This is a genomic window from Rheinheimera oceanensis, assembly GCF_018831085.1.
GTDB classification, from domain to species: Bacteria; Pseudomonadota; Gammaproteobacteria; order Enterobacterales; family Alteromonadaceae; genus Alishewanella; species Alishewanella oceanensis.
The window spans coordinates 57,672-115,342 of sequence record NZ_JAGPNM010000011.1; the positions used below are offsets into that span (position 1 = coordinate 57,672).

The window sequence follows — 57,671 nt, forward strand, 5'->3', positions numbered from 1 at the left end:
TATCATAGTAGCGGCCCCAACTGGCGGCCTGCTTACCTAAAGCTTCAGCCTTTGCTTCACTCAGTTCGGTAAGCTCAATACCATGACGGCTTAAAATACTGCGTACCTGTGTTGTGGCTGCGCATAACAGGTAGCGGTAATTTAACTGGTCCAGCGCATAAGCCATCAGTACAAATAGCTGTAATAAACTTTGCCGGTTTGACGCGTACAAATGGCCAATTTCGATCAGATGGGGACGTTCAGCATACACCCCATGGGAGGCGAGTACTTGCTCCACTGCAGCAGGCAAGTATTGCTCAATAAACAGCTGCGTTCTGGCCGCGCAGCGTAATCCCAATACTGCCTGCCACTGGCCGTTCCGGCTTACACCTAATAAATTAGGCATAAAATGTTCTACCTTAGCCTGATAGTGCGCGGTAAATCCTTGCTGAATAAATTGCTGCAAAGAGCTACGTTGTGGCTGATCAGGTAACACTAACTGTAAACAACTTTCACCGGACGCCGTTGCAACGTTGTTGACGCTTGAGCTAACGCTGAGTTTGGTGCTTTGCATAAGACTGGTCATAACGGGCTCCTGTTTTACCGTTGTAACCAGTCTGGAGGAGAATACTTAAAGTAGTCTTAAGACAATCTTTGGCAGGACATTTCTTTTATATCTTAGATCAAGCAGTACCATACAGCGACTTTTCAACTGCTGCAATACAGCCCTCCAACCGTTGATAATAGTCCGGCGCGTCTATCACGCAAAAACGGCTGACATCAAAACCATAGCTCTGATACAGCGCCATCAGTTGCTCAAAACTTAGTTCGCGGGTAGCCTGATCACCAAGCTCACGCATACCATCAGCCACCCAGGGCACGGTAGGCTTAAGCGCAATAACCAGATCGTACTTGGCAGGGTCAATAAAACTTTCTACCCTGCTCGCTACCCGGCCTAAAAATACCTGACTGAAAAACGCTGTAACCACAGCATCAGTATCAAAAAAACAGACTTTATTGGCGCTACGTAAGGCGGTTAAATCCTGCTCGTACTGTAAATGTGCTATACGGTTAAAATCTTCCAGGTCAAATAAATCGCCATTACCACCAACAACATCATGCTGATAATCACGGCCCAGCTCTTCTGACCACGACGTACAATACACTTTAGCCAGTTTGCGCGTTAGTGTGGTTTTACCGCAAGACTCCGGCCCGGTGATCAGCACCTTGCGGGCAAAAAACGGCCTGGCAGAGCCGGCGATATAGTCCCAGTGTAAATACGGGTGATTACGGATTTCTGTGCCACTAATCGGCCACTGGGTGCGCTGCGGATCCAACACCTTATATTCGATGCCCGGAAAGTAGCGGTTGTGGCCATCGCGGTAACGCTCTTCGCCGCCGTAAATCACGCCAAAAGGCTCAGGTACGGTGTATTTTAGCTGCTTGGCGTAAGCTCCCCAACCTTGTGGAAAAGGTGCCATCGTATCTTCATTTTGTAACAGCACCTCAATACCCAGGCCCTGTAGTTCCTGCGATAACCAGCGCTGGCGCAACACACCACTGATATAAGCAATACCGGCACTATCGCACAATTGCCCGTCTTCCTGTGTACGCTCACTTATTACGACATACAGCTTGTCACACAACGCATGAGCGCGCAGTATCGCCGTAATATGACCACGATGGGGTGGTAAAAATTTGCCCGGAAAAACACCAATTTTCATCCACTAACTCCCGTTATTACAGCGTAATACAGGCACCCTACACCGAAACGCACAAAAAGGCTATTTGGCGTATTTGCCGAAGGGGCTAACCTTCCCAGCCTGGTTCAAACGGAAAACGTCTGGCCCAGAAATCTTGTAACGGTGCCAAGGCATCCACCCGTTTGACGACATCAGCCATAGCAGGAGCAACGCGATAAAAATGTTTACGCCGCGGGGTCCAGCGACTGGCTACTGTGACATAAAGATCCAGCACTGTTATATGTTCGCCCAGCAGAAACTGCGTTGGTGTCAGCTGCGAATCCATCACCTGCCAACACTGCGTAATACGCTCGGCAGTGCGCTCCAACAGCTGCGGATAAAACCCGGTGTTATTGCCAGCCAGCCGGGCTGGCTCATCGCGTATCCAGTACATTGAGTATATCGACGCCGGAATAAAGCTCATCCAGCGCAAAAACTGCGCCCGCGTGGCCGTGCCCGGTAACGGTGCCAGTCCGGCTTCAGGATGCTGTTCAGTTAGCCACAATAAAATGGCGGCGCTTTCGGTTATCACCTGCTGTTGCGGTGTGATCAATACCGGTAACTGCCGCATTGGGTTTACCGCCGCCACTTTGTTGCGCTGATGCTCTCCCTCCCAGGTTGGCGCTTCGACCAGCACCTGATAAGGTGCACCAATCAGCTCCAATGCTGCCTCAATGGCTACCGAGCCTGAACCAGCGGCGCCGTATATGTTGTACATAGCCCCTCCTTAATCTCAATCAGCAGAGATAAAAAAAACCGCTGAATAAGCGCAATTACAGCCCGGCCTGAAGCATCTAAATCATAGATACGAAAACGTGCTGCCTGACGCTTCAGCGCCCCTGTTACATCCTAATAAAACACCGGAGCAAAAGGTTTCACCATCAATACCATGAGATCTGGCCCACTTAGCCCAGACATTTTCTGCAGCAGCAATAGAATTGATGATGGTGCCGTCCATATCAAATAACATGGCTGAAAAACTTTTGTCAGTTAGTAAATCAGGAGTCATAAAGCTACAGTCCTTCGGTTAGGCGTACAAAAGTCACAGCAATACGGCTGCTCACTGTGACTTAAATTCACTGTTTTAAGCCAAAGATAAAGCTATGGCGTCCGCACCTGCAGGAAAACGCTGTTGGCCCGATTGATCATTAGCCGCACGGAACACCGCTTCAGCCACATCAAGTTCTTTGGTAAAGTGCTGCGCCTGCGTAAAAGCTGCAAATACACTGTGGGCATAGTCAGCATAATCTGCGGTGATCAGCCCTTGCATACGTTCGGCACCATTACTGGTAAAACTGGTAGTTGGGCCGTAACCTGGCTGCACTAATTTCACCTCAATACCAAAGGGCTTTAACTCCAGCGCCAAAGACGAGCTAAAACCTTCAATAGCGGTTTTACTGGCGGTGTAAACAGCCACCAATGGCATGGGCAGCAATACTGTGCTTGACGTTAGATTAATAATAACACCAGATTTTTGCGCCCGGAATTGTGGGATCACGGCCTGAGCCATAGCAATCATGCCAAAGGTATTGGTTTCAAAGACCTCGCGTACTGTGGTCATTGGCGTGGCTTCACAAGCACCAAAGAGTCCAATACCGGCATTATTCACCAATACATCTATAGGGCCAGCCTCTTTCAGTGCGGTCTTGATACTGTCGGCCTGAGTCACATCCAAAACTAAAACTTTTAAGTGTTCCGACTGAGGAAAACCAGCTGTGGTTGGCGTACGCATTGTTGCCACGACCTTCCAGCCTTTTGCCAAAAAATACAAGGCGGTTTCCCGGCCATAACCAGATGAGCAACCCGTGATCAGTACAGTTTTCATAGCATCTCCGTAAGTTAGTTTCGCTGTAGTAAAAGTAGCGAATACCCTTCGTACTATCTATAATAGATAGTGCACTTTTCATTACTTAGAGTTCATATTTCATGGATCCGCTGACGGAAGTGATCAGCTTGCTGCAACCCCGCACGGTGTTTTCAAAAGGCATCAGTGGTGCCGGTGCATGGGCTGTACGTTATTCTGATTTTGGTTTTCCAAGCTTTTGCGCTGTGCTGGAAGGCAGTTGTTTGCTTGCAGTGGACGGCCTGGATCCCGTTACTTTGCAAGCGGGTGACTTTATTCTGCTGCCCACCACGCCGGGCTTTACGATGTCGGGTTTTGATAACGTTACGCCACAACTGATTAACTCCAAAGCCGCTGCTTTAGCTACAGGAGAAATCCGTCATGGTCGCACAGAAGGTCCAGCTGATGTGCGCTTATTAGGTGGTTACTTTGAGTTCAACTCGCCCGACTCAGCTTTATTAATTTCTCTGATGCCTGGCATAGTGCATCTGCGCCAAAGTAAAAGCCTGCCTGTGCTGGTGAGTTTGATAAATGACGAATGCCAAAAAGCTTTAGCTGGTCAGGACCTGGTGTTAAGCAGGCTGGTGGAAGTCCTGTTGATTGAGGCATTGCGCTCCACAGCTACAAAGCAGGCACAACCTGGTTTATTGCGGGGTCTGGCAGATGAACGCGTTGCTTTGGCAATTCGGGAAATTCACCGCGATCCCGCTCGTTCCTGGACTGTTGCAGCCATGGCGCAGTTATCGGCTTTATCGCGCACTGCATTTTTTCAGCGTTTTTACCGCACCGTGGGTGTATTGCCGATGGAATACCTGCTGCGCTGGAGAATGGCACTGGCCAAAGATTTATTAAGACGGCAGGATTTGGGCTTAACCGAAGTGGCAGACCGCACCGGATATCAATCCGCCAGCGCATTCAGCACCGCCTTCAGCCGCTATACAGGACAATCTCCCAGCAGTTACGCAAAGGAACACAGGCTGGTAAAAACACATTAATTGCCGATGACAGCGCAGAATTTTTTCCATGCTTTTGCCTTTTGCCAGCTCATCAATCAGCTTGTCTAAATAACGTATTTTTTGCATCAAAGGATCTGCAACCTCTTCCACCCGAGCACCGCAGACCACACCTTTAATCAAAACAATATTGGTGTTTGTCGTAGGCGCCTGTGTGAAAAAGGATTTAAAATCAGTGCCCAGATCCAGTTGTTGGCCTTGCTCAGTCAGCTGAAAGCATTTCAATACGCTTGAAAATTTGTTTACAAGCGTCGTTGAGTAACGCCATGGATGGCTGCGAATAAAAAAACCCGTCACAAGGACGGGTTTTTTAGCAGAAATTAGCTAACGGATGGATTACCAGCCAGTCAGTTCTTTCAGTGCTTTACCGATATCAGCTAAGCTCTTAACGGTCTTAACGCCAGCGTCTTCCAGTGCAGCGAATTTCTCGTCAGCTGTACCTTTACCACCAGAGATGATAGCGCCTGCGTGGCCCATGCGCTTACCGGCTGGTGCAGTAACACCGGCAATGTAAGACACAACTGGCTTAGTCACGTTAGCTTTGATATAAGCTGCGGCTTCTTCTTCAGCTGAACCACCGATTTCACCGATCATTACGATAGCTTCAGTTTGTGGATCGTCCTGGAATAATTTCAGGATATCAATGAAGTTAGAACCCGGGATTGGGTCACCACCAATACCTACACAGGTAGACTGGCCAAAACCGTAATCGGTAGTTTGTTTTACTGCTTCATAGGTCAGAGTGCCTGAACGTGAAACAATACCTACTTTACCTGGCTTGTGAATGTGGCCTGGCATAATACCAATTTTACATTCGCCTGGCGTGATAACGCCCGGGCAGTTAGGGCCAATTAAGCGTACGCCTAATTCATCACATTTAACTTTAGCATCCAGCATATCCAGTGTAGGAATACCTTCAGTGATACAAACGATCAGCTTGATGCCGCCGTTTGCCGCTTCCAGGATAGAATCCTTACAAAAAGCAGCTGGTACATAGATCACGGATGCTTCTGCACCAGTCGCTTCTACCGCTTCTTTTACAGTATTGAATACTGGTAAACCCAAGTGAGTTTGACCGCCTTTACCCGGTGTTACACCACCAACCATTTTAGTGCCGTAAGCAATGGCTTGTTCAGAGTGGAAAGTACCCTGAGCACCTGTGAAACCCTGACAAATTACTTTGGTATCTTTATTAATTAAAACGCTCATTGATAACCCCTTATGCCTTAGCCGCTGCAGCAACTACTTGCTTGGCAGCACTAGTCAGGTCTGTGTCAGCGATAATATTCAGGCCGCTTTCAGACAGCACTTTAGCACCCAGTTCTGCATTGTTACCTTGCAGACGAACAACTACTGGTACTTTAACGCCAACTTCTTTCACTGCGCCGATTACACCCTCAGCGATCATGTCACAACGCACGATACCACCGAAGATATTGATGAATACGGCTTTAACAGCGTCATCAGACAGGATAATTTTGAATGCTTCAACTACACGTTCTTTAGTCGCGCCGCCGCCAACGTCCAGGAAGTTAGCTGGTTGGCCACCATGTAATTTAACGATGTCCATTGTACCCATAGCTAAACCGGCACCGTTTACCATACAGCCGATGTCACCACCTAAAGCTACGTAGTTCAGCTCCCATGAGGCAGCATGTGCTTCACGTGGATCTTCCTGTGACGGGTCCTGCATCGCTTTTAAATCAGGGTGACGGTACAGTGCATTGCCATCAATAACCAGTTTGGCATCTAAGCAGTGCAGATCGCCTGCAGGCGTAATAACCAGTGGGTTTACTTCTAACAGAGCAAGATCTTTTTCCTGGAACAGTTTAGCCAGGCCCATAAAGATTTTTACGAACTGGTTAACTTGCTTGCCTTCAAGGCCTAATTTGAATGCTAACTCGCGGCCCTGAAATGGCTGTGCGCCTACCAAAGGATCAATTGCAGCTTTCAGAATTTTTTCTGGTGTTTCGTGAGCTACAGTTTCAATTTCTACGCCACCTTCAGTAGATGCCATAAACACGATACGACGTGAAGAGCGATCTACTACTGCGCCTAAATACAGTTCTTTAGCGATATCTGTACAAGGTTCAACCAGGATACGGCTAACCGGCTGACCTTTTTCATCAGTTTGGTAAGTAACCAGGTTCTTGCCAAGCCATTTTTCTGCGAAAGCTTTGATATCTTCTTTGCTTTTAACCAGTTTTACGCCGCCCGCTTTACCGCGGCCACCAGCGTGAACCTGAGCTTTAACAACAAACATATCGCCGCCGATTTTATCTGCAGCTGCTACCGCTTCTTCAACTGTAGCTGCGGCAATGCCTTTAGATACAGGCAAACCATATTGGGCAAACAGTTGCTTACCCTGATACTCGTGCAAATTCATGGCTATTTTCCGTTCATTTGAATATGGAGGCTGCCCTTGTGGTGCAGCCTGACTTTTGATCGGCGCATATTATAGTGCCAACCGGTTCGATAAAAAATGCTGTTGTCGTAAAACAACAGCATTTTTAGCTACTTTTTGCGGATATTTAGATATCCAGCAGGATACGGGTCGGATCTTCCAGTAACTCTTTAATGGTTACCAGGAAGCCTACTGACTCTTTACCATCGATAATACGGTGATCGTAAGACAGCGCCAGATACATCATTGGCAGAATTTCCATCTTGCCATCGACTACCATTACGCGGTCCTGGATTTTATGCATACCCAGAATAGCGGATTGTGGCGGGTTGATAATTGGCGTAGACATTAATGAACCAAATACGCCACCGTTAGTGATAGTGAAGTTACCACCGGTTAAGTCGTCCATCGACAACTTACCGTCACGGCCTTTAATGGCTAAATCTTTAATGGCTTTTTCAATTTCAGCCAGGTTCATTTTGTCGCAGTCACGCAGTACCGGCGTTACCAGACCACGAGGCGTAGACACCGCAATGCTAACGTCAAAATAGTTGTGGTAAACAATATCGTCGCCGTCAATAGCAGCGTTAACTTCAGGGAACCGCTTCAGCGCTTCAGTTACCGCTTTAACATAGAACGACATAAAACCTAAACGTATACCGTGCTTTTTCTCAAACACGTCCTGATACTGCTTACGCAGATCCATAATCGGTTTCATGTTAACTTCGTTAAACGTCGTTAGCATGGCTGTAGAGTTTTTCGCTTCGAGCAAACGGTTCGCGATGGTTTTGCGTAAACGTGTCATCGGCACACGTTTCTGGCTACGATCACCAGCTACCGCTGTTGGTGCAGAGGCCGCAGGCGCTGCAGCTTTCGCAGGCGCAGCGGCAACAAACTTCTCTACATCTTCTTTAGTCACACGGCCATTCTTGCCAGTGCCTTTAATTTTACTGGCGTCTAAGCCTTTTTCAGCAATCATGCGGCGCACTGACGGGCTTAGTGCATCATCGCTGCTGTCGTCTGAACCTGCATCAGCTTTGGTATCTTCTTTCTTCGCTGGCGCATCGTCTTTTTTCGCCGCGGGTGCGCCACCGGCTTCCATTTTACCAATAACTTCTTCAGCAGTTACGGTAGCACCGGTGTCATGAATGATTTCACCCATTACGCCGTCGGCCTGAGCAACAACTTCAAGTACCACTTTGTCGGTTTCAATATCAACTAATACCTGATCACGTGTAACGGCTTCGCCTGCTTTAACGTGCCAGGTGGCGATGGTTGCATCTGCAACGGATTCTGGCAGTACGGGTACTTTAATTTCCACTTTTTCACCTTTTACCGGTTGGTCTTATTTCGTTTAACCGGCCCGTTATACGGGCCGGACAATCAATTATTTAATAGTCAGAGCGTCGTTAACCAGTGCCTGTTGCTGTTTGTTATGCACAGACAGATAACCTACTGCCGGCGATGACGAAGCATCGCGGCCGGTATAAACAAGCTGGCCGTTTTTAGGAATAGCAGCACGGAAATGATGCTGGCTGCAATACCAGGCGCCCTGGTTTTGCGGCTCTTCCTGACACCAGACAAAGTCAGTCACATGCTGGTACTGGCTTAACACTTCAGCCATTTCGTCATGCGGGAACGGATACAACTGCTCTACACGGACAATAGCCACATCTTTTTGCTCGCGCTTGCGCCGCTCTTCCAGCAGTTCGTAGTACACCTTACCGCTACAGAACACCACACGCTTAACATCAGCAGGCTTAATATCGTCTATTTCGCCAATAACATTGTGGAACTTGCCTGCCGCCAGCTCTTCCAGCGTAGAGGTAGCCAGTGGGTGGCGCAGCAATGATTTAGGCGACATAACAATTAACGGACGACGCATCGGCCGTACCATCTGGCGGCGCAACATATTAAATACCTGCGCCGGTGTGGTAGGGATACAAACCTGCATATTGTGATCTGCACATAACTGCAGGAAGCGCTCCAGACGTGCTGAAGAATGCTCCGGGCCCTGGCCTTCGTAACCGTGCGGCAACAGCAGTGTTAAACCGCACAAACGGCCCCACTTTTGCTCGCCTGAGCTTAAGAACTGATCAATCACTACCTGAGCACCGTTGGCAAAATCACCAAACTGGCCTTCCCAAATCACCATGGCACGTGGCTCTGCAGTAGCATAGCCGTATTCAAACGCCAACACTGCCTCTTCTGACAAAGCAGAGTCATATACCTGGAACGGCCCCTGCTGCTCACTGACATGTTCCAGTGGCGTATAAGTGCTGCCATCTGTCTGGCTGTGCAATACAGCATGGCGATGGAAGAAAGTGCCACGGCCGGAGTCCTGACCAACAATGCGGATACGGCTGCCTTCAGCAACAGTTGATGCATAAGCCAGAATTTCAGCAAAACCCCAGTCAATTTTCTTCTCACCGGCCAGCATTAAGGCACGGTCTTCATATACGCGGCCAACCTGACGTTGCAACGTATGCGATTGTGGAATAGCAGTAGCCTTTTTACCCAGCTCTACCAGTTTTTCTACCGATACGCTGGCATCATAAGTGGCATCCCAGTCGTGGCCTAAAAACGGTGTCCAGTCAACTGACGTTTCAGTCATTGGCCGCCACTCTTCTACCACGCAATCACCTTTATCCAGCGCATTTCGGTATTGCTCAGTCATTTCACTAATTTGCTCAGTGCTGAACAAGCCCTCTGCTACCAGTTTTTGTGCATAAATTTCACGTGGCGTTGGGTGCTTTTTGATTTTCTGGTACATCAGCGGCTGGGTAGCATTTGGCTCGTCCGCTTCGTTGTGACCATTACGGCGGTAACATACCAGATCAATCACCACATCACGCTTAAAGGTATTACGGTAATCTACTGCCAGTTGTGCAACAAACACTACCGCTTCAGGATCATCACCATTTACATGGAAAATAGGTGCCTGTACCATTTTAGCGATATCAGTACAGTATTCTGTTGAACGGGTATCTTCCTGCTTCGAGGTAGTAAAACCAACCTGGTTATTAATAACCAGACGGATGGTGCCACCCACTTTAAAAGCACGGGTTTGCGAAATATTAAAGGTTTCAGCTACCACACCCTGGCCGGCAAAAGCTGAGTCACCATGAATGGTAATTGGCAATGCCAGCGAGCCATCAGTACAACCACGACGATCTAACCGTGCGCGTACAGAGCCCATTACCACCGGGTTTACAATTTCCAGGTGTGACGGGTTAAATGCCAGCGCCAAATGCACATTGCCGCCTTTGGTTTCAAAATCGGATGAGAAACCCATATGGTATTTCACATCACCGGCACCCACTACTTCATACTTACCGGCAAACTCATCAAACAACTTCGACGGGTTTTTGCCCAGCACGTTAATTAACGTATTTAAACGGCCACGGTGTGCCATACCGATAACGCAGTCTTTAGCCCCTTGTTCACCCGCACGGTGAATCATGGCTTTGAGCATCGGTATCATGGCATCGCCACCTTCCAGGCCAAAACGCTTGGCTCCCGGGAATTTTGATGCCAGGTACTTCTCTAAACCATCAGCAGCAACCAGGCCATTCAGAATGTGGGTCTTGGCAGCTTTATCATAAGAAGGCGCTGACTGAATCGATTCTAAACGCTGTTGGATCCAGCGTTTCTCATCAGTAGAGACAATGTGCATATACTCAGCACCGATAGAACCACAGTAGGTTTTTTCCAGTGCTTTGTGTAATTCACCCAGCTTCATCGTTTCCTTGCCAATGGCAAAAGAACCAACATTAAACTCGGTATCGTAATCACTTTCTGATAAGTCGTGGTAAGACAGCTCTAAATCACGCACACGTGATTGCTTCCACAAGCCCAGCGGGTCAAGGTTAGCTTGCTGATGGCCGCGAAAGCGGTAAGAGTTAATCAGCTGCAGTACCTTAACCTGGCGACTGTCAGCGGCTGTACCGGAATTGACCACCACCACTTCGCGGTGTTTATTACGGGCCAAATCTGCAAATTGCTGCCTGACATCAGAGTGACGGGTTTCAAGATCAACACCGTCAAGTTTTGGCAGTTTGGCGAAAAACTCACGCCATTCATCACCAACGCTGGTAGGTTCAGCTAAGTAGGATTCATAGAGCTCATCGACGTAGGCCATATTGCCGCCGCCAAGATGAGAAGACTCTAACCACGCCTTCATTACACCTTCGTGCATTTAGTTTCCCTTAATTTCCGCGCACCTGGAAAAAGTAGCAAAAAAACAGCCTGCTTGCATGCAAGCCTGGCTGTCTTTCACGCACATACCAAAAAAGGGCGCATTACAGCGCCCGGTTTAACAACATAGATTTAATTTCACCAATTGCTTTGGTTGGGTTTAAACCTTTCGGACAAACATTAACGCAGTTCATAATGCCATGGCAGCGGAATACGCTGAAAGCATCATCCAAGTCGTTTAAGCGTTGCTCTGTTGCCGTATCACGGCTGTCTGCCAGGAAACGGTAAGCATGCAGTAAACCGGCCGGGCCGATAAACTTGTCCGGGTTCCACCAAAACGATGGGCAAGAGGTTGAACAACATGCACACAGAATACACTCATACAGGCCATCAAGTTTAGCACGTTCTTCCGGTGACTGCAGATACTCACCTGCAGGCGGTAACTTGCTGTCGTTGATTAAGTACGGCTTCACTTTTTCATACTGGGTGTAAAACTGGCTCATATCGACAACCAGATCGCGCACTACCGGTAAGCCTGGTAGCGGACGAATAACAATTTTACCGCCTTTTAAGCCTGCGGCTGATAAAGGCGTAATGCAAGCCAGACCATTTTTACCGTTGATGTTAAGACCATCAGAGCCGCACACACCTTCACGGCAGCTGCGGCGAAACGATAAACTTGGGTCTTGCTCCTTTAATTTGATCAGCGCATCCAGCACCATCATGTCCCGGCCTTCCGGGTTGTCCAGCGTATATTCCTGCATGCGCGGTGCTTTGTCGACATCAGGGTTGTAACGATAGACTGAGAAAACTAACTTCTTCATCGCTGTGCCCTCTTAGTACGTACGTGCTTTAGGCGCAAATGCTTCGCGGAACTTAGGTTCCAGATTCACTTTACGCTTAAACATAGATTCAGTTTCCGGCGTGTAAACGCTATGGCATAGCCAGTTTTCGTCATCACGATCCGGGAAGTCAAAACGGGCATGAGCACCGCGGCTCTCGGTACGGAAGTTAGCCGCTACCGCAGTTGAAAATGCGGTTTCCATCAGGTTATCCAGCTCTAAACATTCAATACGCTGGGTATTAAAATCTGAGCTCTTATCATCCAGACGGGCAAATTTTAACCGTTCGCGGATTTCTTTTAACTCCGCTAAACCTTCTGCCATAGCTGCACCTTCACGGAATACCGAAAAGTTCAGTTGCATACATTTTTGCAGATCTTTCTTAATTTGCACCGGGTCTTCGCCCTGGCCAGGTTTGGTATCTTCCCAGCGCTGTGTGCGGGCCAAAGCGGCATCCAGATCAGATTGCGATGCAACACGGGCTTCAGAGGTCGCCGCCAACGCTTCGCCTAAGTGCAGGCCGGTTGCACGGCCAAATACCACTAAATCCAGTAATGAGTTGCCGCCTAAACGGTTAGCACCGTGTACCGACACACAAGCGATTTCGCCGCAGGCAAATAAACCCGCTACAATAGTTTCGCCGCCATCGGCAGTAGGTTTAATAACCTGGCCATGTACGTTAGTTGGAATACCACCCATCATGTAGTGGCAGGTTGGAATTACCGGAATAGGCTCTTTTACCGGGTCAACGTGCGCAAAGGTTTTTGACAGCTCACACACACCTGGTAAACGGCTTTCTAATACTTCAGCACCTAAGTGATCCAGCTTAAGTTTAATGTGTACGCCCCATGGGCCGTCACAACCACGGCCTTCACGGATTTCCGTCATCATTGAACGGGCAACCACATCGCGGCCGGCAAGGTCTTTAGCATTTGGCGCATAACGCTCCATAAAACGCTCGCCATCTTTGTTCAGCAGATAACCGCCTTCACCACGACAACCTTCAGTAACCAAAGTACCTGCACCGGCAATACCCGTTGGGTGGAATTGCCACATTTCCATATCCTGCAGCGGTACACCGGCACGTAGTGCCATGCCTACACCGTCACCGGTGTTGATATGAGCATTGGTGGTAGAGGCGTAAATACGCCCTGCACCACCGGTTGCCAGCACGGTAGCACGGGCTTTGAAATAAACTATTTCGCCGGTTTCAATATCAATAGCGGTACAACCTACTACAGCGCCATCCTGGTTTTTCACCAAATCAAGCGCATACCACTCAGAAAATACCTGAGTTTTATTTTTTACGTTTTGCTGATACAGCAAGTGCAGCAAGGCATGGCCGGTACGGTCTGCAGCTGCTGCTGTACGGGCAGCCTGTTCGCCACCAAAATTCTTAGACTGGCCACCAAACGGGCGCTGATACACCCGGCCGTTCTCAAAGCGTGAGAAAGGCAAGCCCATGTTTTCCAGCTCGGTAATCGCTTCCGGGCCGGTTTTACACATATACTCAATAGCGTCCTGATCACCAATATAATCAGAGCCCTTAACGGTATCAAACATGTGCCACTCCCAGTTATCCGGGTGGCTGTTACCCAACGCTACGGTAATACCGCCCTGGGCAGATACCGTATGCGAACGGGTTGGAAACACTTTAGACAATAGTGCGCAGCTCAAACCAGACTGCGTAATTTGCAATGCAGCACGCATACCTGCACCACCGGCGCCAATTACAATGGCGTCAAACTCTCTTACTGGAATATTCACTTAAGCACCCCACAAAACAAACAGGCCAACCGCAACATAAGCGAAAGCCAGCGCATAAAGGAAGAATTGCAATACTGCGCGCAGAGCAGCTGATTTGATGTAATCAGTCAGCACCTGCCACAAACCAATGCGGGTGTGCACGGCAATAGACACTAAAGCTAATAAGGTAAACACTTTTACCAGAGTGTTGGCAAACAAGGCCTGCCAAACATCGAAGGTCACTTCCGGTGTAATAAGGAAGAAACCGAGAATAAATACACTGTACAGCGCCAGCACGATAGCTGTTGCCCGCAGCGATACATAATCCTGTACGCCATCGCGTTTCAGACTTGCCTGGTTTAAAACCATAACCATACTCCTGCTAATACTGCTAATACTACCCACAGCACTATCGTCACTTTTGCGCTTAAGTTGCCGGATTTCAGCTCTTCCCAATGCCCCATGTCCATAATCAGATGGCGAATACCGCCAACCAGATGATAGATAAGAACAGTGATAGTGCCCCAGGCAATGAATTTAGCCAGATGAGACGTCATCAGCGCTTTAACATAATCAAAGCTCTGCTGATCCTGAAGCGAGTAAGCCCAGGCCCAGATAACGAATACCAACGCAAAAAACAATGCCACGCCGGTAACACGGTGCAGAATTGACGCTATGGCAGGTGCCGGAAACGATATGGTAGAGAGGTCGAGATTTACTGGTCTTTGTTTTTTCACAGTGCTTGCCCATCGATGCCCATTATCGAGCTCTTGTTGTCATTGTCGTTGTCATTGCTGTATAAACAGTCAACACCCAAAACCAATACACCTTTTTGCTCAAGCTGGATCAGTCCTGCCAGATCAGCAAAAAGTGCTTGCTGAGTGAACTGTTTAAAAACCGCAATAGTATATATTTCGCGACTCGGTATTACAATTTTTGTTTGGTTTTACTCGAAAAAATCCGTATTTGGAACATTACACATTTTACAGACTAGAGCAATAATACTAGAGTCGAATACTTATTAAGCAGAAACGCATTAAAATTGACTTTAAGGGGTCGTTTGCAGGTAGAATAGCGACCAATTTGCAAAATTCCTTTAACCCGATACTACAACAACAGGAGAAATCCAATGGCAGATAAAAAGGCCGTCGTGCAGGTCGATGGGAAATCGTTCGAGTTGCCAATATACTCTGGCACCGCCGGCACTGACGTAATTGATGTTCGCGCCTTGGGTCAGCATGGCTACTTCACTTTTGACCCGGGTTTTATGTCTACCGGCTCATGTGAATCCAAAATCACCTACATTGATGGCGACGAAGGCGTGCTGTTGCACCGCGGTTATCCTATTGAGCAGTTGGCTGAACACTCAGATTACCTTGAACTGTGCTACCTGTTATTAGAAGGTGAATTACCTCAGGCTGAGCAATATAATCAGTTTAAAAACACTATTACGCGCCACACTATGGTGCATGAAAAAATCGCTTCGTTCTTCCAGGGTTTCCGTGTTGATGCCCACCCAATGGCGATGCTGTGTGGTGTAGTGGGCGCGCTGTCGTCTTTTTACCACTCCGACCTGGACATTAATGACCCTGAGCAGCGTAAACGTAGCGCACACCGCTTAATTGCCAAACTGCCAACCATTTCAGCTATGGCGTATAAGTACACTGTTGGTCAGCCGTTTGTGTACCCACGTAACGATTTGAGCTACTCAGAAAACTTCCTGCACATGATGTTCTCTGTACCAGCCGAAGATTACAAAGTCAGCCCTATCCTGGCTAAAGCCATGGATCGCATTTTTATGTTGCATGCTGACCACGAGCAAAATGCCTCAACCTCTACTGTACGTTTAGCCGGTTCGTCAGGCGCTAACCCTTATGCCTGTATCGCGGCCGGTGTTGCTTCACTGTGGGGCCCGGCGCATGGCGGTGCTAACGAAGCCTGTCTGAAAATGTTACAGCAAATCGGCTCAGTTGATCGCATCCCTGAGTTCGTAGCACGGGCAAAAGATAAAAACGACAGCTTCCGTCTGATGGGCTTTGGCCATCGCGTTTACAAAAACTTTGACCCTCGTGCCAAGGTTATGCGCGATACCTGCCATGAAGTATTAAAAGAGCTGAACGTTAAAGATCCACTGTTAGACGTAGCAATGGAATTAGAGCGTATTGCGCTGTCAGACCCGTACTTTATTGAGAAAAAACTGTACCCGAACGTGGATTTCTACAGTGGCATTATCTTAAAAGCCATTGGCATTCCAACCAGTATGTTCACAGTGATTTTTGCTATGTCACGTACTGTGGGCTGGATTTCGCACTGGGACGAAATGCTGGGCGAAAAAGGCCACAAAATCGGCCGTCCGCGCCAGTTATACACCGGTTACAACACCCGTGATTTTAAGCCGCTGAATAAGCGTTAATCTCACTGGTTTGGCAAAGGCGGCTCCGGCCGCTTTTTTGTTGCCTGAACTTTCGGTGCATTTGCGCCAGGCTAAGAAAACAGGCAAAATCGCACTATCTTAGCCAGTGGACCTCCCTGCCCTTATGCCCGCTTTTGATGTTCAGCAGTTTCGCCAGCAGTTTGCTTTTTTTCAGCAACAACCAGAATGGGTGTATCTGGATAATGCCGCCACTATGCATAAACCTCTGGTGGTCATTGATGCCGTTACGCAGTTTTATCAGCAATATAACAGCAATGTACATCGTGGCGCACATCAGCTAAGCCAGCAGGCTACGATACTTTTTGAGCAGGCGCGCAGCACCGTAGCCAGTTACATTAATGCCCGGCATTTACATGAAGTCATTTTTTGCAGTGGCGCTACGGCTGCACTGAATCAAATTGCTTTTGGCTTAATGCATACGGTACTGCAACCCGGCGACCGCATTTTACTTACGCAGTTGGAGCACCACGCTAATATTGTGCCCTGGCAACTGCATTGTCAGCGCCACGGCGTAATAATAGATGTAGTGCCGTTAACCGCGGATCACCGCATAGACCTCGTGGCCTACGAACAACTGTTAGCACTTGGTCCTAAAGTGGTTAGCTTCAGCCATATTTCCAACGTCCTGGGCCATATTCAGCCAGTAGCGGAAATGGTTAGGCTGGCAAAAGCTGCGGGGGCTTTAACGGTAATAGATGGTGCTCAGGGCATAGTGTATCAGCAGCCTGATATGCAACAGCTGGACTGCGATTTTTATGTTTTTTCCGGCCATAAGCTCTATGGCCCAACCGGCATCGGCGTACTGTATGGGAAAACGGAACAGCTTAAACATTTAACGCCCATTTTTGCCGGCGGTGAAATGATTGACAGTGTCAGCTTTATTAACACTAGCTTTAACAAATTACCTTTCCGGCTGGAAGCTGGTACGCCAAATATTGCGGGCGCTCTCGGCTTGTCTGCCGCCATTGAATGGCTACAAAAATATAACAACGAGCAACTCGTACTTCATAAATCTCTGTTATTAAAAGAATTCTATAACGGCTTAACATTCATAAAAGGCATAGATATTTTATCTTCGTCTGTGCATAATGCCGGTATAGTGGCATTAAATGTTGACAGTGAGCACCCTGCTGACGTAGCTGAGTTACTTAACCAGCAGCAGATAGCAGTCCGGTCGGGGCAGCACTGTGCTATGCCATTATTTAGCTACTTAGCGCGGCCAGGCGCCATAAGGTGTTCCTTTGCCGCTTATAATACGCTGGATGATGTAAACCGGTGTTTGCTCGCATTGGAGCAAACCGTGGAGATTTTAACTGCATGACACTAGAACAACTATTAGCAGACACCAAACCTGTATTGCTGGATATTCAGCAACGCGATTTAGCGGAAATAGAACAAGCCAAAGACTGGCAGGCAAAATACCGGGTGCTGATGCAACTGGGTAAAAAACTGCCCGCTATTCCGGAAAAAATGAAACAACCGGAACTACTGGTAAAAGGTTGTGAGAGCCGGGCCTGGCTGATGCATTATCACGACAAAGCCACAGATAAGCACTACTTTGTACTCGACAGCGAAGCGCGTATTGTAAAAGGCTTAATGGCCATTATGCTGTGCCTGGTTAATGGCATGACAACCGCTGAACTCTGTCAGTTTGATTTATGCCATAAGTTTGACCAGCTAAACTTAAAACCTTATTTAAGTCAGTCACGTGGCAATGGTTTAACGGCAATGGCCAGCCGGATAAAGCAATGCTGCAAATAAGCGTGTTCAGCTAATATTCAGTTTCATTCTATAGACTACTGCGCCTGAATATATCAACTACAGGAAACCTGAACTGGTAAAGTCAGGTTACAGCGGTATGGATAGTTACGCATTGCAACAGCATGTTGAAGAGCTTCTGTCCCGGCAAAAAGCCCGTTCGTTTTCCACCGTGTGGCAAAATCAAAAGCTTTGGATTAAGCAACATGAAGCCAAAAGTGCTATATTTTTGCCCCTATTTACCAGGCTGCTGAAAAAACTGAGCAGTAACCCTCTTTATTACCCATCTGCAGAACCAAAGCAGTGCCTCAAACGTGAAGCCACCCGGCTGACTTTATTGAAGTCAAGGGGCATACGCGTACCTCAGGTGGTATTAAGCCATGACAATTATCTGGTAATGACTGATTTGGGGCCATCCATTAAGTTTTTCCTGACGGACGCCAATATCAGTGTGCTGGAAAAGCAGCATATTCTTATGGCTGCAGCCGCTGCTCTGGCACAGTTACATCAGCAAAACCGCTGGCATGGCCGCCCGGCGCTGCGCGATATCTGTTGGGACGGAGAGCACATTGGCTTTATTGATTTTGAAGAAGATCCGCACCAACATCTGAGCATTGACCAGTGTATGGCACGTGACGTGCTGATTTTTGTGCATGGCCTGTACCGCTATTTACCCGCTAATGATCCGGCTATTCTGTTAACCATAAGCGAATATCAACGGCTGGCACCGGGCCGCGTCTGGCGGGAAGCCTTACAGATTGCAGAGAAAATGTGGCTGGCCTACCCCTGTCTGTTAACATTACGGACAGTGTTGGGTAAAGATGGCCGGCAGGCTTTTCTGGCACTGAGACAATTACGCCGCTTCAACAACCCGCGCCGCTCACCTTTATCAATAATCCTACTGTCTGTCGTTATGGCGTTTGTGCTTGCCGATCAGTTTGACTAATACCTTTGATACCGCAGCCAGTCCAAAGCTGGCTGTTACCACGGTAACGGCGCCAAAACCACCGCTGCAATCCAACCGCATACTACTTACCTCACCGTCTGCGCTCACCTGAGGCGTTTTTTGCTGACAAACACTGCCGTCCGGTTGCGGATATACCAGTTGCTCGGTGGAATAGACACACTCAATACCAAAACGGCGTTTGGGGTTACGGCTGTAGTTGTAATCACGCCGCAAACTATTGCGTACTTTGGCCAACAGCGGGTCGTTAATGGTCTGACTTAGATCAGCAATCCGGATTTGTGTCGGATCTGTTTGCCCGCCTGCTCCACCTGTGCTTATTATATTGATTTTATTACGTTTACAATGTGCCAGCAACGCAACTTTGGCTTTAATTGAATCAATCGCATCAACCACATAATCCATATCATTACGGATAAGTTCACGCAGGTTTTCGGTCGTCACAAAATCTTCTATCTGATGCACAATACATTGCGGGTTAATAGCCTTAATACGCTGCGCCATCACCGCCACTTTGTCCTGGCCCACCGTATCGCTCAGGGCATGTAGTTGGCGGTTAATATTGCTGATACAGACATCGTCCAGATCAATCAGGGTAATTTCACCTATGCCGGAACGTGCCAGCGCTTCAGCAGCCCAACTGCCCACACCGCCAATACCCACAACACAAACATGCGAGTTGCGAAAAGTCTCCAGCGCGGCCACACCATATAACCGGGCAATACCGGCAAAACGTAATTGATAATCGGACATCGTTATTCGTTAACCTGCTGAGGTAAAATGTAATTTGGCCAGTTCAGTTGCCAGGGCTGTGCCCAGTTTGACAATGCCCCGCTTTGGCCAAGTTGCTGATATAAAGCGCCTTCTGTTGGCGCCTGTACGTACTGATATTCGGTATTATGCAAACAAAAGCGCAGCGCATAGGCATGCAGGTACACCCGGTCTGCCACAGCGCCCTGGTACAATGCATCGCCGGCAATAGCCGCACCAACACTTTTCAGCGCAACCCTGATTTGATGCGTTTTACCGCTGTAGGGCTTCACCAGAAATGCCCGAAACGGCAGGTTTTCAAAACCCTGACTAATAAAATAGGTTACTGCGGGGTTTTGCTGGCTGTTAAGCAATTTCCAGGCGCCACGCCGTGCTGATGTCATATCACCTTTTACCCAGCCCTGCTTTTTTACCGGTTTGGCCAGGCTTAGCGCCAGATAGTATTTCTCTACCTGGTGTGTGCTAAACAGCTGTGTTAACTGTGCCGCTATGTCACTGCTGCGGGCCAGTACAATTAAGCCGGAGGTCACTTTATCCAGCCGGTGTACCGGGTACAATTTATAACCCAGTTGCTGCTGCGCTAAAACCACTAGCCCCGGGCCATCGTCTGAATGAAAACTAATACCGGCCGCTTTATTCAGCAGCACGAAATCTGATGTTTCAGCTATCAGTGTAAATGCCGGGGTCATTAGTTAAAGCTGGCAGCATAAGCACGGGCATGCTCCAGATCAGCAGGCGTATCCACACCCACTGCCGGTGTTTGCAGCGCGGTATCAACATGAATTGATTCGCCATGCCATAGCACCCGCAGTTGCTCCAGGCTTTCAATCTGTTCCAGCGCAGAAGCAGGCCAGTCGATGTAGCGCTGAATAAACGCCGCCCGATAAGCATAAATACCAATATGACGGCGATAATGGCTGGCTAATTCAGCCTGAAAAGTACCATCGCGGTCAAACGGAATAACACTGCGGCTAAAATACAGGGCATAGCCGTGTTTATCACTGACCACCTTGACGATATTCGGGTTGGCAATTTCAGCCGCATCCATCAGTGGTACCGCTAATGTTGCCATCTGTGCTTTTTGCTGCGCGGCCAGATTTTGCGCAACCTGGCGAATAATAAACGGCGGAATAAACGGCTCATCGCCCTGCACATTTACCACTACGGTGTCCGCAGCAAGCTGTAACTTACTAACCACTTCAGCCAGACGTTCAGTGCCAGACTGATGATCTGCACGAGTCATACAAACTTCGCCACCAAAGCGTTCTACCTCAGCAGCTACCCGGTTGTCATCGGTTGCAACAACAACACGCTGGGCACCACTTTGCAGCGCCTGCTGGTAAACCCGCTCTATCATCGTTTTACCGGCGATATCAGCCAGCGGCTTGCCCGGCAAACGACTGCTGGCATAACGCGCCGGAATAACCACTATGAACGCCATTTTTCAGCCTCTTCCAGTGTCAGCTCTCGGGCTTCATCGGCCAGCAATACCGGAATATTATCACGCACCGGATAAGCCAAACGGTCAAAGGTACATATCAGTTGCTGTGATGCCTGATCATATTTTAGTTTGCCTTTACATAACGGACAGGCCAGAATCTCGGTTAATGCGACTTTAAGTGCCATAACTGCTCCGCAAATTAGTCAAAATGGTATCTAGTTTTTGTTGTAGTGAGCTATCCAGCACCGCATCTACTCCAAGGCTGAACCAGTCAGCACGGGCAAAAGCGCGGCATTTCACTGCATCTTTCTCTGTCATCAGCACCGGGCCGTTAATTTCAGCAAAATCAGCAGCGCTGAACTTATGATGATCAGCAAAATAGTGCCGTGCGATTACGGTAAAACCGGCTGCCAGCGCCGTACGTTCAAAGCGCTGCGGGTTACCAATCCCGGCTACCAGGGTCACCGGGCAGGGAGTTAACGTTGCTTCGCTACACAGCGCCTTTGCCGTTGCCGCCTTTAGCTGCATTACGCCGTCTGCCTGATCGTAGGGCTGGCTGTTTGCCACAACCAAATCAACCTGCTTTAAACGCCAGGGGCCCTCACGCAACGGACCAGCCGGCAACAACTGGCCATTACCCAAGCCACGGCTGCCGTCAATCAGCACAATTTCCACATCACGGGCCAGACGATAATGCTGTAGACCATCATCGCTGACAATAATATTGCAGCTGGTTTGCTGCAGCAAAAAGCGCACAGCCGCTACGCGATCCGGGCATACCACTACCGGGCAGCCACTACGCTGTGCCAGCAGTAACGGCTCATCGCCGACCCCGGCTGACGTTGCCACTTCAGGCCTCACCAGTATAGGGGCTTTAATATCAGCGCCATAGCCCCGGCTGACAATGCCCGGCTTCCAGCCGTGTTTACGCAGCGTATCGCATAGCAATAGTGTAAAAGGCGTTTTCCCGGTTCCGCCAACACTAATATTGCCTACCACAATAACCGGTGCCTTTACTTTTAGCTGTGGCTTTATGCCTGAGCGAAACAGCATACGGCGTAGTGCAGTGATAACGCCATACAACCAGGCTAGTGGCAATAACAACCAGTAAGCTTTATGGCCCTGATACCAAAGCCGCGTAGTAAAACTCACTGCTGCTCGCCAAACTGCAGCTTATACAGCTGCGCATAAGCGCCGTTTTGTGCCAGCAAAGTATGATGATCGCCCTGCTCTACAATACGCCCCTGGTCCATAACAATAATGACATCAGCGTTTTCAATGGTGGATAACCGGTGTGCAATAACAATGCTGGTACGGCCTTTTAACAGCTCATTAAGTGCCGACTGAATTTTACGCTCAGATTCTGTATCCAGCGCTGAGGTAGCTTCATCCAGAATTAAAATCGGCGCCTGGCGCAACAATGCCCTGGCGATGGCAATACGCTGACGTTGTCCGCCGGATAAACTGACGCCGTTTTCGCCGACGATGGTATTAAGGCCGTCGGGTAACTTAGCAGCAAACTCCAACACATGGGCTTTTTCGGCAACATCTAGTAAGTGAGCCTCACTAACCGGTTGCGTCATGCCGTAACAAATATTATTGGCAATGCTTTCATTAAACAGTGTCACGTGCTGGGATACTACCGCAATCTGGGCCCGTAACGACGCCAGTTTATACTGCCGGATATCCTGGCCATCAAGCAGGATTTGCCCATGCTCAGCCTGATAAAAACGTGGCAATAAACTGGAAATAGTCGTTTTACCACTGCCGGAACGCCCCACCAATGCAACCGTTTGCCCCGGATGAACCACAAAGCTGATATTGTCTAATACTTGTTGCTGATGGCCTGGATACTGAAAACTTACCTGCTCAAAGCGGATTTCACCCTTAACCTGTGTCAGTTCCAGCGTGCCGCTATCCTGCTCAGGAAGCTGGTCCAGTATACCGAATACACTGGCGGCAGCTGCAATACCGCGCTGAAAGTCGCTGTTCACTGTGGTCAGTTGTTTTAGTGGTTTAAGTAATACCACCATAGAGGTGACAATTGCAGAAAAACTGCCGGCACTCAATTGGCTGAGCATCTCGGGAGAGCTCGACATATAAATGACAAAAGCCAGCGCAAAAGAAGCAATCAACTGGATAATACCCGAACTTATAGCCTGGGCCGAGTCCATCTTAATACCCTGAGTCCGGGTATTATTATTAATGTCCGCAAAACGTTTGTCTTCCAGCGCCTGCCCGCCAAAAGACAAAATAACCTTATGACCATTAAGCATTTGCTCTGATGATGTGGTTACGCCGCCCATTGCATGCTGAATATGTTTACTTAACTGACGAAAACGTTTTGAGACAAAACGGACGATGACAGCGATCAGAGGGGCAACCAGAAAGAAAATCAATGATAACTGCCAGCTGTGGTAAAACATGACGGCGATAAGACCAATGATAAAAGCGCCTTCACGCACCAGTACGATCAAGGCTTTAGTCAGAGACTGTTTAACCTGTTCTGCATCGTAAGTGATTTTCGAAATCAGCTCACCGGTAGAATGCTGATCATGAAAACTAACCGGTAACCGCATGATATGGCTGAATAAATGTTGGCGGATATCTTTCACGATATGCCCACCTACCCAACTGATACAGTAAGTGGCAATAAAATGACAGATACCACGCAGAATAAACATCAGGATCACCACTAAAGGCGCGTATTTAAGAAACTCAGTGTCTTTATCCTGAATACCATGATCAATAAACGGCTGGATCAACGAAATAAAAGTAGCATCAACCAGAGCATAACCAATCATGCCCAGTATCGCTGCGATAAATCCGGCCCGGTAAGGTTTGGCGTAGCGCAATAAACGCTTATAAATAACGACGGGATCTGTAATATTTTCTACCAAAATAAAGCCCTGCTTCATAAATCAGCCGCTATTCTAGCGTGTTGTTAATAAGGTTTCAGCATTTCCCACCGGCTTTTGCAGCCAAAAGGGTATTCTTTGCGTCCGGTATTCGTGAACATGCAGCGCCTGCTCACTGATATCCAGCCTTATAGCTCCGCTATGCGCGGTGTTATGCAGCGCAATGCCCAGCATCTGCAGCCGTTGTTGCACAGCAACAGCCGGATGCTGATGGCGGTTATACAAACTGGCACTGTTCAATGCCAGTTGCGGCGCTAACCGGTGTAAAAAAGTAAAATGGCTGGAGCTGTTACTGCCATGATGAGACAACAGCAGCACGTTAGTGCTTAACTGCGGATAACGCGCAATAAGCTGCTGCTCAACCCTGGCGCCAATATCGCCAGGCAACAAAATCTGCCAGCCATGCAGCTGAATTAGCAGCACACAAGAGCTGTCATTCTTATTGCCAAAATCGCTGCCGGTATCCAGCATTTGCAGCCGCGCAGCTAAATATTGCTGCGGTATAGTACTGCAGGGCTGCGCCTTGTCTATGTGACTAATATCAGTGTATATCTGCACCTGCGGATAAAACGTTGTCAGCAACTGCCAGTCACCGGTATGGTCACTGTCGTCATGGCTTAAAATTAAATAGTCCAGTTGACGTACACCACGCTGGCGCAAATAAGGTAATACCTGCGATGCGGTAGCACTATGCTGGCCATAACGCGGCCCGGCATCGTACAACAGGCCGCGCTGGCCATGCTGCAGTAACACCGACAGCCCCTGCCCGACATCAATCAGATGCAACTGCCACTGCACCGGCCGGGTAAATGCCAGCACTAACGGCAGCATCAGCACAACGCCAAGGTAAAGAAATATGCGCTGGTATGACACCAAAAACAGCAAACAGACAAGCAACAGGCTGCCAATCAGTAACCAGTGCTGATCAGGCAAGGCCCACCAGCTGTTGCTTTGCACAGCAGCCCAGTTTAGCCACCACAACAACGGTTGAAACACCATATCAGTTAACTGCCACAGCACACTGCTACCGGGTAGCTGAACCAATTCAGCCACCAGGCTGCTAAACAGCAACGGAATGGCCAGCAAGCTGCACCAGGGCACCCATAGCACATTTGACACCCACGCCAGCACCGAACTGCCATCAAATAGCAGCAAGCTGAGTAATGACATCAGTAACGTCAGACAAAAGTGAAAACGCAAAAACAAGTAGAACTTACTGCGCCAGTGCCTGCTGTCGCGCGGTTGCAGCCACAACACAGTAAAAATAACCGCCACGGCCAGTACCGATAGCCAGAAGCTTTTGCTTAGCACAAAAAAGGGCTGGGCCAGCAACAGCACTGCCGTAAGCAATAACCAATAATGGCTGTAGCTCAGCCGCCGGTATTGCAGCCAGGCCAACACCATCAGTAGTAAAGCAAATGCCGCTCTGATGGTTGGAATAGCAAAACCGGCCAGCCAGGCATACGTAAAAGCCGCCAGCAAAGCCCCGGTTAACGCCATGCCCTGACGCCAGGCTAAGTAGCGCAGCGGCCAGGGTATAACACGCAATAAAAAAAAGCTCCAGCCAAATACCAGGCCAATATGCAAACCGGAAATAGCCAGTAAATGCGCTAAACCAGACTGCTGCAACCCCTGCCATAACGCCGGTGAAAACTGGCGCTGCCCCACTGCCAGTGCCAGTAACAGCGGCGCACTGTCTAATTTTGCTGTTGCCTGTTGCAACTGCACTATCAGTCGCTGGCGCATTGTCACCTTATGCGGCAATAATTGCGCGTCAGGCCCGCTAAGCACAGAGCCCTGGGCTAAGACACCTTGCAATAAAGCCTGCGCCTCACGGTTGACACTAGCCGGGTTAGCACTACCGGCTACCGGCCTTAGCCGCGCATACAGCCGCCAGCGCTGGCCTTCTTGTAATAGCACCGGAGGTTGTGACCAGTTCAACTGGATCTGATACCCTGTAGCGGTACTGTTTTCCAGTTGCAAGGTAAATTGGCTATACTCAGCGTACTGTTTTGGTATACCAACAATAGTACCTTGCAGCGGTTCGCTGTAGTTCAACAGTTGCTGCTGCTCGCTTTCATAGGTAGCAAACTGGGTTACCCAACAACAAATAAAGGCGGCCAGCCCGGCACAAAACTGCTGACGTACCGCACATAACAGTATAGTTAGCGGCAGCAGCAAAAATACTGTGAAAAAAGGTGGCACTATTGGCAAAAATAACGACAATAGGCTGCCTGCAAGCACACCGATACAAAAAGATTTCATGTTTGTTTTTTGTGAATAGGTTGTAATGCCAAAGAACTTTATTAAGAAATATCTACCATCGCCAGAAAAAATCAAGCAGCAGAAGCTGCTAAAAATATTTGGCTCGCTGTTACATGATGGTAATTTGTGGCACCTGAACCGACGATCGGCCCGCGGCGCTTTTGCGGTGGGATTGTTTTTTGCCTGGATGCCTATTCCGTTTCAAATGGTAGCATCGGCTGCGGTAGCAATACCGATGCGGGTTAACTTACCGATATCAGTAGCGCTGGTATGGTTAACCAACCCGATAACTATGCCGGTTTTGTTTTATATCAGTTATCTGGTGGGCTCAGTGGTGCTAAGAACACCGCTGGAGCCTTTTGCCTTTGAAGCCAGCTGGGATTGGCTGGTGCATAGTATTCACACTATAGGTAAACCTTTTCTGGCCGGCTGTTTGCTGATGGGAATTTGCTCGGCCATTATTGGCTATTTTGTTATCGACTGGCTGTGGCGTTTATCAGTAAGAAAAGCCCAGCTTGGCAAAAAATTAAAGCGGAAACACCAACCGCCGCTTTAACGTTATTAACGCTGGCCAAGCACCCGTGCAGGTTGCACCTTACTGGCCCGCCACGCCGGATAAAGCGTTGCCAGCAAGCTCATGATTATCGCCACACCAAAGGTCAGCAATACATCCTGCCACTGTAATAAAGACGGTACAAAGTTAATAAAATAGATGCTCGGGTCAAGCAACGACTTACCCAGCATGTTCGTTACAAAAGCAAATACCGGCTCAATATAACTGGCCAGTAATACACCAACAACTAAGCCAGCCACAGCACCAATTAAGCCATTAAGCCAGCCCAACCACATAAAGGTACGTATAATTACCGCAGGCGAAATCCCCATAGTAAGCAAAATGGCAATATCGCCTTCTTTTTCCCGCACGGCCATCACCAGTGTGGCAACAATATTAAAACTGGCTACAGCAATCACCAGTGCCAGTACCAGATATAAAATACTGCGTACCATCTGGATATCCTGATAAACATGGCCCTGGCTGCGAAACCAGTCCAGCAGATAAACATAGTCTTCCGATACCCGGCCCAGCTCGCGTGCCATTTGCGGTGCCTGAAAAATATCGTCCAGCCTAAATGCGAAGCCCTGCACAGTATCTGGTTCAAAAGCCAGTAAGTTAGCCAGCGTGGTAATATCAAGCCAGACATGGCTGTAATCAAGCTGGCCGCCCACGGCAACTATGGCGCTAACTGTCAGGCTGGCGGTACTGTGGCTGGCCAGGCGGCCATCTTCGGTTAAGCGGGGTAATAACAACTGTACCTGCCCGCCTACTTTGACGTTCAGCGCATCGGCAATACCCTGCCCCAGTACAATATCGCTCTGTTGCAGGGTATCAAGCTGGCCAGCACTGATATAACCGGCAAAATCGCTGATGCGCCGCTCTGAGGTAATATCAATACCACGCACTTCTGCGGCTTTTACTTCTGCGCCAGCCCTTAACATACCGTTACTTTTAATATAAGGCGCTACCGCTTCAACACCGGCCACCTCAGCAAATAGCTGTTGCTTACGCCGCCAATCGTGCAAATTCTGCTGTACGGCTTCAAGTTCAACATGCGGGATCACCGATAACAAGCGCTGTTTCAATGCTAGTTCAAAGCCATTCATTACTGACAACGCCAGGATCAGAATAGCTACACCCAGCGCGATACCCAAAGTAGAGCTGGCAGAAATAAAGCGGATAAAACCACTGCTATGGCGGGTAGAACGGTAACGCCGGGCCAACTGCCAGGCCAGGCTAGCCATGGGCAAGCTCCAGACGGCCATCACGCATAGATACATGACGGTCTAACCGTGCCGCCAGTGCCAAATCATGGGTTACTACAATAAAACTGGTACCAAGCTCCCGGTTTAATGTGCGCAGTAACTGATAAATACTCTCGGCAGTGTGCTGATCCAGATTGCCGGTCGGCTCATCAGCCAATACTAATGCCGGCTCGCCTACCAACGCCCGGGCAATAGCAACGCGCTGGCGCTCGCCACCACTGAGTTCTGCCGGTTTATGGTGGCTACGATGTGCCAGCGCTACACGCTCAAGCATTACGCTGGCGCGCTGCTTAGCGGCGGTGGCCGATAAACCACGGATAAGCAGCGGCATAGCAACGTTTTCTAAGGCGGTAAAATCCATCAGCAAATGATGAAACTGGTAAATAAACCCCAGCTGGCCATTACGCAAAGCGGCTTTTTGCTGCGATGTCATCCGGGCAACATCCTGGCCCAATACGTTTAAACTGCCACTGTCGGCCTGGTCCAGCGTGCCTAAAATATGCAGTAAAGTACTTTTACCCGAGCCCGAGCTACCAACAATAGCCAGCATGTCGGCGTGTTTAATGGTTAAATCTATGCCGTGCAGTACTTCTGTAACCTGCTGGCCGTCCCGGTAACTTTTGCACAGTTGTGTTGCCGTTAATACATTACTCATCGCGTAAAATGTCCGCCGGATTTATTGCCACAGCACGTTTTGCCGGATACCACACGGCCATCAGCGTTAAAGCCAGCGCACTTAGCAAAATTAATAAAATTTGTTCTAGCTGAATATCTACCGGCAGCTCGACTCCCGGCGCCACTGACAAACCAAACAGGTGTAATAAGGGGTTTAACTGCCAGCATAACAACACCCCGGCTACAGCACCGCTTACCGCTCCGGTCAGGCCGTTACTGATCCCCTGCACGGCAAATACGGTAAACAGCTGTCTGTCTGTCATGCCCAGCGTTTTTAAAATAGCAATTTCAGCTTGTTTGTCGGTTACCATCATTACCAGAGCCGAGACAATATTAAATGCCGCTACCGCAACAATCAGCAATAACATCAGCCACATCATGGCTTTCTCCATCGCCACGGCAGCAAATAATTTGCCATGGCTTTGCCGCCAGTCCTGTACTTTTAAACCGGTTTCAGCCGCCAGTTTTGTGCCCATTGCCGGTGCGCTAAACGGCTCTTTCAGCGTAACCCGCCATTGCTGCTCTTTTCCGCCGGCATTTAACAGCCTGGTTAAATCATCCAGTGCGGTTACAGCAATCAGTTTATCGACATCAGAGCCGGTTTCCAGAATGCCAGTTACGGTAAACAAGCGCTGGCGCGGTACCCAGCCCATAGGGGTATAGCTGCCAGCCTGAGGCAACATAAAGCGTACCGGGTCACCTACCGATACTTCCAATTGCTCAGCCAGAGCACGCCCCAGCACCACACTGTAGCGCTGCGAGGCAAAATCCTGCCAGTTACCAACCAACAGCGCCTGCTGCATAAAAGCCGGCAGTGCATCTGTCGTTACTCCTTGCAATAGCACAGCCGTTAACTGCCGTGGCGACTGCACCAGCGCCTCAGCCTGTAAAAACGGGTTAATCTGCAACACTGCGGCATCTGTCAGCAAAGGTTGCTGCCAATGTTGTGGGCTATTGGCGGGTGTCGTTACGACCAAATGCGGGATCACACCGAGAATACGCTTTTTCAGCTCGCCCTCAAAACCGTTCATTACTGAGCTGACAATAGTTAACGCCATGACACCCAGAAAGATCCCGGCCACGGAAAACAATGTAATGAAGGAGATAAAGGCATTACCCTTTCGGCTTTGGCTATAGCGTAAGCCGATTAATAAACTGACTGGCAACGGCATCCTAATATTCAGGACAAGACCTGCGTTAGATGGTAAAGTGGCGTCGATCATAGAGATTATTGCCTGTCGTGACAAGCAGCTTGCAAAGGTATTGCCATGAGTGATTTCACATTACAGCAGTTAGATGATGCCTATCAGGATTACTTCAGCATTGAGCATGCCATCAGCCTCAATGCCCGGCCTCTGGATATCGCTTTGCCTGATGCGGCGGCATTGCAAAATGCCATCCCGGCACCTTTTTTAATGGCCTCTGAAGCCAGCAGTCTGAACAACTCGGCGTTACGCGCATTAAACCGCTTAGGCGAACTGGCCGAAGAGTTAGCACTTTATTTGCAACAACAAGCCCGTAAAATAGATTTACTGCTGCAATACGTATTGCAACAGCAAGACAATAACAGCCAGCGTTATCACACTCTGAGTTATGGTGGCAGCGGCTGCTGTTTTTTAGCCGATACCGCCATGGCACCTTTACAGGTGCTTGAACTGAAAATTTTTCTGGATAATAACGATGGCGCAGTATTCTGCTATGGCCAGGTACTGAGTTGTCAGCCTGCTGCTGACGGCCAGTGGCAGATAAAGGTGGTGTTTAATTGCATTCGGGATGAAGATCGCGAACTTATCGTGCGTGCCAGCCTGCATCAGCAATCACGTTTATTAAAACAAAAGGCCGAGCAACGGCAGCAAAAAAACAGCTAAGTGCACCATAACCCAATTTTATTATTTGTAAGGCTTCGTCGTTTTAATGGATCTGATCACTTCTCTGCCACAGCTTAAACATGCCCAGGATCAGCTGCACTGGGGCAATTTACAAGGCGCTGCCCTGCCACTGGCATTGGCACAACTGATTACACAGCAACCGGCATTATACCTGCTTATTGTACCTGACACGCCAACAGCCCTGAAGCTGGAGCAAGAACTGGGCGTATTTTATCAGCAACAAAACTGTCCGTTACTTACCCTGCCCGATTGGGAAACCTTGCCTTACGATGTGTTTTCGCCACATCAGGATATTGTATCGCAACGGCTGAAAACGCTGTACCAGTTGCCACGCCTGACGCAGGGCCTGGTGATAGTGCCGGTTAGTACACTGCTGTTACGTATTTGCCACCGCGATTATCTGGAGCAAAACAGTTTTCTGATAAAAAAAGGCCAGCAAGCAGATTTAGCGGCGTTAAAACGCCAGCTGGCAGCGGTTGGTTACCGCAGTGTCGAGCAGGTCATGGAGCACGGCGAATTCTCAGCCCGCGGTTCAATATTAGATTTATACCCAATGGGGGCCCACGTCCCCTACCGCATCGACTTTTTTGATAACGACGTCGATGGCATCCGCACCTTTGATCCGGACAATCAGCGTAGCCTGCAAGCGGTAGAGGCAATAGAGCTGTTACCCGCGCACGAGTTTCCAACCGATCAGGCCGCGATCGAACGTTTTCGTATGGCGTACCGTGAACGCTTTAATGCCAGAAACGAGAAAGAATCGCTATATCAGCAAGTTAGCCAGGGGTTATTACCAGCCGGTATTGAATACTATCTGCCACTGTTTACCGAAAAAACAGCCACCTTATTTGACTATTTACCGGCAAACAGCCGCTGTCTGCTGCTGGGAGATACCGAGCACAGTGCCGATAGATTCTGGCAGGAACTAAAACGCCGCTTTGACGACCGCGCTATTGATTTACTGCGGCCGATACTGCCTCCGGCACAGCTGTATCTGAGTACCGACCAACTGTTTGCCAGCTTAAAAAACTATGGCCGGATCCGTTTAAGCATCGCACCACTGCCCGTCAAAGCCGGCAGCGCCAATGCCGAAGCTGAAACTCTGCCTGATCTAAGCGTAAATCACCAACTGAAAAATCCGCTGCAAGCCTTGCAGGACTTTATTCTGCTGCTAAAGCAGCAACAGGGGCGGCTGCTGTTTTTTGTAGAAAGCGAAGGCCGGCGCGAAAGCCTGCTACAGTTGCTGCATAAAGCCGGCGTGCATGTATCACAATTTGATGATCTTGATGCGTTTAACCGCAGCAGCGACGATTTAGGCATAGTAGTAGGCGCATTAGAGCAAGGCGTCTTGCTGCGTCTGGTTAAGCCACTGGCGCTGGTAAGCGAAAACGAGCTGTTTGGCCAAAAAATTAGCCAGCGCCGGCGGCGCAAACGCAGCCAGCAGGTATCCAGCGATACCGTTATCCGTAATCTGGCTGAGCTGAGTATTGGCCAGCCGGTAGTGCATTTACAACACGGTATTGGCCGTTACCAGGGCCTGCAACTGCTGGATGCCGCAGGTATCAGCGCCGAATTTGTTACTATTGAATATGCCGGCAGCAGTAAACTGTATGTGCCGGTTACCTCTTTGCATCTACTCAGCCGTTACAGCGGCAGCGACGCCGAACATGCACCACTGCATAAACTGGGTAACGACAGCTGGGAAAAATCCCGCCGCAAAGCCGCCGAAAAAGTACGTGATGTCGCCGCAGAGCTACTCGACGTTTACGCCCAGCGCGCAGCGCATAAAGGTTACGCCTTTACTTTAGATGAACAACAGTATCTGTCTTTTGCTGACAGCTTTCCGTTTGAAGAAACCGCCGATCAGCAGGATGCCATCGATGCCGTGCTGCGTGATATGCAAAGCCCGCAACCAATGGACCGGCTGGTGTGTGGTGATGTCGGCTTTGGTAAAACCGAAGTGGCCATGCGCGGTGCATTTGTTGCAGTTAACGACGGTAAACAGGTGGCCATACTGGTGCCCACTACATTGCTGGCACAACAACACTTTGAAAACTTTAAAGACCGCTTTGCCAACTGGCCGGTAAGGGTAGAAGTATTATCACGTTTTGTCAGCGCAAAAGAGCAAAAAGCTATTCTGGCCGATGTGGAAAACGGCAAAGTGGATATTCTGATTGGCACACACAAACTGCTGCAGGATGACATCAGGCTGCATGATCTGGGCCTGCTGATCGTAGATGAAGAACACCGCTTTGGCGTACGGCAGAAAGAAAAAATTAAAGCACTGCGTGCCAATATCGATATTCTTACACTAACGGCCACGCCTATTCCGCGTACGCTGAATATGTCTATGTCGGGTATGCGGGATTTATCCATTATTGCCACGCCACCGGCGCGGCGCCTGGCAGTAAAAACCTTCGTGCGGCAATACGAAAGTGGCTTGATCCGCGAAGCGGTCATGCGCGAAATCCTGCGTGGCGGCCAGGTGTATTTTCTGCATAACGACGTAGCAAGCATTGAAAAAGCCGCTACCGATTTAGCCGAACTGCTGCCGGAGGCAATAATTGGTATAGCGCATGGCCAGATGCGCGAGCGCGAACTTGAACAAATCATGTCAGATTTTTACCACCAGCGCTTTAATGTCCTGCTATGTTCAACCATTATTGAAACCGGTATCGACGTACCCACAGCTAATACCATTATTATTAACCGGGCGGATAATTTCGGCCTGGCACAATTGCACCAGTTGCGTGGCCGGGTTGGCCGTTCACATCATCAGGCTTATGCCTATTTACTCACTCCACCGCCAAAGCGCTTAACCAAAGACGCAGAAAAACGCCTGGAGGCCATCGCCAGCCTGGAAGATTTAGGCGCAGGTTTTGCCCTGGCAACGCACGATCTGGAAATTCGTGGTGCCGGTGAACTGTTGGGTGATGAGCAAAGCGGCCAGATTGAATCAGTAGGTTTCAGCCTGTATATGGATATGCTGGAACAAGCCGTCAACGCACTGAAAAATGGCCGAGAGCCCAGTCTGGATGCCATGTTAAGCCAGCAGACAGAGATTGAACTGCGCATCCCTGCTTTACTGCCTGATAGCTACATACCCGATGTAAACCTGCGGTTATCCTGCTATAAAAAGCTGGCATCGGCCCGCAGCACCGACGAGTTGGATGAAGTACAGGTAGAACTGATTGACCGTTTCGGGTTACTGCCCGATGCAGCAAAAAATCTGGTAGCATTGTCTGAGTTTAAACTGCAGGCAGAGCAACTCGGCATTCGCCGCATTGAAGCCAGTAATAAAGGCGGTGTGATAGAATTCAGCGACAGAACCGCCGTATCACCCGGCTATATTATCGAACTGATACAAAAGCAGTCGCGCATCTTTAAGCTTGAAGGCGGCCAAAAACTGCGGTTTAGTATTAATACAGATGACAGCAAAGCACGTTTAAGCCTGATAGAAAACATGCTGTCTGATTTTGCCAGACATAAGGTAAGCAAATGATTAAAACCCTGAAGTATTGCCTGTTAAGCAGTGTTTTACTAACCAGCCCGCTAAGCGCCCAGCAACAACGCTGGTTTGAAGTGGAAATGCTGGTGTTCAGCCAAACGCCCGGTGCAGCAATCCAGGAAACCTTTGGCGACAGCATTAAAGCCATTAAACCAGGCCGGGCTTATGATTTGTTAACCCCGCTCTATCAGCCAGATATCGCCGCTTTGCTGTCTGAACTACCGCTGTGTTCGCAAGACACCGGCTTTGCCAGTGAGTTTGAACTGATGCCACTGCGTTCAAACACCATGTGCATTTTTGAACCACAGGTAAAACCATGGCAGCAGCACAACCTGTTTCAGCCACGTAATACCATTAATAAAGTAGCCTACCCGTCACAGCTGCCAACCGTGATTACCGGCCATGGTGAACATCAGAATACTCCTTATCTGGCGGATGACAGCGCCCTGCAGCTGCGTGATATTGCCCAGCGCATTAACCGTCAGGCCGGCATGTCACTGCTACTGCATACCAGTTGGCGCCAGGCACCGGTAACAGAGCGGCGTGCTATAGCCAGCCGCTGGTTTGCCGGAAAAAACTTCTCACAACAATTCGACTACTGGAGCCAGCCACGTAACTTGCTTGTAGCAACTGCTGATCCCGCGCTAACCAGTAACGCAGCAACCTATACCCTAACCGACAACAACGATACCCAACTGCTTAGCCAGATTGACTCATTGCTACAACAACTCAGCGCTAACAGCCAGTTACCGGCGCCACAGGGCGAGCAACTGGCGGCCATAGCACCAGAGCAAGAAAACCTTAGTAGCTTACCGGATCAGGTATGGCAGCTTGATGGTTTATTTAAACTGCATCTGGATCACTATTTATTTGTTAACACTGAATTTAACCTGCGTATTCCGTCGGCAGATAAGCTAAATACGGTTTATGTACGGCAAAGCCGGCGGGTGATCAGCGGCGAGATACATTATCTGGACCACCCTCACCTGGGTATTATTCTGCAGATCCGCCGGTTTGATCCGCCAGCTGCGGAATAATGTCAGGCAAAGGGGCAACTGCAGTAAAAAAATTGCTATAAATGTATTGCCAAAGCAAGCAGAAATGCCTAAGCTTGCGCCCGTATTACATATTTAAACAAAACAGTGCGGGTATATAACAAATTGTTTTTCTATAGTAGATATACCAACCTGAAATATTACAGAGCAACATGGAAAATCTGAGCCCTTTACCGGAATTTAGTGCCAAGCACTACATACTGTTAGTGGCATTACTGCTTGTTGCCAGTAGTTGCGCGCCAGCATTAAGCTGGTTGTTTCCTTCTCTGGCCGGTACTGTCTGGATAACACTGGTGCCGCCCCTGCTGGGCCTGTATCAGCTATTATTGTTATTTCGCAACCTTGGTATTGTTAAATTACCCGGTGTTGCCTGTTATTCGGCCCTGCTGGCACCGCTTTCTGCGCTGAGTTTTTATCAGTTCGTACTGCACTAACATAGCTTTTACCATTTTTGAGCTATTCATTTTGCGCTATCATAGCAGCGCCCACTAAAACAGTGGGTGCTTTTGCTATATGGCTGCCACAGTCTGCCATTTGCTGATTTTAAGGTTGTACAAATGTCTATTAACTGGTTCCCGGGCCATATGCACAAAGCCCGTAAAGAAATCGCTGAAGTGATGCCGCAGGTCGATATTATTATCGAAATGCTTGATGCCCGTATTCCCTTCTCCAGCGAAAACCCTTTAGTGCCGCAGCTGCGTGGCAACACGCCCTGTATTAAAGTGCTGAATAAAGCCGACTTAGCCGATCCTGTGCTAACCCGGCGCTGGGTTGAACATTTTGAACAACAGGCTGGCGTAAAAGCTATTCCTATCAGCCAGCAAAATCCGGAGCAAATCCGCGCCTTGCTGCAATTGTGTAACGACATGCTGCCAGAGCGTAATCTGGATATCCGTGCAGCGCGGGCCATGATAATGGGTATTCCTAACGTTGGTAAATCAACATTAATTAATACCCTTGCCGGGCGTACCATTGCCAAAACCGGCAACGAAGCCGGTGTGACAAAAATGCAACAGCGTATTAAGCTGGAAAATAACGTGATTTTAACCGACACACCGGGCTTTTTATGGCCCAAGCTCAGCCCGCCTACCTGCGGCTACCGGCTGGCGGTTACAGGCGCAATAAAAGATACCGTGTTTGATTATGCCGATATTGCCATGTTTGCTGCCGACTATCTGTTAAGAGCCTACCCACAGGCAGTTATGCAACGCTTTGGCTTAACCGAACTGCCAGAAAACGATTTAGCACTGATGGATGCCATTGGCCTTAAACGCGGAGCCATGCGTAAAGGTGGTATTGTTGATCTGGAAAAAGCCGGCAGCATATTAATTACCGAGCTACGTGCAGGCAATCTTGGTCAGATCACTCTTGAAACACCGGAAATGGTTAGCCAGGAACAAATAGACGCCAAAGCTGAAGAAGGCGCCAAAGCGAAAGAAAAAGCCGAACGTGAAGCCGAACGCAAACGCAAAGCACAGAGAAAGTATCGCTAAAGAAAACCTGAACAAATAGGCACTTATTCAGGTTTTCACGCTTAATGAAGCCTGCAGGGCTTCCCTTTTATATTCTTATATATGAAGCACAAGTTCTCCTGATTTTGTCAACCAAACTCAGGAGCGTCCTCCCTGTTGATGTAATCTTTTTTATGCCACCAGTGATACAAAGCCGGTAATACTAACAACGTCAGCAAGGTTGCTGAGATAATACCACCGATGACCACGGTTGCCAGCGGGCGTTGTACTTCAGCACCGGTGCCGGTATTCAACGCCATTGGCACAAACCCCAGGCTGGCCACCAGCGCTGTCATCAATACCGGACGTAACCGGATCAACGCGCCTTCAACCACGGCATACAGTAAATCGCCTTTTTCCTGCCATAGCTGGCGCATAAACGATACCATTACCAGACCGTTCAGCACCGCGACACCAGACAAGGCAATAAAGCCGACACCGGCTGAAATAGACAGCGGCATATCGCGCAGCCACAGTGCCAGTACGCCCCCCGTCAGTGCCAGTGGCACACCGGTAAAGATAATCAGTGCATCTTTGAGCGAATTAAACGCCATCACCAACAAGGCGATAATCAGCAATAAGGTCACCGGCACTACGATTGCCAGCCGTTTACTGGCCGACTCCAATTGCTCAAAAGTACCGCCATAATCCAGCCAGTAACCGGCTGGCAGAGTGACGTCGGCACTAATCCGCTGTTTCAGTTCGGCAACAAAGCTACCCAGATCGCGCTCGCGCACATTAGCCGATACCACAATACGGCGCTTACCATTTTCGCGGCTGATTTGTGCCGGTGCCGGTTGAATATCCAGCGTAGCAATTTCATTTAGCGGTACATAGCCTCCATCCGGCGTTGGAATAGGCAGCCATGACAGGCTATCAATATCACTGCGGATTTGCTCCGGTAAACGAACTATTAGCTGAAACCGGCGATCACCTTCATAGATTAGCCCCGCCTCTTCGCCACCAATCGACATGGCGATGATATCCTGAAACTGGCTGACTGTTAGTCCGTAACGGGATAAAGCCGTTAGCTTTGGCATTACCGACAGTACCGGTAAACCGGATACCTGTTCTGTTTTCACATCTGCCGCGCCGCTAATACTGTTGGCAACCTGCTCAATGCTGTTTGCTACGCTTAACAGCACATCCAGGTCATCACCAAACACTTTAATGCCCACATCCGAACGCACACCAGAAATCAGCTCGTTAAAACGCATCTGAATCGGCTGGGTAAACTCGTAGTTATTACCAGGCAGTTGTTCCAGTGCCTGTTCCATTTCAGCTACCAGCGCCGCTTTGGTTTTACGCGGATCCGGCCATTCGCTGCGCGGTTTTAAAATAACAAAGTTGTCTGCAACGTTCGGCGGCATCGGATCAGTTGCTACTTCCGGCGTACCAATTTTGGCAAAAACCTTATCAACTTCAGGAAATTGCTTAATCCGCTGCTCCAGTACTTCCTGCATTGCAACTGACTGCTCCAGCCCGGTACCGGTTACCCGCATCGCATGCAAGGCAATATCGCCTTCATCCAATTGTGGGATAAATTCCGATCCCAGCGTGGTGGCAAGCCATAAACAAACCGCGACCAGCAGCGTTGCCAAACCAGCAACCAGCAAACGCAGCTTGATTACGGCATGCAACACCGGACGATACAGTGATTTTGCAGCCACAATAACCCGGCTTTCCTGTTCGTTGATTTTACCGCTCATAAACACGGCAACGGCGGCAGGAACCACAGTCAGTGACAGCACCATAGCGGCCAGTAATGCCATTACTACTGTAGCGGCCATTGGGTGAAACATTTTGCCTTCAACGCCGGTCAGGGCAAAAATCGGGATATACACTACCGTGATAATCGCTACCCCAAACAAACTGGGTTTAATCACTTCGGTCGTTGCAGCAAACACCACGTTTAAGCGTTCGCGCAGTGCCAGCAAGCCACCATTTTGGTGTTGTGCCATTCCTAAGCGCCGGATACAGTTTTCGACAATAATCACCGCACCATCGACAATCAGGCCAAAATCCAGCGCTCCCAGGCTCATCAAGTTAGCTGATACGCCTTGCTGTACCATACCGGTAATGGTGGCCAACATTGCCAGCGGGATTACGGCGGCGGTAATCAGTGCCGCGCGGATATTCCCCAGCAGCACAAACAGCACCACAATGACCAGTAATGCCCCTTCCAGCAGATTTTTTTGCACAGTCGCAATGGTTTTATCTACCAGCGTGGTACGGTCATATACCGCTTCAACAATCACATTTTCTGGCAGGGAAGCTTTTATCTCTTCCAGCTTTTGAGCAGCATCGCGGGCAACGGTCCGCGAGTTTTCACCCAGCAGCATCATCACCGTACCCATTACGGTTTCGTGGCCGTCACGGGTGGCGGCACCGGTACGTAACTCTTTACCAAGCCCTACTTCTGCCACATCTTTTATCCGGATAGGTACTGAGCCATTTAGCGCTACCACCACATTTTCAATACTGCTGATAGTACTGAGCTGGCTGGGCGAACGCACCAGTAATTGCTGGCCATTACGCTCAATATAACCTGCCCCACGGTTAGCATTATTGCTAAGCAGCGCCTCTGACAGTTGCGGCAATGTCACACCCATGGCCAGCATTTTTGCCGGATCAGGCATCACGTGGTACTGTTTGTCATAACCACCGATGGTATTAACCTCAACCACACCGGGCACTTGCGCCAGTTGCGGTTTGATAATCCAGTCCTGTACTTCACGCAAATACATGGCATCAAGCGGTTTGCCATTTGCATCAGTAGCGCCGGGTTTAACATCGACGGTATAAACAAATATTTCACCCAGGCCAGTAGCAATGGGTCCCATTTGTGGTTCCAGTCCGGCAGGCAGTGCATTCTTGATACTGCCAAGCCGCTCATTAAGCAGGTTACGGGCAAAATAAATGTCGGTGCCTTCTTCAAACACCACCGTAACCTGTGACAGCCCGTAACGTGACAACGAACGGGTATATTTTAGTTTTGGCAAGCCATAAAGCGCCGTTTCCACCACAAAGGTAATCCGTTGCTCGGCTTCCAAAGGTGAATAGCCAGGCGCTTCAGTGTTAATTTGTACCTGTACGTTGGTAATATCAGGTACTGCATCGATAGGTAATCGCTGGTAACTCCACAGCCCGGCGCCAATCAGTAACAAGATCAGGCCCAGCATCAGATACCGTCGCTCAATTGAGAAACGAACGATAGCTTCAATCATGTTTATCTCCTTTTCATCTGCCTGAGCGAGCAAAGGTTACGCAAGGCAAGAACGGGCGAAGCAGCGCAGTTTACATGCGGTAAATGAGCATGCTGAGCCGGTTTTTAACGCCGCAGAACCAAAGCGCAGCCAGGCAAATTTTAGTGTTCGTGAGCTGCGCCGGCTTTTTCGATCTCAGCCTTAATCAGATAACTATTTACCACCACATACTCTTCAGCAGCATGTAGACCAGACAGCACTTCAGTAAAGCGCCCATCGGTGCGGCCTAGCTGCAGTGGTCGCGGTTCATAGCGGTTGCCTTCGCGCACAAACACCACCTGCTTACCTTCCAGATCCTGTAAGGCCTTGTTATCTATCACCAGAGAAACAGCTATGATTTCAGCATCCACCAGCGCATTGACCCGCTCTCCGGCAGAAAAATGGCCGTTGCTGTTATCCAGTGCAACCCGCGCCAATACATAAGGCTGGCCGGAGGCAGGCAAAATATGGCTTATCTGACTATCAACCCTGCCACCGCGAGCTTCAATATGCACCGGCAAACCGGTTTTTATCTCATCCATTGCCGCTGGGAATACTTTCAGCTCAGCCCACAATATGCTGCTGTCTGCCAGTGAAAATAACGTTTCACCGGCTGTGTATTCGCCCTGACTGGCATATTGCTGTAATAACACCCCCGCTATCGGCGCGGTAACCGGATAAGTGCGCAGGCTGTCATTGGATTCCACCAGCGCCAGCACCTCACCTTTTTTCACTGTGTCGCCAACTGCAGGCTTTATCTGGGTAATCATGCCAGGAAAACGGGCTCGCACCTGTGCCTGACGGTTAGGTGGGATTACAAGCTCACCGTATAACGGAATATGGCGTTCAATGGTGCCGGCACCTGCCGTCGCCACTTCAATCCCTACCCTTTTTGCCATGTCGGCATCAATCGTTGCGGCTTCATCGTGATCATCATCATGGTCGCTGCCATGATCGTGCCCGCTATCATCATGGGCATGAGCGCTGTTTGTTTGCGCCGTTTTCGGTTTTTCATCATGACTGTGGCCCGGCCCGGCCTGAGCAGGTGCAACAGCCATACCCTGAGCGATCAGTAATGCAAGGAATAACGCGGAATATTTCATTTGGAAGATCCTGATTCAGTAGTGATAAGCTGAGTGGGTGTCTTTATCGCCAGAGGTGATGCCGCAAGCGCAACACCGGCAAGCTGTTCAATCAGTACCTGATTGCTCAGTGCGGTACTGGCAGCATTAACCAACTCAAGCTGAGCGTCCTGTAGTGCCTGACGGGCAGAAATCCACTCTGCATAGCCATAACGGCCACGGCGGTATGCGTCTTCAGTTTGTTGTAGTGCCTGCTCCAGCACCGGCAGAATATCGCGCTGCATATCTTTCACAGCCATACTGCTGTAACGGTGAGTTTGCCAGGCCTGATATAAGCGGGCGCGTAAATCCAGCAAGGCAGTTTCTTTTTCAAACTGTTCCGCTTGAGACTCTGCCTGCGCCGCAGTTATCGCACCCTGATTACGCTGTTTACTAAACAAAGGCACTGACACGCCGGCAACCAAACCAAAATCCCGGCTTTCTTGTGAACGCATGGCTCCAATCTGCCAGCGTACATCACCCGCCGACTGACTTTGCGCCAGTGTCAGCTCAGCATCACGCAAGCGTTGCCGGGCTGCAAAGACCTCTACGGTGGGGGTTGCCAGCACTTGTTGATAAAGTGTTTGAAAGGAGGGGCTTTGCGCCAGCTGAAATAAATCACCACTAACCTGATTAAAATCGGCTTGTTCCGCCCCCCATAAACTGACCAGCGCCAACTTGCTGCTATCCAGCTCGGTTTGCAGTAAGCCATGCTGCAACTGTGCTTGCTTAAAAGCCACTTTCGCCCTTAGTTGCTCGGCCTCCGGTGCTGCACCACGCTGCACCCGCTGCGTCACCAGCGTTAAAGCCTGCTCAGTCATACTGACGGTTTGTGCCGCCAGCGCCGTTTTTTGCTGCAATGTCAGCACAGTTACAAAACGCTGGGTCAGCTCGCCCAGTAAATCCAGGCTCGCGGCCTGGCGCTGCGCCAGCAATAATCCCTGACTTGCACTGGACACCGCCATCCGGGCCTGGCGCTTATCGCCAAGCTCAATAACGGAAGACAACGACACCGTAACTTCGAGGCTTTTAACACCCGACATATCACCAGTGCCAAAGGCATTATCGGCCTGCACGCCGAGTTCATAGCCTGGCGTTAGCTCTGCCAATTGCTGCTGACCCGCCGCTGCTTTTAAGCGCCAATCAAATACGTGTAGCTGTGGATGTTGTTGTAACACCCGCTTTGCTGCCTGTTGCAGCGTTAACTCTGCTGTTGCAGGTTCAGCGGCATTTACTGTCAGGCTCAGCAGCACACTGCCAGCAGCCAATAAACCTAACGCTGCAAAGCGTTTGCAATTCATTTTTAAGAACATAGCAAAATCCTGTTATAGGTAATGTAAAAACCAAAAAAACAGAATCAGCTGATGGGTGGGCGGTAAATGCTTCGTTTAGGGGAAGAGGGTAGATAATTTAAGTAAGACACCAGCAATTCATTACCAATTACCGGCAAAGCCGGAGCTGGTTTAAACAAGCCAATATGTGCGGCATGGCAATGACTACAATGGTCGCAACCTGCATGAAGTGAGGCATCAGTTAATGATGATTGTTCTGCGGCTACAACCGTACTGGTGTCAGACCATGATATTTGATGATGAATATCATCAGCAGAATGTTCAACAGCGAAAGCGCTGGAAACTACGCATAACAATTGCACCACCAGCAGTAATGCCATCAACATTCTGCTTAGTGGTGTTTTAGTCAGTGCGTAGTTGCTTATCAAAATAATGACCGCCTTACTAATTTAACGAAGTTAGCTTTTAAGGTACGAGCGCAATACGCTAATAACCTGTTCTACATCCGCGTCGCGCTGTAAAGGCTCCAGGTTATCGCCTGCCAGATGATCACGAATATGGTGTTCCAGTATCTCAGTCATCAGGCCATTTATAGCACCTCGCACCGCAGCAATTTGCTGTAGTACTTTACTACAATCACCTTCGGCCAGCAGCTGTTTTTCCAGCCCTTCAACCTGACCTTTAATCCGCCGTACCCGCGTCAGTAACTTGGGTTTATTGGTAATTGAATGAGTCATACCGTACTCCGTAACTATACTCCCCTATAGTATAGTCAGTTTTAATCTTTCTCAAGTCTGTAGCTATAAAAGCTGTCTCTTATTTTATGTTGTTTGTGGCAAAAAGAGCTCTGTTACAAAACGCCCGGTTATGTCTTGTGAAAAAACTAACTTTCCGCCGTGTAAGTTAACAATTTTGCGGGTAATCGATAATCCAAGGCCAGCTCCTGCAACATCCTGATGACCATAACTCCGGAAAAAGCGCTCTCCCAATCGGGCTAGCTCAAGCGTAATATCACCATTAATTGCATTACTCACACTTATCACTACAGCGTGCTGTTCTATACGCGCCTTGATACTGACCTCACTTTGAGCAGGTGCATACTTAGCCGCATTGTCCAGTAAATTACGCAATGCAGCATGAAATAATGCAGGATCGACACGAACCTGTAGCTGCTTTGGTATATCGACCACCCAAATTACGCGATCAATTAGCGGCAAATCAACCGACGCCAAAGCATCTTCTGTTAGCCTAAGAAGCTGAATTTCCTGATATTGCAGTACAATATTATGCTCCAGTTTTTCTGTTTCCATTAACTGCTTAACCAGGTGTGCCAGACGGCGTGTACTTTTTCCAATGGCTTGTATCGCTGTACGTTGCTCTTGGCTATCGGTCGCTTTTTCCAGATTATCGGTATGCACTTGTAAAACACTAAGCGGGGTTCTTAATTCATGAGATACATCCGCAATAAACATTTTTTCTTTTTTAAGATAAGCTTTTAACTCAGCCATTAGTTTATTCACAGCGTCCTTGAATGGCTTTAACTCTCGCGGCAACGGCATCTCAATAGGTTGTAATTCAGTAGGGTTGGTTTCTGCCAGCTTTTTCGATAATTCCCGCACCGGCTTCGTGCCCCATTCCACAGCAAGCCAAACCAGTAATATTATTGGCAATATCGCTATCCCCAGCGGTAACAACTGATTCAGTGTTAAATGCCAGCTTAACTCGTCCCGAACATCTTCCCGTTGCGCAGTAAAGATCCAGGCTTTTTCATCAGGCACATATAAGCTAAAGCCAATCCACAGGTATTGATTATGCCGGATCTCGTGAAAACCTGACTGTTTGGGCAACAATGGCGTTTTGCCGACATTACCGGAACGGATTAACAGTTGACCATTTTCATGCCAGACCTGAACTGCAATTTTGCTTTCGTACTTATGCCCCTCGGAATACCGTTCTTCTGCTGCAGTATGCTCTATACCATCATCCAGTAAAAATGGCATTTCAATGGCGTGATTACTATCTGCAGTCAGGGGAGTATTGGGCTCTACCATTAAATGACGAATTAACCGTGCATACTGTGCCAGCTGTGCATCAAATAACTCGTCAATTTCATGATGAACATTAAACCATGTGTTCAGGCTGGTAATCAGTAACATTAACAGGATAACCGCATTAACACTGAGCAACAGCATCCGGCGGATACTATTAATTTTCACGATGACTCACCAGCATATAACCGACGCCTCTGACCGTTTTTATCAGCGATGCTGTAGTTTTTTTACGGATATTATGAATATGCACCTCTATGGAGTTACTTTCTGTTTCGCCTGTCCAGCCCGAACTGAGTTCATCCAGATACTGTCTACTCAGAATTTTATCCGGATGTAACATAAACTCTTTCAGGATCAAAAACTCACGTGAAGTCAGTACTATATCCCGCCCCTGATAGCGGCAAAGATGCTGCTGCATATTCATTTCTACTTCCTGACAAGTCAGGATGTCCTGCTGTCGTTGCTGATAACGCCGCAGTAATACTCTTAAACGGGCCTCAATTTCTCTGCTATCGCAGGGTTTCAGCACATAATCATCAGCGCCGGCATTTAATGCCTCAACCTTGGTTTCAAGATGATCCCATGCCGTCAGCACCAGAATAGGTGTTGTAACCTTTTTAGCCCGTAAGGTTTTAATTACATGTAATGCCAACCCGTCTGGCAACCCCAGATCCAGAATAATCACATCAAACCCGCTACTGGTTGCTGCCACTATGGCTTGCGAACCGGTAATACAGTGTTCTGTCCGGTAATGTATACGTGATAATGCAGTAATTAACCCCTGCGCAAGCAGGCTATCATCTTCAACCAGTAACAATCTCATAAAGGCTTTTTCCAGCTAGCTTAGAGTAAAATACATAACCAGACGGCGGCACTGGCAACGAGCGTTATTAATACAGCTGCCGACCCAATATCTTTCGCTTTACCGCTTAGCTCGTGATATTCACTGCCAATGCGATCCACCACCACTTCAATGCCGGTATTTAATAGCTCCACGATCAGAATCAGTAATGCACTCAATAACAATAGCGCACGCTCGGCCGCAGATACATCAACCCACAAGGCTACAGGTAGCAATACCAGTAATAAGATAATTTCCTGCCGTATTGCCGCTTCTGATCTCCAGCTACTGGCCAGCCCTTGCCACGAATTGACTCCGGCCAGCATGATCCGTTTAACCCCTTTAGCCTCTGATTTCATATACCCCCCTATGATTGGAGATAACAGTATAAAAGCACAGTCTTAAGAAAGTCTTAAGCATTGTTCGTTAGCCTTGCAGCCACTCTATCTGGCAGTACGGCGAGCCTCTATGACTAAAGTTTCTGCAGTAAAATTCCCGGTATTACGACAAATAACATGCGGTCCCTACACCTACTTACTACGTATGATTCTTATCGGGTTGGTACTATTAAGTGCGGCCCGGCTTGGTCTGGTGCTATGGCTATATGACAGGGTAGCACCTACAGACCAATTGGGCATGATATTCCTGCAGGGGATTCGGGCCGACCTGATTCTACTTTGTATCTGGTCTGCAATACCCGTTCTGTTATCGCTGTGCTGGGCGCGTCCCGGATTACAGCACAGCTGGTTTCGTTTTAGCTATTGGTGGTGCCTGACGGGTTTAATCCTTATTGCATTTATCGAACTATCCACCCCTGCCTTTATTCAGCAATACGATATACGGCCAAACCGCTTGTACATTGAGTATCTGAAATACCCGAAAGAAGTTTTCTCTACCTTATGGCATGGCTTCCGATTGCCACTGGTGGCAGGAACCGTGTTAACTGTCGCAGCCGCTCTACTGCTGCACCGGGCGCTAAGGCTACCGAAGCACACATTGCAAGTATGGCCACTGCGCCAGCATTTACTACTGTGGCCCCTGGTGGTTTTTATGGTATTTGCCGGCATCCGTTCCACTACAGCACACCGCCCTGCTAACCCGGCGCTGTTTGCAATTACCTCTGATGCTATGGTGAATTCTCTCGTCATCAACTCGGGCTATTCGGTTTTATTTGCCTTGTATAACCTCAAACATGAAGCCCGTTCCAGCGAAATATACGGTAAACTGCCAGAGACACAAATGCTGAATTTAAGCCTTAACTGGCCCTGGCTGCAGCAATATGATTTTAATAATGCAGAATACCCAACCTTACACTGGCAACAAGCCGTAAAACAGCGTAATAAACCGCTGAACATAGTAATAGTGTTGATGGAAAGCCAGGGCGCCACCTTTGTTGAATCACTTGGCGGCGCACCGGTCACTCCAGAGCTGGAACAGCTGAAACAGCAAGGCATCTGGTTTGACAATCTGTATGCTACCGGTACTCGCTCAGTACGCGGTATTGAAGCGGTTGTTGCCGGCTTTATGCCGACACCGGCCCAAAGCACGGTAAAGCTGTCAAACAGTCAGCAAGGTTTTACCACTCTGGCATCCATCTTAAAAAAACAGGGCTACCACACTCAGTTTATTTATGGTGGCGAAGCACACTTTGATAATATGCGTAGCTTTTTTACCGGCAATGGTTTTCAGGAGATTGTGGATTTACCTAAAATCAGTAATCCGGTGCTGGTAGGTAGTTGGGGAGCCAGCGATGAAGACTTGTTCAGAACTGCACATCAGCAGTTATTGGCCCTGCATCAACAGCAGCAACCGTTTTTCAGCCTGATATTTTCCTCTAGCAATCATGAACCTTTCGAATTCCCGGACGGCCGGATTTCACTATACCAAGAGCCTAAAAATACGGCTTACAATGCAGTGAAATATGCAGACTGGTCAATGGGCCGCTTTTTTGAGCAAGCAATGAAAAGCCCTTATTGGCAGGATACGCTGTTTCTGGTAGTAGCAGATCATGATAACAGGGTATATGGCAGTAACCTGATCCCGGTGGAAAAGTTTCGCATTCCAGGACTAATTCTGGGCGCAGACACTCAGCCTGAAATACTCACAACCTTAAGTAGTCAGATTGATCTGGCTCCCACTCTGCTTAGCATGGCTGGGATATCGTCCTGTCACCCGATGACGGGACGTGATCTGTTGCTGGACAGTACCAGTTCTGGGCGGGCTCTGATACAGTTTGACAATCTGTTTGCCCTGATGACAGAGGATAAACTTACTATTCTGAAACCCGATGGTAAGGCGGTTAGTGCCAACTATAATCGTGAACACCAGCAATTAACGCTCTCTGAAGAAGCGGTAAGCCCCTTGCAACAACAGCAGGCTTTAGCACAGGTACAACTTCCTTCTTACCTGTATCGTGAACGTAAATACAACGATGATATCCCTTGTGAAAGCCCTTAAAGGGCTTTCTGCTATAGGTAGCAGCAATAGTTTGTTAAGGATCCACAGGAATTTAAGCATTTCTTAAGCACCGCCCCATAAGCTGCGTTGCATATCAGTAGATTATGGAAAGCTTATGTCAGACCTAACGCCCACCGCACATTTGCAAACAGTACCCCTGCCCCGGCAAACCATAGCATTTAACCATAGCTCGCCACTATGGCATCCGCTCTGGTTTGCTTTTGTCGGCGCTTTGGCAATGACCCTACTACTGAACACGCCCTTTTTCGATGCCATACAAGCCAGGGCAGCAGGCCAGTATTCATTACAACTCAGCCTTGTATCATTATTATTTTTACTGAATTTTCTGTTACTCACCTTGTTCAGCTTCCGGCCTGTACAAAAGCCGGTATTTTTATTGCTCTTTCTGCTGGGCTCAACCGCACTGTATTTTAATACCAGTTACGGTGTCGTCATTGATAAAAGTATGCTGCAAAATGCACTGGAAACCGATCCGGCTGAAGCACAAGGGTTGTTGTCTGGCGGGATGTTGTGGCAATTGACCAAGCTGATGCTGTTTCCATTGCTGGCGGTTACCGTTATCCGAACCAAAATGGTGCGCAGCAAACGCTTTTTACTGCACTGGCTGGCGGCAATACTGCTGATTATACTAACGCTGCTCAGTATTGTTACAATCAATTACTCACAGTTAGCGCCTTTTTTTCGCAACTTCCGCGAAGTACGTTATCTGGCACTGCCCGTCAGCACCCTGTCAGCCACAGTATCGTTGGCCAATAACATCCGTAAAACGGCATTTCCGGTCAGTTTTAATCAGCTTGGTCTCGATGCCAAACAGCTACCTGCGGCAACGTCCTCGACAAAACCCAAGCTGATTGTTTTGGTGGTCGGAGAAACAGCCAGGGCCGATCACTTTGGGCTAAATGGTTATGTCAGAAATACCACCCCGCTGCTCAGTGCACTGCCTGTATATAGCTTTAAACAAGCGTCATCATGCGGTACGGCTACGGCTCACTCTTTACCTTGTATGTTTTCGGCTCTGTCGCGTACCGACTATATAGAAAGCACTGCCAAAAACAGCAGTAATGTTCTGGATATACTGCAACACGCCGGTGTTGAAGTGTCTTGGCTTGATAATAACTCAGGCTGCAAAGGCGTGTGCAACCGTGTACCGTCAGAGTTTTTATTTGAGCAACAAAATCACTCCAGCTGTGACAAAGGCCAGTGTCTGGACAGTGTACTCACCGAGCGGCTACCGGTTTACCTTAGCAAGGCTAATACCGCCACAAAAGACCGCCTGATCGTGCTTCATCAACTGGGCAGTCATGGCCCGGAGTATTACCGGCGCAGTGCAATAACCGACAAAGCTTTTGTGCCGGAATGTCAAAACAAGCAACTACCGTTGTGTTCACAGCAAGATGTGATCAATGCGTATGATAACAGCATTATTGCAACCGACCAGTTGCTGGCTACCGTTATCAAGCAGTTGTCAGCGGCCAAGGACTATCAAACCGCCATGCTATATGTTTCAGATCATGGGGAATCTCTGGGCGAAAATGGCATTTACCTGCATGGGCTACCGTACTGGATGGCTCCCACAGCTCAGACACATATACCACTGCTATGGTGGATGTCCGAAAACTACATCACAGGTCAAAAGGTAAACACCTCATGTATACAGCAGCAGACAGAACAGAAAGCCAGCCACGACAACCTTTTTCATACCCTGCTGGCAATATTTAACGTACAAACCACGATGCGAGAAACACAACTTGAATTGTTTAGCCAGTGCCAGAATGATCTATCAGCGTATAAATAAAATCTGCTCAGCAATTGATCCTGCTCAAAACAGCAACTACTATACTGGGGTATAGTATAAAGGTGAGATATAAGGAGCCGATATGAGCGATAAACATAAAGATCACTCTCATTCTGAGACAGAACCCCATTCACATGCCGGTTTTTTAGGCGCCAATACAGAGCTTTTGTTCGCACTTGCCAGTGGTTTTATGCTGGCGGCTGGTTTTATTATCGGTAAAGTGTCAGCAAGTACGCCTGCCTGGCTACCTTTTATCTGTTACCTTAGCGCCTATTTTTTCGGTGGCTTTTTTACCCTGCGTGAAGCCATTGAAAACCTTCGCCATAAACGTTTTGAAATTGACACCTTGATGCTGGTTGCGGCGGCTGGTGCGGCTGCTTTGGGTGCCTGGGCTGAAGGTGCCTTGTTATTGTTCTTGTTTAGTCTGGGACATGCGCTGGAACACTACGCCATGGGCAGAGCTAAACGGGCTATCGAAGCACTGGCGGAGCTGGCCCCTAAAACAGCGATGGTTCGCCGTAATGAGCAACTGCTGGAAATTCCGGTAGAAACATTGGAAGTGGGCGATATTGTGGTCGTTCGCCCCAACGAACGCCTGCCTGCAGACGGTTTTCTGATTAAAGGCACCAGCAGCATTAACCAGGCGCCGGTTACCGGGGAAAGTATTCCGGTTGATAAACACCCGGTTGATGATCCGGAGTTTGCCCGCAAGCGCCCGGATTCTATAGAAGCTGCCAGCAAAGTGTTCGCCGGAACCATAAATGGTGGCGGAGCCATTGAGATAGAAGTGACCAGCCGCTCCAGCGATTCCGCTCTGGCCCGTGCGGTCAAGATGGTGAGCGAAGCAGAGATACGCAAGTCCCCTACTCAACGCTTTACCGATAAATTCGAGCGTATTTTTGTGCCCGCCGTACTGGGACTGGTCGTGATATTGCTGTTTGCCTGGGTCGTTATTGACGAGCCTTTCCGCGATAGTTTTTACCGTGCCATGGCGGTACTGGTTGCCGCCAGCCCCTGTGCACTGGCCATTGCCACCCCCAGTGCCGTATTATCCGGTATTGCCAGAGCTGCCCGTGGCGGCGTATTAATTAAAGGCGGCGCACCATTGGAAGAGCTGGGCGCACTAACCGCCATGGCGTTTGATAAAACCGGCACGCTGACTGAAGGCCGCCCGCATATTACCGATATTGTTGTGGCACAAGGTGTATCAGAAGAAGAACTGCTGCGTGTAGCCGTTGCAGTAGAAGCACTGAGTGACCACCCGCTGGCCGCAGCAATCACCCGTGATGGCCGCAAACGGCTGGCCGGTAAAGAACCAGCCCAGGCAGAAAACCTGCAAAGCTATGCCGGTTTGGGAGTAAGTGCACAACTGGATGGAAAAACGGTCTGGATTGGCAAAGCCAAGATGTTTGGTAATGAAGAAACCGGTCAAGCTATCGCGCCACTAAACCCGCAGACAACAGAAGCCATCAATGATTTGCGCAACAGTGGCCGTACTGTTATGGCAATACGCCACGGAGAGCGCGATTTAGGCGCTATTGGCCTGATGGATACCCCCCGCCCTGCCGCTAAAGCTGCGTTAGCGACCTTACGGCAGCTGGGTATCTCAAGAATGATTATGATCTCCGGTGATAACCAGCAGGTTGCAGAAGCTGTGGCAAAAGAAGTTGGCCTGGATGAAGCCTGGGGCGATTTAATGCCACAGGATAAAGTCACTGCTATCCGTAAATTACGCGAAACAACCCAGGTTGCGATGGTGGGTGATGGTGTTAATGATGCACCGGCTATGGCGAATGCCAGTGTCGGCATTGCCATGGGCGCAGCCGGCTCTGATGTTGCACTGGAAACCGCAGATGTTGCCCTGATGGCAGACGACCTGCGCCATCTGCCTTTTGCGGTAGATTTAAGCCGTCGTACCCGCCGCATTATTCTGCAGAATGTATTTGTCAGCCTTGGTATCGTAGCATTACTGGTGCCAGCAACCATAATGGGGCTGGGCATCGGTGCTGCGGTGGCTGTACATGAAGGTTCAACACTGATTGTGGTATTTAACGCCCTGCGTCTGCTGGCTTATACTCCAGCCAAAAACATAGCGCCAGAAGCATAAATATCATCCCCAAAAAATAATTACAGGCGGCATAATAACGGTAATCATACCAAACGGGCAGTTACTGCCCGTTCTGTACAAGTTGGCACACAACAAGCAGCATTAATATTTTGCCATGGCAGCGCTATATTTTTGGGTGCCGCCATTGCGAAAATAGCAGCAGCCCCCCAAATCTGGGTTTGTATTTGTTTTATTACCCCGGAGGACAGACTATGTTTTACGATATTACCGTAGTGCAATTTAGCAAAATGCTGCAAAATTTAAGCGCCATCCTTAACAAAGGCGCCAGTTTTGCCGAAACAAAAAAAGTGGATGTTGCCGTTTTACTGAATGCGCGTTTAGCACCGGATCAGTTTCATCTTATCCGCCAGGTGCAAATTGCCTGCGACACAGCCAAATTAGGCGTAGCACGCCTAACCGGTAAAACTGACAGTGCCCCCAAGCATGCCGATGACGAAACCACCTTAGCGCAATTACAGCAGCGCATCAGTGATACAGTAGCCTATCTGGCCAGCTTTACCGAGGCTGATTTCAGCCAGTCCGCCACGCAAAAAATCACTCAGCCACGCTGGGAAGGTAAATATCTAACGGGTTACGAATTCTTGATCCAGCATGTCATCCCTAATTTGTATTTCCATATCACCACCGCCTACGCCATTTTGCGTCACAATGGTGTCGATGTAGGTAAAAAAGATTATCTGGGTGCGATGCCGTATAAAGTTTAGCGCGTAGTGTAAAACGCCGGGCATTAAACCCGGCGTTTTACTTTTTACAGAAAAGACCTGCTTTGTGACTATTGGTAACTAACTGTAAAAGCTCTACTTTATCTGTTATAGCCCCTGATAAACTAGCTGCTTCGCGCTAAGTTGCCAGGTGGTATATATGCAATCGCAGGTTTTGTTATCCCTTGTCGTCCCGTTTTATAATGCGGCAGACTATTTGGACCAATTATTGATGTCGGTTGAAACACAGCTAACCGCTCAGGTACAACTGGTGTTAGTCTGTGACGGCGCAACGGATAGCAGTTTGGCAGTAGCGCAACGCCATATTGCCAGATCTGTTTGGCCAGAATGTTATATGCTGTTGAGTCAGCTAAACAGCGGTGTAAGTGTGGCCAGAAATCTGGGTATCGCACACAGTACAGGCCGGTATGTTGGCTTTGTGGATGCTGACGATCTGCTACTACCCGGTTATATCACGCAAGTGCTCCGGGTTATTACCGGGCATCAGCCTGATCTTATCGAAATAGGCTTTAAACGTTTTAGCGATATATCGGCCCTGCCATCTGCCAGGCCGCATTATATGCGCCACAAAGCCGGCGAGCACAAGGTTAGTGATGTTGCTATTGCTGTATTTCAGTCAAACCGCTGGTTCCCCTGGTTAAGAATATACCGCAAAGCTATAGCGCCGGGTTTTAATTTCCCCTCCGGCATCGCATTTTGCGAAGACGTTATGGCAATACCCACTTTGTACCAGCAAGCGTTTCAACTGTATCATTTACGTTTACCGCTTTATGGCTACCGTGAACACAGCTCAAGCGCATCCTTTAACGTTAAGCCAGAACAACAACAGCAACTGCAGCAGTTTTTTACCGGCTTGCAGCAAGGCAGCTTTTACCCGGCCATACCGGCGCGCTGGCGTAATATTTTACTGTTAAACCTGGCTTATTTATTTTACACCTTGCAACTTAACAACCCGGCAGTTAAAGCACTGCCAGTTGCCTTAGAGCTCCAGTTCAGAATACTGCTTAAACAATTGTGGTTAACACCGGGTTTTTCACTGCGGAAAAAACTGACACTGGCATTTGCATCGCACTTTTTCCACAAAAATCGCTTGCGACTGAACTGAGCAAGCCTGCTCGCAGGGTTTGCCGGGAATATAAGGCCAGCGTCAATACAATCTGAATATTAAAACACCGGCATTGGCACACCATACCTGTTTGTTTTTTGCACAACTCACTCTGTATCTTTAGCCGGATTCAGGTATAATCCGCCGACTTTTTTCCGGCTTAGCCAACTTTAAGAGACACTATGACAGTACAAACCTTTGATCCGACGCAAACCACCACTTTGGATACCGCAACCAAAGCCTTAGCCGGGCAAGCTAAAGCCGGTGCTGGCAAAGGTAATACTATAGGTTTCGTGTCTCTGGGCTGCCCGAAAAACCTGGTTGATTCCGAGCGTATTCTTACCCAGCTAAAAAGCGAGGGCTATAACATAGTGCCAAGCTATGACGATGCCGAATTAGTTATTGTTAACACCTGTGGTTTTATTGACTCTGCGGTACAAGAATCGCTGGAAACCATCGGTGAAGCGCTGGCTGAAAACGGCAAAGTTATTGTTACCGGCTGTTTGGGCGCGCGCGAAGATGAAATCCGCCAGGTACACCCTAATGTACTGGGCATTACCGGCCCGCACTCGTATGAAAACGTATTAAAGCAGGTGCATGAGTTTGTACCTAAACCCAAATATGACCCCTTTACCATGCTGGTACCGGATCATGGCGTTAAATTAACGCCCAAGCATTATGCCTATTTAAAAATCTCTGAAGGCTGTAACCACCGCTGTACCTTTTGCATTATTCCGTCAATGCGTGGTGATTTAGTCAGCCGTCCGGTAGGCGAAGTACTGGACGAAGCACAGCGCCTGAAAAATGCCGGTGTAAAAGAGCTGCTGATTATCTCGCAAGACACCAGCGCCTATGGTGTGGATGTAAAACACCGTACCGGTTTCTGGAACGGCTCACCGGTTAAAACCTCTATGCAGTCACTGTGTGAAGCCTTAGGCGATATGGGGATTTGGGTACGTTTGCACTATGTTTACCCCTATCCGCACGTAGATGACATTATCCCGCTGATGGCGCAGGGTAAGATACTGCCGTATTTAGATATTCCGTTTCAGCATGCCAGCCCGCGCATCTTAAAGCTGATGAAACGCCCCGGTCAGGCCGACCGCGTATTAGAGCGGATTAAAAAATGGCGGGAAATTTGCCCGGAGTTAACCATCCGCTCAACCTTTATTGTTGGCTTCCCCGGTGAAACTGAAGAAGACTTCCAGATGCTGCTGGACTGGCTGCAAGAAGCGCAACTGGACCGCGTTGGCTGCTTTAAATACAGCCCGGTAGAAGGCGCTAAAGCCAATGAACTGGCCGATCCGGTGCCTGAAGAGGTAATGGAACAGCGTTACCACCGTTTTATGCAAACCCAGCAAGCAATCAGTAGCGCCCGTTTACAAGCTAAGATTGGCAAAACCATTAAAGTGCTGATCGACGAAGTAGACGAAGAAGGCGCCATAGGCCGAAGCTTTGCCGATGCGCCGGAAATTGACGGTGCGGTATACCTGAACGGTTTAACCGGCGTTAAACCCGGTGATCTGATTGACGCCGTGGTTGAAGAAGCCGATGAATATGACTTATGGGCCTCTGTGGCAGAGTAATCAATAGTTGTTAACAGCATGCGAAACAGGTGGCTTGGGCCACCTGTTTTTTATTCTTATCATGTCTATTCGCACCCGGCTTATTCGTGCCACTTAAGCCCGGCCATCACGACATCGGGCCAAAACTGCTGCAACTGACGGTTAAATAACTCCAGATCACCGCTACTGTAAAATTTATCTGCACCGGCTTGTGCACTGCTGCTTAGCAGCTGGGTTTGTATCAATCGCTGCTGTAACTGTTTAGCTACTGCCATTTCGGTGCGGATAATACTGACATCCGGCCCGGCAATTTCAGCGATTAAATCTGCGACAAAATTATAATGCGTGCAGCCCAGCACCAGGGTGTCGGCGCCTTGTGCCAGCAAGGGCTGAATATAACTTTGCAGCAATGCCTGCATTTTATTGCCACTAAAATCCAATGCTTCTATTAACGGCACCAGTTGCGGACAAGGCTGTAATATCACTTTGGCCTGGCCGGCATAACGCTGCGCTAACGTAGCAAAGGCTGGCGTTAACAAGGTGCGTGGCGTGGCCAGCACCCCCACTACACCGCTTTTGCTGGCCAGTACCGCCGGTTTTACGCCGGGCTCTACGCCGATAATGGGTAGCGGGTATTGCGCCCTCAGCCTGGCAATAGCGGCAGTAGTTGCAGTATTACACGCCACTACTATAGCTTTAACACCGGCAGCGGTTAAATGCCGGGTAATATGGTCCATACGCTGATAGATATAGTCGTCGGTTTTTTCACCATAGGGCGCGTGGCCGCTATCGGCGACATAAATCAGGCTTTCGTTAGGCAGCAGTTCACGCACTGCACGGGCAACCGACAGGCCACCAATACCGGAATCGAAAATACCTATTGCTGCAGAATTAACCATCACATGCCCACCTGTAATTTAAGGTAGCAAAATTAGCATATTTTCAGGCTTTTTTTCCGGGGTATCGGCATAAAACTGCGATACCAACCAGAGCAGCAGCTAATTCAGTGAACAACAGCCAGGCCTCTGCGGCCTGCAGCACCCACAGAGTAAGACCTGACAGCAGCAGCCAGAGCAAGGGAATAAAAGCGACAAGCCACAAACGCCAGCCCCGCAGCAGCATAAGCGCCAGGCCAAGCGTAGTTATGGCAGTAGGATCGGCATGTATGCCAAACACCTGTGCCTGCCCCCAACCAGCGCCGCTAAGCGGTGCTATAAGTGGCAGAGCAATCAAACCGGTAAGCGCAATGCCAAGTCCAATCGCAACAGCAGATATTTTAGCGGCTGGCGCCTTACGGCGGCCAAAACCGGCTAATGCCAGCCATAACAGCAGTATGGCCTGAGCGTAAAAGGCGTAACCCATATAATTGCCCGCCCAGTTAAGCTGGGCATAGTGCTGCATAAAAAACACCCAACCGACAAAAGCCCAAACCGGCGCCATAAGTAACCAAACCAACCGGTCACGTTTTTTTAATGCCAGTACCAGCACTGCAGCGCCCAGTAGCAGGCTAAGTAAATGCAGTGGCCACCAGCTTTCGCTTATACGTTCCAGCAGGCGAAAGTACACATCGGCGCTAAAGGGAATAAAATCCTGCAGCTGATAGCTGGCCCAGCTATTCATAACACGCCTGTGTAGTCATAGCGTGTCAAAAAAGCGTAGCATCTGCTGACGCGCCTTAGCAGAGGGCATTGGGTTGTGGCCGGCACGCATATTTTCCTGCAAATGCTCAAGCCGTGTGGTAGCCGGAATAGCGCAGCTAACAGCCGGGTGGCTAACAATAAACTTCAGCAAAAACTCTGCCCATGTAGTGCAGCCATGCTCTGCTGCCCAATCAGGCAAACGCTCGCCACGGCGTTTCAGGTTTTTAATCAAACTACCGCCGTTGTATGGCCGGTTGGCAATTACCGCTATACCCTTCTCTGCTGCTAATGGCAGTAAACGGTTTTCTGCTTCGCGCTCAATGATGTTATAAGTCAGTTGCACAAAGTCGATGCTTTCAGCGGCCATAATCTGCTCAACCTCGCGGTGGCGGCGGCCATGTGAGGTAGTAATACCTATATAGCCCACCTTGCCTGCGGCTTTTAGCTCACGCAGCACCGCTAAGTGTTCACGCCAGTCGCTCAGGTTATGTACCTGCAGTAAATTAAATTGCGGGATATTCCAGCGGCGCTGCAAATCGGCCACCTGCTCACGTGCCGAACCTCCGGCCGGGCTCCAGACTTTTTCGGCAGCAAATAAGTTGTCGGCTATAGCCGGCTGCGCTGCAACAAGCTGCGATAAGGCATAGCCCATTACATCGGGGGCCGAGCCGTACATGGGGGAAGAGTCAATCATGCCGCCGCCCAGTTCGAAAAAAACTTTTACCAGTTCAGTGCGTGCCGCAAGCAGCTTAGCATCGCTGCCAACATTAAAGGTACGCCAGGTACCCATGCCAATTACCGGCAGCGCTTTATTGCTGTTGGGAATGTTTTTTTGCAGGTGCGCACCGTTAATAGCAAACCCCGGAAATACCGGCAGTAAGCTGGCAGCCATAGCGGCAGCGAGTAATTTAA

51 protein-coding genes and 1 pseudogene (1 of these 52 only partly in view) are annotated in these 57,671 nt (G+C 49.0%); 17 read left to right on the forward strand and 35 right to left on the reverse strand.

Annotation, left to right across the window (positions count from 1 at the left end):
* From J3B89_RS18585 to J3B89_RS18605, 5 genes are all read right to left on the reverse strand, one after another.
* A protein-coding gene (locus J3B89_RS18585; protein WP_215399137.1) for a thermostable hemolysin crosses the window boundary here: on the reverse strand, nucleotides 1–565 show its 5' portion. 140 nt of this gene lie to the left of the window's left edge; 565 of the gene's 705 nt are visible here — the first part of the coding sequence; its start codon is at nucleotides 563–565; its stop codon lies beyond the left edge, outside the window.
* A gap of 97 nt (nucleotides 566–662) precedes the next feature.
* The gene (gene nadR / locus J3B89_RS18590; RefSeq protein ID WP_215399138.1) at nucleotides 663–1,703 is read right to left on the reverse strand and encodes a multifunctional transcriptional regulator/nicotinamide-nucleotide adenylyltransferase/ribosylnicotinamide kinase NadR; all 1,041 of its coding nucleotides are present in this window, start codon (nucleotides 1,701–1,703) and stop codon (nucleotides 663–665) included.
* A gap of 85 nt (nucleotides 1,704–1,788) precedes the next feature.
* Complete coding sequence (locus J3B89_RS18595; RefSeq protein WP_215399139.1) at nucleotides 1,789–2,439, reverse strand: glutathione S-transferase family protein; 651 nt, start codon at nucleotides 2,437–2,439, stop codon at nucleotides 1,789–1,791.
* An 81-nt stretch (nucleotides 2,440–2,520) separates the two neighbouring features.
* A complete protein-coding gene (locus J3B89_RS18600) occupies nucleotides 2,521–2,730 on the reverse strand; it encodes a hypothetical protein (RefSeq protein WP_215399140.1) in 210 nt (69 codons plus the stop codon).
* A gap of 75 nt (nucleotides 2,731–2,805) precedes the next feature.
* Nucleotides 2,806–3,546, reverse strand: coding sequence for an SDR family oxidoreductase (locus tag J3B89_RS18605; protein ID WP_215399141.1), 741 nt, complete (start codon nucleotides 3,544–3,546; stop codon nucleotides 2,806–2,808).
* Between the two features lie 101 nt (nucleotides 3,547–3,647).
* Here J3B89_RS18605 and J3B89_RS18610 point away from each other — a divergent pair, with 101 nt between their 5' ends.
* Nucleotides 3,648–4,559, forward strand: coding sequence for an AraC family transcriptional regulator (locus J3B89_RS18610; protein WP_215399142.1), 912 nt, complete (start codon nucleotides 3,648–3,650; stop codon nucleotides 4,557–4,559).
* 24 nt (nucleotides 4,560–4,583) lie between these two features.
* On the opposite strand, the pseudogene J3B89_RS21285 reads toward J3B89_RS18610, so the two are convergent.
* The 9 genes and pseudogenes from J3B89_RS21285 to sdhC all read right to left on the reverse strand — a co-directional run.
* Nucleotides 4,584–4,874: pseudogene (locus J3B89_RS21285) on the reverse strand (DUF2200 family protein); the annotation flags it as partial.
* A 39-nt stretch (nucleotides 4,875–4,913) separates the two neighbouring features.
* Complete coding sequence (sucD, locus tag J3B89_RS18615) at nucleotides 4,914–5,786, reverse strand: succinate--CoA ligase subunit alpha (protein ID WP_215399143.1); 873 nt, start codon at nucleotides 5,784–5,786, stop codon at nucleotides 4,914–4,916.
* A gap of 10 nt (nucleotides 5,787–5,796) precedes the next feature.
* Nucleotides 5,797–6,963: an ADP-forming succinate--CoA ligase subunit beta gene (gene sucC / locus J3B89_RS18620; RefSeq protein WP_215399144.1), complete on the reverse strand. Its 1,167-nt coding sequence runs from the start codon at nucleotides 6,961–6,963 to the stop codon at nucleotides 5,797–5,799.
* 145 nt (nucleotides 6,964–7,108) lie between these two features.
* Entirely contained in the window at nucleotides 7,109–8,302 is a 1,194-nt protein-coding gene (gene odhB / locus J3B89_RS18625; RefSeq protein ID WP_215399145.1) for a 2-oxoglutarate dehydrogenase complex dihydrolipoyllysine-residue succinyltransferase, read from the reverse strand.
* A gap of 66 nt (nucleotides 8,303–8,368) precedes the next feature.
* The gene (locus J3B89_RS18630; RefSeq protein WP_215399146.1) at nucleotides 8,369–11,179 is read right to left on the reverse strand and encodes a 2-oxoglutarate dehydrogenase E1 component; all 2,811 of its coding nucleotides are present in this window, start codon (nucleotides 11,177–11,179) and stop codon (nucleotides 8,369–8,371) included.
* A gap of 103 nt (nucleotides 11,180–11,282) precedes the next feature.
* Entirely contained in the window at nucleotides 11,283–12,002 is a 720-nt protein-coding gene (locus tag J3B89_RS18635) for a succinate dehydrogenase iron-sulfur subunit (RefSeq protein ID WP_092793490.1), read from the reverse strand.
* 12 nt (nucleotides 12,003–12,014) lie between these two features.
* On the reverse strand, nucleotides 12,015–13,787 hold the full coding sequence (gene sdhA / locus J3B89_RS18640; RefSeq protein ID WP_215399147.1) for a succinate dehydrogenase flavoprotein subunit: 1,773 nt from the start codon (nucleotides 13,785–13,787) through the stop codon (nucleotides 12,015–12,017).
* Nucleotides 13,788–14,135 (reverse strand): succinate dehydrogenase, hydrophobic membrane anchor protein, encoded by a 348-nt coding sequence (gene sdhD, locus J3B89_RS18645; protein ID WP_215399148.1) that lies wholly within the window; start codon nucleotides 14,133–14,135, stop codon nucleotides 13,788–13,790.
* Nucleotides 14,126–14,503: a succinate dehydrogenase, cytochrome b556 subunit gene (sdhC, locus tag J3B89_RS18650; RefSeq protein WP_082694707.1), complete on the reverse strand. Its 378-nt coding sequence runs from the start codon at nucleotides 14,501–14,503 to the stop codon at nucleotides 14,126–14,128. Before sdhC ends, sdhD begins: the two co-directional genes overlap by 10 nt.
* Nucleotides 14,504–14,895: 392 nt before the next feature.
* Between sdhC and J3B89_RS18655 the strand changes: the two genes are divergently transcribed.
* The 4 genes from J3B89_RS18655 (at nucleotide 14,896) to J3B89_RS18670 (ending at nucleotide 18,904) form a co-directional block, all read left to right on the forward strand.
* Nucleotides 14,896–16,179 (forward strand): citrate synthase, encoded by a 1,284-nt coding sequence (locus J3B89_RS18655; RefSeq protein WP_215399149.1) that lies wholly within the window; start codon nucleotides 14,896–14,898, stop codon nucleotides 16,177–16,179.
* Nucleotides 16,180–16,303: 124 nt separating this feature from the next.
* The gene (locus J3B89_RS18660; protein ID WP_215399150.1) at nucleotides 16,304–17,521 is read left to right on the forward strand and encodes an aminotransferase class V-fold PLP-dependent enzyme; all 1,218 of its coding nucleotides are present in this window, start codon (nucleotides 16,304–16,306) and stop codon (nucleotides 17,519–17,521) included.
* Entirely contained in the window at nucleotides 17,518–17,961 is a 444-nt protein-coding gene (locus tag J3B89_RS18665; RefSeq protein ID WP_215399151.1) for a SufE family protein, read from the forward strand. Before J3B89_RS18660 ends, J3B89_RS18665 begins: the two co-directional genes overlap by 4 nt.
* Before the next feature lie 97 nt (nucleotides 17,962–18,058).
* Nucleotides 18,059–18,904, forward strand: a complete 846-nt coding sequence (locus J3B89_RS18670) for a BUD32 family EKC/KEOPS complex subunit (protein ID WP_215399152.1) — start codon at nucleotides 18,059–18,061, stop codon at nucleotides 18,902–18,904.
* On the opposite strand, the gene tcdA is transcribed toward J3B89_RS18670, so the two are convergent.
* The 7 genes from tcdA to J3B89_RS18705 are packed head-to-tail and all read right to left on the reverse strand — an operon-like array spanning nucleotide 18,857 to nucleotide 26,278.
* Nucleotides 18,857–19,675, reverse strand: a complete 819-nt coding sequence (gene tcdA / locus J3B89_RS18675; protein ID WP_215399153.1) for a tRNA cyclic N6-threonylcarbamoyladenosine(37) synthase TcdA — start codon at nucleotides 19,673–19,675, stop codon at nucleotides 18,857–18,859. The two genes, J3B89_RS18670 and tcdA, sit on opposite strands and share 48 nt — an antisense overlap.
* A gap of 2 nt (nucleotides 19,676–19,677) precedes the next feature.
* Complete coding sequence (locus J3B89_RS18680; protein ID WP_215399154.1) at nucleotides 19,678–20,382, reverse strand: TIGR01621 family pseudouridine synthase; 705 nt, start codon at nucleotides 20,380–20,382, stop codon at nucleotides 19,678–19,680.
* Nucleotides 20,382–21,134, reverse strand: coding sequence for a 3-deoxy-manno-octulosonate cytidylyltransferase (kdsB, locus tag J3B89_RS18685; protein WP_215399155.1), 753 nt, complete (start codon nucleotides 21,132–21,134; stop codon nucleotides 20,382–20,384). The genes J3B89_RS18680 and kdsB overlap by 1 nt, the downstream gene beginning before the upstream one ends.
* Nucleotides 21,122–21,319 carry a Trm112 family protein gene (locus tag J3B89_RS18690; RefSeq protein ID WP_215399156.1) on the reverse strand — a complete coding sequence of 66 codons (198 nt, stop codon included), beginning with the start codon at nucleotides 21,317–21,319 and terminating at the stop codon, nucleotides 21,122–21,124. Before J3B89_RS18690 ends, kdsB begins: the two co-directional genes overlap by 13 nt.
* Nucleotides 21,309–22,286, reverse strand: a complete 978-nt coding sequence (gene lpxK, locus J3B89_RS18695) for a tetraacyldisaccharide 4'-kinase (RefSeq protein ID WP_215399157.1) — start codon at nucleotides 22,284–22,286, stop codon at nucleotides 21,309–21,311. The genes J3B89_RS18690 and lpxK overlap by 11 nt, the downstream gene beginning before the upstream one ends.
* Nucleotides 22,283–24,052 (reverse strand): lipid A export permease/ATP-binding protein MsbA, encoded by a 1,770-nt coding sequence (gene msbA / locus J3B89_RS18700; RefSeq protein WP_251372559.1) that lies wholly within the window; start codon nucleotides 24,050–24,052, stop codon nucleotides 22,283–22,285. The genes lpxK and msbA overlap by 4 nt, the downstream gene beginning before the upstream one ends.
* 15 nt (nucleotides 24,053–24,067) lie before the next feature.
* Nucleotides 24,068–26,278, reverse strand: coding sequence for a DNA internalization-related competence protein ComEC/Rec2 (locus J3B89_RS18705; RefSeq protein WP_215399158.1), 2,211 nt, complete (start codon nucleotides 26,276–26,278; stop codon nucleotides 24,068–24,070).
* A gap of 64 nt (nucleotides 26,279–26,342) precedes the next feature.
* On the opposite strand from J3B89_RS18705, the gene J3B89_RS18710 reads away from it, so the two are divergent.
* The gene (locus tag J3B89_RS18710; RefSeq protein ID WP_215399159.1) at nucleotides 26,343–26,873 is read left to right on the forward strand and encodes a DUF2062 domain-containing protein; all 531 of its coding nucleotides are present in this window, start codon (nucleotides 26,343–26,345) and stop codon (nucleotides 26,871–26,873) included.
* Nucleotides 26,874–26,878: 5 nt separating this feature from the next.
* Here the strand turns inward: J3B89_RS18710 and J3B89_RS18715 are convergent, their stop codons facing one another.
* The 3 genes from J3B89_RS18715 to J3B89_RS18725 are packed head-to-tail and all read right to left on the reverse strand — an operon-like array spanning nucleotide 26,879 to nucleotide 30,036.
* Nucleotides 26,879–28,117, reverse strand: coding sequence for a lipoprotein-releasing ABC transporter permease subunit (locus tag J3B89_RS18715; RefSeq protein WP_215399160.1), 1,239 nt, complete (start codon nucleotides 28,115–28,117; stop codon nucleotides 26,879–26,881).
* The gene (lolD, locus tag J3B89_RS18720) at nucleotides 28,110–28,793 is read right to left on the reverse strand and encodes a lipoprotein-releasing ABC transporter ATP-binding protein LolD (protein ID WP_215399161.1); all 684 of its coding nucleotides are present in this window, start codon (nucleotides 28,791–28,793) and stop codon (nucleotides 28,110–28,112) included. The genes J3B89_RS18715 and lolD overlap by 8 nt, the downstream gene beginning before the upstream one ends.
* Nucleotides 28,786–30,036, reverse strand: a complete 1,251-nt coding sequence (locus J3B89_RS18725; RefSeq protein WP_251372560.1) for a lipoprotein-releasing ABC transporter permease subunit — start codon at nucleotides 30,034–30,036, stop codon at nucleotides 28,786–28,788. Before J3B89_RS18725 ends, lolD begins: the two co-directional genes overlap by 8 nt.
* Before the next feature lie 45 nt (nucleotides 30,037–30,081).
* Here J3B89_RS18725 and J3B89_RS18730 point away from each other — a divergent pair, with 45 nt between their 5' ends.
* The 5 genes from J3B89_RS18730 (at nucleotide 30,082) to ylqF (ending at nucleotide 36,758) form a co-directional block, all read left to right on the forward strand.
* Nucleotides 30,082–30,681, forward strand: a complete 600-nt coding sequence (locus J3B89_RS18730; protein ID WP_215399162.1) for a PilZ domain-containing protein — start codon at nucleotides 30,082–30,084, stop codon at nucleotides 30,679–30,681.
* A gap of 46 nt (nucleotides 30,682–30,727) precedes the next feature.
* Nucleotides 30,728–34,204, forward strand: coding sequence for a transcription-repair coupling factor (gene mfd, locus J3B89_RS18735; protein WP_215399163.1), 3,477 nt, complete (start codon nucleotides 30,728–30,730; stop codon nucleotides 34,202–34,204).
* The gene (locus tag J3B89_RS18740) at nucleotides 34,201–35,247 is read left to right on the forward strand and encodes a CsiV family protein (protein WP_215399164.1); all 1,047 of its coding nucleotides are present in this window, start codon (nucleotides 34,201–34,203) and stop codon (nucleotides 35,245–35,247) included. The genes mfd and J3B89_RS18740 overlap by 4 nt, the downstream gene beginning before the upstream one ends.
* Before the next feature lie 170 nt (nucleotides 35,248–35,417).
* The gene (locus J3B89_RS18745; protein ID WP_215399165.1) at nucleotides 35,418–35,699 is read left to right on the forward strand and encodes a hypothetical protein; all 282 of its coding nucleotides are present in this window, start codon (nucleotides 35,418–35,420) and stop codon (nucleotides 35,697–35,699) included.
* Between the two features lie 123 nt (nucleotides 35,700–35,822).
* A complete protein-coding gene (gene ylqF, locus J3B89_RS18750; RefSeq protein WP_215399166.1) occupies nucleotides 35,823–36,758 on the forward strand; it encodes a ribosome biogenesis GTPase YlqF in 936 nt (311 codons plus the stop codon).
* A 107-nt stretch (nucleotides 36,759–36,865) separates the two neighbouring features.
* Here the strand turns inward: ylqF and J3B89_RS18755 are convergent, their stop codons facing one another.
* The 8 genes from J3B89_RS18755 to J3B89_RS18790 form a co-directional block, all read right to left on the reverse strand.
* Nucleotides 36,866–40,003: an efflux RND transporter permease subunit gene (locus tag J3B89_RS18755; RefSeq protein WP_215399167.1), complete on the reverse strand. Its 3,138-nt coding sequence runs from the start codon at nucleotides 40,001–40,003 to the stop codon at nucleotides 36,866–36,868.
* A gap of 140 nt (nucleotides 40,004–40,143) precedes the next feature.
* The gene (locus tag J3B89_RS18760; protein WP_215399168.1) at nucleotides 40,144–41,124 is read right to left on the reverse strand and encodes an efflux RND transporter periplasmic adaptor subunit; all 981 of its coding nucleotides are present in this window, start codon (nucleotides 41,122–41,124) and stop codon (nucleotides 40,144–40,146) included.
* Nucleotides 41,121–42,455 carry a TolC family protein gene (locus tag J3B89_RS18765; RefSeq protein ID WP_008984037.1) on the reverse strand — a complete coding sequence of 445 codons (1,335 nt, stop codon included), beginning with the start codon at nucleotides 42,453–42,455 and terminating at the stop codon, nucleotides 41,121–41,123. Before J3B89_RS18765 ends, J3B89_RS18760 begins: the two co-directional genes overlap by 4 nt.
* A gap of 44 nt (nucleotides 42,456–42,499) precedes the next feature.
* Nucleotides 42,500–42,814 carry a hypothetical protein gene (locus tag J3B89_RS18770; protein ID WP_008984038.1) on the reverse strand — a complete coding sequence of 105 codons (315 nt, stop codon included), beginning with the start codon at nucleotides 42,812–42,814 and terminating at the stop codon, nucleotides 42,500–42,502.
* 78 nt (nucleotides 42,815–42,892) lie between these two features.
* Nucleotides 42,893–43,171, reverse strand: a complete 279-nt coding sequence (locus J3B89_RS18775; RefSeq protein WP_008984039.1) for a metal/formaldehyde-sensitive transcriptional repressor — start codon at nucleotides 43,169–43,171, stop codon at nucleotides 42,893–42,895.
* Between the two features lie 84 nt (nucleotides 43,172–43,255).
* Nucleotides 43,256–44,650: an ATP-binding protein gene (locus J3B89_RS18780; protein WP_215399169.1), complete on the reverse strand. Its 1,395-nt coding sequence runs from the start codon at nucleotides 44,648–44,650 to the stop codon at nucleotides 43,256–43,258.
* On the reverse strand, nucleotides 44,640–45,308 hold the full coding sequence (locus J3B89_RS18785; protein WP_215399170.1) for a response regulator: 669 nt from the start codon (nucleotides 45,306–45,308) through the stop codon (nucleotides 44,640–44,642). Before J3B89_RS18785 ends, J3B89_RS18780 begins: the two co-directional genes overlap by 11 nt.
* Nucleotides 45,309–45,328: 20 nt before the next feature.
* Complete coding sequence (locus J3B89_RS18790) at nucleotides 45,329–45,685, reverse strand: diacylglycerol kinase (protein ID WP_008223741.1); 357 nt, start codon at nucleotides 45,683–45,685, stop codon at nucleotides 45,329–45,331.
* A 109-nt stretch (nucleotides 45,686–45,794) separates the two neighbouring features.
* Between J3B89_RS18790 and J3B89_RS18795 the strand changes: the two genes are divergently transcribed.
* The 6 genes from J3B89_RS18795 to rimO all read left to right on the forward strand — a co-directional run bounded on the left by J3B89_RS18795 (nucleotide 45,795) and on the right by rimO (nucleotide 55,140).
* Nucleotides 45,795–47,783 (forward strand): LTA synthase family protein, encoded by a 1,989-nt coding sequence (locus J3B89_RS18795; protein WP_050979281.1) that lies wholly within the window; start codon nucleotides 45,795–45,797, stop codon nucleotides 47,781–47,783.
* A gap of 115 nt (nucleotides 47,784–47,898) precedes the next feature.
* Nucleotides 47,899–49,599, forward strand: a complete 1,701-nt coding sequence (locus J3B89_RS18800; RefSeq protein ID WP_008984043.1) for a phosphoethanolamine transferase — start codon at nucleotides 47,899–47,901, stop codon at nucleotides 49,597–49,599.
* An 82-nt stretch (nucleotides 49,600–49,681) separates the two neighbouring features.
* Complete coding sequence (locus J3B89_RS18805) at nucleotides 49,682–51,706, forward strand: heavy metal translocating P-type ATPase (RefSeq protein ID WP_215399171.1); 2,025 nt, start codon at nucleotides 49,682–49,684, stop codon at nucleotides 51,704–51,706.
* A 212-nt stretch (nucleotides 51,707–51,918) separates the two neighbouring features.
* A complete protein-coding gene (locus J3B89_RS18810; RefSeq protein WP_134054404.1) occupies nucleotides 51,919–52,431 on the forward strand; it encodes a DUF1993 domain-containing protein in 513 nt (170 codons plus the stop codon).
* A 157-nt stretch (nucleotides 52,432–52,588) separates the two neighbouring features.
* A complete protein-coding gene (locus tag J3B89_RS18815; RefSeq protein ID WP_215399172.1) occupies nucleotides 52,589–53,554 on the forward strand; it encodes a glycosyltransferase family 2 protein in 966 nt (321 codons plus the stop codon).
* Between the two features lie 182 nt (nucleotides 53,555–53,736).
* Complete coding sequence (gene rimO / locus J3B89_RS18820; protein ID WP_215399173.1) at nucleotides 53,737–55,140, forward strand: 30S ribosomal protein S12 methylthiotransferase RimO; 1,404 nt, start codon at nucleotides 53,737–53,739, stop codon at nucleotides 55,138–55,140.
* A gap of 80 nt (nucleotides 55,141–55,220) precedes the next feature.
* On the opposite strand, the gene murI is transcribed toward rimO, so the two are convergent.
* From murI to J3B89_RS18835, 3 genes are read right to left on the reverse strand one after another with little or no spacing between them, the layout of a single operon-like run.
* Nucleotides 55,221–56,018 (reverse strand): glutamate racemase, encoded by a 798-nt coding sequence (gene murI, locus J3B89_RS18825; protein ID WP_215399185.1) that lies wholly within the window; start codon nucleotides 56,016–56,018, stop codon nucleotides 55,221–55,223.
* 43 nt (nucleotides 56,019–56,061) lie between these two features.
* Nucleotides 56,062–56,739 carry a DUF6064 family protein gene (locus tag J3B89_RS18830; protein WP_215399174.1) on the reverse strand — a complete coding sequence of 226 codons (678 nt, stop codon included), beginning with the start codon at nucleotides 56,737–56,739 and terminating at the stop codon, nucleotides 56,062–56,064.
* Nucleotides 56,740–56,754: 15 nt separating this feature from the next.
* A complete protein-coding gene (locus J3B89_RS18835; RefSeq protein WP_215399186.1) occupies nucleotides 56,755–57,651 on the reverse strand; it encodes an aldo/keto reductase in 897 nt (298 codons plus the stop codon).
* Nucleotides 57,652–57,671: the final 20 nt, after the last annotated feature.

What these genes read in the sequence shown, in the direction of transcription:
- J3B89_RS18725 (WP_251372560.1), bottom strand. Translation starts at nt 30,036, where the DNA reads ATGATCGACGCCACTTTACCATCTAACGCAGGTCTTGTCCTGAATATT.
- J3B89_RS18605 (WP_215399141.1), bottom strand. Translation starts at nt 3,546, where the DNA reads ATGAAAACTGTACTGATCACGGGTTGCTCATCTGGTTATGGCCGGGAA.
- J3B89_RS18635 (WP_092793490.1), bottom strand. Translation starts at nt 12,002, where the DNA reads ATGAAGAAGTTAGTTTTCTCAGTCTATCGTTACAACCCTGATGTCGAC.
- mfd (WP_215399163.1), top strand. Translation starts at nt 30,728, where the DNA reads ATGGATCTGATCACTTCTCTGCCACAGCTTAAACATGCCCAGGATCAG.
- J3B89_RS18690 (WP_215399156.1), bottom strand. Translation starts at nt 21,319, where the DNA reads ATGGCACTTAAAGTCGCATTAACCGAGATTCTGGCCTGTCCGTTATGT.
- J3B89_RS18810 (WP_134054404.1), top strand. Translation starts at nt 51,919, where the DNA reads ATGTTTTACGATATTACCGTAGTGCAATTTAGCAAAATGCTGCAAAAT.
- sucC (WP_215399144.1), bottom strand. Translation starts at nt 6,963, where the DNA reads ATGAATTTGCACGAGTATCAGGGTAAGCAACTGTTTGCCCAATATGGT.
- J3B89_RS18755 (WP_215399167.1), bottom strand. Translation starts at nt 40,003, where the DNA reads ATGATTGAAGCTATCGTTCGTTTCTCAATTGAGCGACGGTATCTGATG.
- J3B89_RS18770 (WP_008984038.1), bottom strand. Translation starts at nt 42,814, where the DNA reads ATGGCATTACTGCTGGTGGTGCAATTGTTATGCGTAGTTTCCAGCGCT.
- sdhD (WP_215399148.1), bottom strand. Translation starts at nt 14,135, where the DNA reads ATGGTTTTAAACCAGGCAAGTCTGAAACGCGATGGCGTACAGGATTAT.
- J3B89_RS18680 (WP_215399154.1), bottom strand. Translation starts at nt 20,382, where the DNA reads ATGACCCCGGCATTTACACTGATAGCTGAAACATCAGATTTCGTGCTG.
- J3B89_RS18815 (WP_215399172.1), top strand. Translation starts at nt 52,589, where the DNA reads ATGCAATCGCAGGTTTTGTTATCCCTTGTCGTCCCGTTTTATAATGCG.
- J3B89_RS18760 (WP_215399168.1), bottom strand. Translation starts at nt 41,124, where the DNA reads ATGAAATATTCCGCGTTATTCCTTGCATTACTGATCGCTCAGGGTATG.
- sucD (WP_215399143.1), bottom strand. Translation starts at nt 5,786, where the DNA reads ATGAGCGTTTTAATTAATAAAGATACCAAAGTAATTTGTCAGGGTTTC.
- J3B89_RS18630 (WP_215399146.1), bottom strand. Translation starts at nt 11,179, where the DNA reads ATGCACGAAGGTGTAATGAAGGCGTGGTTAGAGTCTTCTCATCTTGGC.
- J3B89_RS18800 (WP_008984043.1), top strand. Translation starts at nt 47,899, where the DNA reads ATGTCAGACCTAACGCCCACCGCACATTTGCAAACAGTACCCCTGCCC.
- rimO (WP_215399173.1), top strand. Translation starts at nt 53,737, where the DNA reads ATGACAGTACAAACCTTTGATCCGACGCAAACCACCACTTTGGATACC.
- J3B89_RS18795 (WP_050979281.1), top strand. Translation starts at nt 45,795, where the DNA reads ATGACTAAAGTTTCTGCAGTAAAATTCCCGGTATTACGACAAATAACA.
- J3B89_RS18775 (WP_008984039.1), bottom strand. Translation starts at nt 43,171, where the DNA reads ATGACTCATTCAATTACCAATAAACCCAAGTTACTGACGCGGGTACGG.
- kdsB (WP_215399155.1), bottom strand. Translation starts at nt 21,134, where the DNA reads ATGGCGTTCATAGTGGTTATTCCGGCGCGTTATGCCAGCAGTCGTTTG.
- J3B89_RS18710 (WP_215399159.1), top strand. Translation starts at nt 26,343, where the DNA reads ATGCCAAAGAACTTTATTAAGAAATATCTACCATCGCCAGAAAAAATC.
- lolD (WP_215399161.1), bottom strand. Translation starts at nt 28,793, where the DNA reads ATGAGTAATGTATTAACGGCAACACAACTGTGCAAAAGTTACCGGGAC.
- J3B89_RS18765 (WP_008984037.1), bottom strand. Translation starts at nt 42,455, where the DNA reads ATGTTCTTAAAAATGAATTGCAAACGCTTTGCAGCGTTAGGTTTATTG.
- J3B89_RS18745 (WP_215399165.1), top strand. Translation starts at nt 35,418, where the DNA reads ATGGAAAATCTGAGCCCTTTACCGGAATTTAGTGCCAAGCACTACATA.
- tcdA (WP_215399153.1), bottom strand. Translation starts at nt 19,675, where the DNA reads ATGTCCGATTATCAATTACGTTTTGCCGGTATTGCCCGGTTATATGGT.
- J3B89_RS18610 (WP_215399142.1), top strand. Translation starts at nt 3,648, where the DNA reads ATGGATCCGCTGACGGAAGTGATCAGCTTGCTGCAACCCCGCACGGTG.
- J3B89_RS18785 (WP_215399170.1), bottom strand. Translation starts at nt 45,308, where the DNA reads ATGAGATTGTTACTGGTTGAAGATGATAGCCTGCTTGCGCAGGGGTTA.
- J3B89_RS18835 (WP_215399186.1), bottom strand. Translation starts at nt 57,651, where the DNA reads ATGGCTGCCAGCTTACTGCCGGTATTTCCGGGGTTTGCTATTAACGGT.
- J3B89_RS18665 (WP_215399151.1), top strand. Translation starts at nt 17,518, where the DNA reads ATGACACTAGAACAACTATTAGCAGACACCAAACCTGTATTGCTGGAT.
- J3B89_RS18600 (WP_215399140.1), bottom strand. Translation starts at nt 2,730, where the DNA reads ATGACTCCTGATTTACTAACTGACAAAAGTTTTTCAGCCATGTTATTT.
- J3B89_RS18830 (WP_215399174.1), bottom strand. Translation starts at nt 56,739, where the DNA reads ATGAATAGCTGGGCCAGCTATCAGCTGCAGGATTTTATTCCCTTTAGC.
- J3B89_RS18660 (WP_215399150.1), top strand. Translation starts at nt 16,304, where the DNA reads ATGCCCGCTTTTGATGTTCAGCAGTTTCGCCAGCAGTTTGCTTTTTTT.
- J3B89_RS18790 (WP_008223741.1), bottom strand. Translation starts at nt 45,685, where the DNA reads ATGAAATCAGAGGCTAAAGGGGTTAAACGGATCATGCTGGCCGGAGTC.
- J3B89_RS18805 (WP_215399171.1), top strand. Translation starts at nt 49,682, where the DNA reads ATGAGCGATAAACATAAAGATCACTCTCATTCTGAGACAGAACCCCAT.
- J3B89_RS18655 (WP_215399149.1), top strand. Translation starts at nt 14,896, where the DNA reads ATGGCAGATAAAAAGGCCGTCGTGCAGGTCGATGGGAAATCGTTCGAG.
- msbA (WP_251372559.1), bottom strand. Translation starts at nt 24,052, where the DNA reads ATGAAGCAGGGCTTTATTTTGGTAGAAAATATTACAGATCCCGTCGTT.
- J3B89_RS18670 (WP_215399152.1), top strand. Translation starts at nt 18,059, where the DNA reads ATGGATAGTTACGCATTGCAACAGCATGTTGAAGAGCTTCTGTCCCGG.
- J3B89_RS18740 (WP_215399164.1), top strand. Translation starts at nt 34,201, where the DNA reads ATGATTAAAACCCTGAAGTATTGCCTGTTAAGCAGTGTTTTACTAACC.
- nadR (WP_215399138.1), bottom strand. Translation starts at nt 1,703, where the DNA reads ATGAAAATTGGTGTTTTTCCGGGCAAATTTTTACCACCCCATCGTGGT.
- J3B89_RS18715 (WP_215399160.1), bottom strand. Translation starts at nt 28,117, where the DNA reads ATGGCTAGCCTGGCCTGGCAGTTGGCCCGGCGTTACCGTTCTACCCGC.
- J3B89_RS18730 (WP_215399162.1), top strand. Translation starts at nt 30,082, where the DNA reads ATGAGTGATTTCACATTACAGCAGTTAGATGATGCCTATCAGGATTAC.
- murI (WP_215399185.1), bottom strand. Translation starts at nt 56,018, where the DNA reads ATGGTTAATTCTGCAGCAATAGGTATTTTCGATTCCGGTATTGGTGGC.
- ylqF (WP_215399166.1), top strand. Translation starts at nt 35,823, where the DNA reads ATGTCTATTAACTGGTTCCCGGGCCATATGCACAAAGCCCGTAAAGAA.
- J3B89_RS18595 (WP_215399139.1), bottom strand. Translation starts at nt 2,439, where the DNA reads ATGTACAACATATACGGCGCCGCTGGTTCAGGCTCGGTAGCCATTGAG.